The organism is Streptomyces sp. NPDC127038 (genome assembly GCF_042725875.1).
In the GTDB taxonomy this organism is placed as follows: Bacteria; Actinomycetota; Actinomycetes; order Streptomycetales; family Streptomycetaceae; genus Streptomyces.
Genome location: NZ_JBHXDQ010000005.1, coordinates 1 through 57,671, shown reverse-complemented (window position 1 = coordinate 57,671; position 57,671 = coordinate 1). Strand labels below are relative to the sequence as shown.

At 71.9% G+C, this 57,671-nt stretch carries 42 protein-coding genes and 1 pseudogene (1 of these 43 running past the window's edge); 14 read left to right on the top strand and 29 right to left on the bottom strand.

All coding sequences use genetic code 11. From position 1 onward, the window contains the following. Together ACFWI4_RS05500 and ACFWI4_RS05495 are read right to left on the bottom strand one after the other, a co-directional pair. Window positions 1-1,495 carry the 5' portion of a hypothetical protein gene (locus ACFWI4_RS05500; RefSeq protein ID WP_385396516.1) on the bottom strand. It extends 8 nt beyond the left edge of the window, so 1,495 of the gene's 1,503 nt are visible here — the first part of the coding sequence; the start codon lies at window positions 1,493-1,495; its stop codon lies beyond the left edge, outside the window. Window positions 1,496-1,554: 59 nt separating this feature from the next. After that, window positions 1,555-1,728, bottom strand: a complete 174-nt coding sequence (locus ACFWI4_RS05495) for a hypothetical protein (RefSeq protein WP_326789599.1) — start codon at window positions 1,726-1,728, stop codon at window positions 1,555-1,557. On the opposite strand from ACFWI4_RS05495, the gene ACFWI4_RS05490 reads away from it, so the two are divergent. The 3 genes from ACFWI4_RS05490 (at window position 1,727) to ACFWI4_RS05480 (ending at window position 7,628) form a co-directional block, all read left to right on the top strand. After that, window positions 1,727-2,863 (top strand): aminoglycoside phosphotransferase family protein, encoded by a 1,137-nt coding sequence (locus ACFWI4_RS05490; RefSeq protein ID WP_387191271.1) that lies wholly within the window; start codon window positions 1,727-1,729, stop codon window positions 2,861-2,863. The two genes, ACFWI4_RS05495 and ACFWI4_RS05490, sit on opposite strands and share 2 nt — an antisense overlap. Before the next feature lie 262 nt (window positions 2,864-3,125). Further along, window positions 3,126-5,102, top strand: coding sequence for an N-acetylmuramoyl-L-alanine amidase (locus ACFWI4_RS05485; protein ID WP_387191269.1), 1,977 nt, complete (start codon window positions 3,126-3,128; stop codon window positions 5,100-5,102). Window positions 5,103-5,309: 207 nt separating this feature from the next. Then, complete coding sequence (locus tag ACFWI4_RS05480) at window positions 5,310-7,628, top strand: PAS domain S-box protein (RefSeq protein WP_387191267.1); 2,319 nt, start codon at window positions 5,310-5,312, stop codon at window positions 7,626-7,628. Window positions 7,629-7,649: 21 nt separating this feature from the next. Here ACFWI4_RS05480 and ACFWI4_RS05475 read toward each other — a convergent pair whose 3' ends face one another. The 7 genes from ACFWI4_RS05475 to ACFWI4_RS05445 all read right to left on the bottom strand — a co-directional run bounded on the left by ACFWI4_RS05475 (window position 7,650) and on the right by ACFWI4_RS05445 (window position 15,762). Then, on the bottom strand, window positions 7,650-8,147 hold the full coding sequence (locus tag ACFWI4_RS05475; RefSeq protein WP_385396505.1) for a hypothetical protein: 498 nt from the start codon (window positions 8,145-8,147) through the stop codon (window positions 7,650-7,652). A 116-nt stretch (window positions 8,148-8,263) separates the two neighbouring features. Then, on the bottom strand, window positions 8,264-11,155 hold the full coding sequence (locus tag ACFWI4_RS05470) for an ATP-binding protein (RefSeq protein ID WP_387191264.1): 2,892 nt from the start codon (window positions 11,153-11,155) through the stop codon (window positions 8,264-8,266). Between the two features lie 242 nt (window positions 11,156-11,397). Further along, window positions 11,398-11,640, bottom strand: a complete 243-nt coding sequence (locus ACFWI4_RS05465; protein WP_385396501.1) for a DUF397 domain-containing protein — start codon at window positions 11,638-11,640, stop codon at window positions 11,398-11,400. A gap of 83 nt (window positions 11,641-11,723) precedes the next feature. Beyond that, window positions 11,724-12,890 (bottom strand): thiolase domain-containing protein, encoded by a 1,167-nt coding sequence (locus ACFWI4_RS05460; protein ID WP_387191262.1) that lies wholly within the window; start codon window positions 12,888-12,890, stop codon window positions 11,724-11,726. After that, window positions 12,887-13,942, bottom strand: coding sequence for a thiolase domain-containing protein (locus tag ACFWI4_RS05455; protein ID WP_387191260.1), 1,056 nt, complete (start codon window positions 13,940-13,942; stop codon window positions 12,887-12,889). Before ACFWI4_RS05455 ends, ACFWI4_RS05460 begins: the two co-directional genes overlap by 4 nt. Then, window positions 13,943-14,884: a Zn-ribbon domain-containing OB-fold protein gene (locus ACFWI4_RS05450; RefSeq protein WP_387191258.1), complete on the bottom strand. Its 942-nt coding sequence runs from the start codon at window positions 14,882-14,884 to the stop codon at window positions 13,943-13,945. 77 nt (window positions 14,885-14,961) lie between these two features. After that, complete coding sequence (locus tag ACFWI4_RS05445; protein WP_387191256.1) at window positions 14,962-15,762, bottom strand: crotonase/enoyl-CoA hydratase family protein; 801 nt, start codon at window positions 15,760-15,762, stop codon at window positions 14,962-14,964. A 197-nt stretch (window positions 15,763-15,959) separates the two neighbouring features. On the opposite strand from ACFWI4_RS05445, the gene ACFWI4_RS05440 reads away from it, so the two are divergent. The 4 genes from ACFWI4_RS05440 to paaK all read left to right on the top strand — a co-directional run bounded on the left by ACFWI4_RS05440 (window position 15,960) and on the right by paaK (window position 21,705). Then, window positions 15,960-17,579 carry an acyl-CoA synthetase gene (locus tag ACFWI4_RS05440; protein WP_387191254.1) on the top strand — a complete coding sequence of 540 codons (1,620 nt, stop codon included), beginning with the start codon at window positions 15,960-15,962 and terminating at the stop codon, window positions 17,577-17,579. Between the two features lie 269 nt (window positions 17,580-17,848). Further along, window positions 17,849-18,808 (top strand): 5-dehydro-4-deoxyglucarate dehydratase, encoded by a 960-nt coding sequence (locus ACFWI4_RS05435; RefSeq protein ID WP_387191252.1) that lies wholly within the window; start codon window positions 17,849-17,851, stop codon window positions 18,806-18,808. 115 nt (window positions 18,809-18,923) lie between these two features. Further along, complete coding sequence (locus tag ACFWI4_RS05430) at window positions 18,924-20,258, top strand: enolase C-terminal domain-like protein (protein ID WP_387191250.1); 1,335 nt, start codon at window positions 18,924-18,926, stop codon at window positions 20,256-20,258. A gap of 139 nt (window positions 20,259-20,397) precedes the next feature. Then, window positions 20,398-21,705 (top strand): phenylacetate--CoA ligase PaaK, encoded by a 1,308-nt coding sequence (gene paaK, locus ACFWI4_RS05425; protein WP_385396485.1) that lies wholly within the window; start codon window positions 20,398-20,400, stop codon window positions 21,703-21,705. A 164-nt stretch (window positions 21,706-21,869) separates the two neighbouring features. Here the strand turns inward: paaK and ACFWI4_RS05420 are convergent, their stop codons facing one another. The 8 genes from ACFWI4_RS05420 to ACFWI4_RS05385 form a co-directional block, all read right to left on the bottom strand. Next, on the bottom strand, window positions 21,870-23,381 hold the full coding sequence (locus tag ACFWI4_RS05420) for an acyl-CoA synthetase (protein WP_387191248.1): 1,512 nt from the start codon (window positions 23,379-23,381) through the stop codon (window positions 21,870-21,872). A 70-nt stretch (window positions 23,382-23,451) separates the two neighbouring features. Continuing rightward, complete coding sequence (locus ACFWI4_RS05415) at window positions 23,452-25,002, bottom strand: acyl-CoA synthetase (protein WP_387191246.1); 1,551 nt, start codon at window positions 25,000-25,002, stop codon at window positions 23,452-23,454. Beyond that, window positions 24,999-26,111: an NAD(P)H-dependent flavin oxidoreductase gene (locus tag ACFWI4_RS05410; RefSeq protein WP_387191244.1), complete on the bottom strand. Its 1,113-nt coding sequence runs from the start codon at window positions 26,109-26,111 to the stop codon at window positions 24,999-25,001. The genes ACFWI4_RS05415 and ACFWI4_RS05410 overlap by 4 nt, the downstream gene beginning before the upstream one ends. A 114-nt stretch (window positions 26,112-26,225) precedes the next feature. Continuing rightward, window positions 26,226-27,782 (bottom strand): phytoene desaturase family protein, encoded by a 1,557-nt coding sequence (locus tag ACFWI4_RS05405; protein ID WP_387191242.1) that lies wholly within the window; start codon window positions 27,780-27,782, stop codon window positions 26,226-26,228. 153 nt (window positions 27,783-27,935) lie between these two features. After that, the gene (locus tag ACFWI4_RS05400) at window positions 27,936-29,093 is read right to left on the bottom strand and encodes an RNA polymerase sigma factor (protein WP_387191532.1); all 1,158 of its coding nucleotides are present in this window, start codon (window positions 29,091-29,093) and stop codon (window positions 27,936-27,938) included. Window positions 29,094-29,101: 8 nt separating this feature from the next. Continuing rightward, entirely contained in the window at window positions 29,102-29,509 is a 408-nt protein-coding gene (locus ACFWI4_RS05395) for a YciI family protein (RefSeq protein WP_385396475.1), read from the bottom strand. 152 nt (window positions 29,510-29,661) lie between these two features. Beyond that, entirely contained in the window at window positions 29,662-31,935 is a 2,274-nt protein-coding gene (locus ACFWI4_RS05390) for a tetratricopeptide repeat protein (RefSeq protein ID WP_387191239.1), read from the bottom strand. 387 nt (window positions 31,936-32,322) lie between these two features. Continuing rightward, on the bottom strand, window positions 32,323-33,867 hold the full coding sequence (locus tag ACFWI4_RS05385; RefSeq protein ID WP_387191237.1) for a PucR family transcriptional regulator: 1,545 nt from the start codon (window positions 33,865-33,867) through the stop codon (window positions 32,323-32,325). 215 nt (window positions 33,868-34,082) lie between these two features. Here ACFWI4_RS05385 and ACFWI4_RS05380 point away from each other — a divergent pair, with 215 nt between their 5' ends. Both ACFWI4_RS05380 and ACFWI4_RS05375 read left to right on the top strand, forming a co-directional pair. Beyond that, window positions 34,083-34,904, top strand: a complete 822-nt coding sequence (locus ACFWI4_RS05380; protein WP_387191235.1) for an FAD binding domain-containing protein — start codon at window positions 34,083-34,085, stop codon at window positions 34,902-34,904. After that, entirely contained in the window at window positions 34,901-37,675 is a 2,775-nt protein-coding gene (locus tag ACFWI4_RS05375; protein ID WP_387191232.1) for a molybdopterin-dependent oxidoreductase, read from the top strand. Before ACFWI4_RS05380 ends, ACFWI4_RS05375 begins: the two co-directional genes overlap by 4 nt. Window positions 37,676-37,709: 34 nt before the next feature. On the opposite strand, the gene ACFWI4_RS05370 is transcribed toward ACFWI4_RS05375, so the two are convergent. Continuing rightward, window positions 37,710-38,402, bottom strand: coding sequence for a M24 family metallopeptidase (locus ACFWI4_RS05370; RefSeq protein ID WP_387191230.1), 693 nt, complete (start codon window positions 38,400-38,402; stop codon window positions 37,710-37,712). Between the two features lie 188 nt (window positions 38,403-38,590). Beyond that, entirely contained in the window at window positions 38,591-39,397 is an 807-nt protein-coding gene (locus tag ACFWI4_RS05365; protein WP_387191228.1) for a sulfite exporter TauE/SafE family protein, read from the bottom strand. 100 nt (window positions 39,398-39,497) lie between these two features. Between ACFWI4_RS05365 and ACFWI4_RS05360 the strand changes: the two genes are divergently transcribed. Continuing rightward, window positions 39,498-40,268 (top strand): AraC family transcriptional regulator, encoded by a 771-nt coding sequence (locus tag ACFWI4_RS05360; RefSeq protein WP_387191226.1) that lies wholly within the window; start codon window positions 39,498-39,500, stop codon window positions 40,266-40,268. Between the two features lie 15 nt (window positions 40,269-40,283). Here ACFWI4_RS05360 and modA read toward each other — a convergent pair whose 3' ends face one another. Further along, window positions 40,284-41,117, bottom strand: a complete 834-nt coding sequence (modA, locus tag ACFWI4_RS05355; RefSeq protein WP_387191530.1) for a molybdate ABC transporter substrate-binding protein — start codon at window positions 41,115-41,117, stop codon at window positions 40,284-40,286. Window positions 41,118-41,435: 318 nt separating this feature from the next. Next, entirely contained in the window at window positions 41,436-42,077 is a 642-nt protein-coding gene (locus ACFWI4_RS05350) for a superoxide dismutase (protein WP_387191224.1), read from the bottom strand. A 143-nt stretch (window positions 42,078-42,220) separates the two neighbouring features. Here ACFWI4_RS05350 and ACFWI4_RS05345 point away from each other — a divergent pair, with 143 nt between their 5' ends. Continuing rightward, window positions 42,221-42,856: a class I SAM-dependent methyltransferase gene (locus ACFWI4_RS05345; protein WP_387191222.1), complete on the top strand. Its 636-nt coding sequence runs from the start codon at window positions 42,221-42,223 to the stop codon at window positions 42,854-42,856. A 153-nt stretch (window positions 42,857-43,009) separates the two neighbouring features. Then, entirely contained in the window at window positions 43,010-44,977 is a 1,968-nt protein-coding gene (locus tag ACFWI4_RS05340; protein ID WP_387191220.1) for a potassium transporter Kup, read from the top strand. Window positions 44,978-45,287: 310 nt separating this feature from the next. Here ACFWI4_RS05340 and ACFWI4_RS05335 read toward each other — a convergent pair. From ACFWI4_RS05335 to ACFWI4_RS05305, 7 genes and pseudogenes are all read right to left on the bottom strand, one after another. After that, window positions 45,288-45,599, bottom strand: a pseudogene (locus ACFWI4_RS05335) (SAV_915 family protein); the annotation flags it as partial. 332 nt (window positions 45,600-45,931) lie between these two features. After that, window positions 45,932-46,615: a response regulator gene (locus tag ACFWI4_RS05330; protein WP_387191218.1), complete on the bottom strand. Its 684-nt coding sequence runs from the start codon at window positions 46,613-46,615 to the stop codon at window positions 45,932-45,934. Window positions 46,616-46,694: 79 nt separating this feature from the next. Next, a complete protein-coding gene (locus ACFWI4_RS05325) occupies window positions 46,695-47,363 on the bottom strand; it encodes a potassium-transporting ATPase subunit C (protein ID WP_387191216.1) in 669 nt (222 codons plus the stop codon). Between the two features lie 6 nt (window positions 47,364-47,369). Further along, window positions 47,370-49,499: a potassium-transporting ATPase subunit KdpB gene (gene kdpB, locus ACFWI4_RS05320; protein ID WP_387191214.1), complete on the bottom strand. Its 2,130-nt coding sequence runs from the start codon at window positions 49,497-49,499 to the stop codon at window positions 47,370-47,372. After that, a complete protein-coding gene (kdpA, locus tag ACFWI4_RS05315; protein WP_387191212.1) occupies window positions 49,496-51,175 on the bottom strand; it encodes a potassium-transporting ATPase subunit KdpA in 1,680 nt (559 codons plus the stop codon). Before kdpA ends, kdpB begins: the two co-directional genes overlap by 4 nt. Window positions 51,176-51,183: 8 nt before the next feature. Next, the gene (kdpF, locus tag ACFWI4_RS05310; RefSeq protein ID WP_018566520.1) at window positions 51,184-51,273 is read right to left on the bottom strand and encodes a K(+)-transporting ATPase subunit F; all 90 of its coding nucleotides are present in this window, start codon (window positions 51,271-51,273) and stop codon (window positions 51,184-51,186) included. A 256-nt stretch (window positions 51,274-51,529) separates the two neighbouring features. Beyond that, the gene (locus ACFWI4_RS05305; protein WP_387191210.1) at window positions 51,530-53,377 is read right to left on the bottom strand and encodes an APC family permease; all 1,848 of its coding nucleotides are present in this window, start codon (window positions 53,375-53,377) and stop codon (window positions 51,530-51,532) included. Between the two features lie 273 nt (window positions 53,378-53,650). Here ACFWI4_RS05305 and ACFWI4_RS05300 point away from each other — a divergent pair, with 273 nt between their 5' ends. Both ACFWI4_RS05300 and ACFWI4_RS05295 read left to right on the top strand, forming a co-directional pair. Then, complete coding sequence (locus tag ACFWI4_RS05300; protein WP_387191208.1) at window positions 53,651-54,172, top strand: hypothetical protein; 522 nt, start codon at window positions 53,651-53,653, stop codon at window positions 54,170-54,172. Between the two features lie 684 nt (window positions 54,173-54,856). Beyond that, window positions 54,857-56,260 (top strand): TerD family protein, encoded by a 1,404-nt coding sequence (locus tag ACFWI4_RS05295; protein WP_387191206.1) that lies wholly within the window; start codon window positions 54,857-54,859, stop codon window positions 56,258-56,260. A gap of 32 nt (window positions 56,261-56,292) precedes the next feature. On the opposite strand, the gene ACFWI4_RS05290 is transcribed toward ACFWI4_RS05295, so the two are convergent. Continuing rightward, entirely contained in the window at window positions 56,293-57,483 is a 1,191-nt protein-coding gene (locus tag ACFWI4_RS05290; RefSeq protein WP_387191204.1) for an acyl-CoA dehydrogenase family protein, read from the bottom strand. Window positions 57,484-57,671: the final 188 nt, after the last annotated feature.

The window sequence follows — 57,671 nt, the reverse complement described above, 5'->3', positions numbered from 1 at the left end:
GCGCGCTGTCGCCGCGCCTGGGCTTGAGCGAACCCCTCGGCAGCGCCAGCTTGATCTCCTCACGCAGATCGCTGATCTTCGGATAGCTGGAGTACTGCCCGGTGAGCCGGTACATCTCGCGCAGCCGGTCCCAGGTGCGATGGGAGGAGTTGGCGCCCATCGACGTCAGGGCCAGTCGCGCGTAGCGGTCGGCCTGTTCGGGATCGTCGGCGATGAAACAGGCCGAGGCGAGCGAGATGTGGTCAAAGATCTTCGACCGGTCCCGCCCCGACTCCCGCAGCTTCAGCGCCTCCTTGGCGTGCCGCTGCGCCGTGGCCGCGGCGGCCGGCTCGTGCTCGGCCAGGGTGCGGTAGGCGAGCGCCTGCATGCCGTGCATGTCGGCCTCGTCGAACAACTGCATCCAGCTGGGCGGCGGTACGTCACCGCGGTCGGAGACGAACAGGTCCTCCGCGATGCCCAGAGTCCGCCGCATGGCCTGGCCCCTGCCCATGGACGCCTGCGCCCAGGCCTCGATAGTGTGCAGCATCGCCCGGGTCCTGGGCAACACCTCGTCACCGGAACCGGACTTGGCGAGCTTCATGAGGTCGAGAGCGTCGTCGGGCCGGCCCAGATGCACCATCTGCCGGGCCGCGCGGGAGAGCGCCTCCCCCGCGCGAGGCCGGTCGCCGCCCTCGCGGGCCGCGTGCGCGGCGATGACGAAGTACTTCTGCGCCGTGGGTTCCAGGCCGACGTCGTGCGACATCCAGCCCGCGAGGACGGCGAGGTTGGCGGCGACGCCCCACAGGCGCCGCTGGAGATGGTCGGGGTGCCGGTAGGAGAGCATGCCTCCCACTTCGTTGAGCTGGCCCACCACGGCCTTGCGTTGCAGCCCGCCACCGCGGGCCGCGTCCCAGGCCCGGAACACCTCGACGGAGCGCTCCAGTTCCTCGATCTCCTGCGACCCGATGGGGGCGGCCTCGTAGCGGTCGAACCCGGCGGAGTCGGCGTGCAGGGGGTCTTGGAGCTGCGGAGCGTCGGCCGTCAGGGCCGGATCGGTGTGCAGCCAGTCGTGCATGGCAGTGCTGAGTGCGGAGCCCGCGGCGAGCGCGGCACCCGCGCCCACCAAGCCGCGTCGGTTGAGCATGAGGTCCATTCCCGTGAATTCGGTGAGGACCGCGGCAGTCCGCTCGGGCGCCCACGGCACTCCGTCGGGATGTTCCACACTCCCGGCGGCGCCTTGCCGTTTCCCCGCGCGCCCGTGCCTGACCAGACCGAGGTCCTCGATGGTCACGACACGGCCGAGACGCTCGGTGAACAGAGCCGCCAGCACCCGCGGCACCGGATCGCGCGGGATCTCTCCCATGTCGATCCACCGCCGCACCCGTGAGGTGTCGGTCGCCAGCTGGGGGTGGCCCATGGCCGCCGCCTGCCGGTTGACCAGCCTCGCGAGTTCACCCTTGGACCAGCCGGCCAGGCCGAACAGGTCCGACAGACGGGTGTTGGGTTGTCCGTTCACGTCAAGCCCCCAGGTTCTCGGCTGATTTCGACAGTAACCGCCTGTCAGTTGCTGAGCGACTATTCGCCAGGGTTCGCCAGGGTGCGCCAGATGGTGTGCCAGTGGACGTCGGGTGTCAGGTAGGAACGCGCCACCCCGACCCGGTTGCCAGGGACATTCCCCAGGATGAACCAGGCGGCCGGGGCGGGCAGCGCGGCAACTCGCAGGCACACGAAGGGATCTGTTTCGCCCATGTACACAGCATCGTCCTCCGTGTCCGCTCCGCCCCGGTCGTTGCACCCCCGCCCGGTGGGCAGCGGCCCTTACCTCGACCCCGCGCGTCAGGCGGCCCCCGTGCTGGGCGCCGGCCGGACGCGGCGCGTGCCGGGGCTCGGCACCCAACCGCTCAGCGGGAGACTCGACTTGTCCGGCCCTCAGGGCGCCCAGCTGCGCACGGCGATCGCGTCGGTGCACCGGATCTGCCCGGAGTTCACCCCGGTCCAGGTACTGCGCCGCAGCGGACGCTCCGTGCTCCTCGTCGGCACGACGGGACGCAGCACGGCGGTCGCCAAGTGTTTACTGGACCCCTCCCCCGTCTGGGCCGAGCGGATCCGGCACGAAATAGCTGCATACCGTCTGTTCGTCCGGCACCGCCCGCCCGTGCGGGTGCCCCGGCTGATCGCGGCGGACCCGGACAACTGCACACTGGTCATCGAGCGCATGCCGGGCCGTGTGGCCGCGCTCCAGCGCCACCCCCTGGAGGCCCCGCCCCGCACGGACATCCGCGCCGCGCTGGGCGCCATCTGCCGGCTCAACGCCTGGCGGCCCCCGGCCGGGACGTTCAACGCCCCGCTGGACTACGCGGAGCGGATCTCCCGCTTCCACGAGCTGGGCCTGCTCACCGACCGGGACATGGGCGACCTCCAGAAGCTGGTGCACGGCATCGCGACGTCCTCCGGCCGCCAGGGCATGGGGCAGTTCTGCCACGGCGACGCCCTCCTGTCGAACGTCCTCCTCTCACCGGCCGGTCCAGTGCTGGTGGACTGGGAGCACGCGGGCTGGTACCTGCCGGGCTACGACCTGGCGACGCTGTGGGCGGTCCTCGGCGACGCCCCCGTGGCGCGCCGCCAGATCAGCCAGCTCGCCCAGTCGGCGGGCCCGGCGGCACGGGACGCCTTCCTGGTGAACCTGATGATCGTCCTGACCCGTGAGATCCGGACGTACGAGATGGCCGTGCAGCGGTCCCTGCAGGACGCGGCTCCGGCGGGGGCCCCGGCCCACCCGGCCGCCGCGTCCTCCGGTGAGGAACAGCGGCTGCTGCTGCGCCGGCTGCACGACGACTGCCAGCTGGCCCGGCGAGCGGTACGGGCGGCGGTCGGCACGCGCTGAAAGGGGACGGAGGTCCGCGGTACCGCCGGCGCACCGGCGCATCGCGGACCTCCCTCGCGTACGACCCGCCATTCGGGGCATTGGTCCACTCCACTGACGCCCCGCAGGCCGGGAGGCCGTCGCCACGAAACCCCTTCACCCCGCGTTGACATGGGAAATCGCCTCCTCCTGCGCATGATTGACGGATCGTCGGAGAGCCGGTAGCACTGACGCGTTCGGCTCTCGCACGCCCCACCGCGCCCGACCGTCCCAGGAGGCTGCTTTGCACCGGTCCGCCACCGATCCCAAGGGCACCAGCACCACCAGGCGCAGACGCGCGCGCAGAACCGCGGGAGCCGTCGCCTCGGCGGCGCTGCTGCTGCCGCTGCTGGGCGCGGCCCCGTCGGGCGCGGCCGATGAGGCGTCCGACGGCACCTTGCAGCGGGCGTTCGCCGACGCCTCCGCCCAGTACCACGTTCCGCAGAGCGTGCTCCTCGCCGTGTCCTACCTCCAGTCCCGCTGGGACACCCACGCCGGTGCCCCGAGCGTCACCGGCGGCTACGGCCCCATGCATCTGACGGACGCCCGCACCGCGATCGCCGCGAGCCCGCACCACAGCGACGGCACGGAGGACGCCCGCGGCGACAGCTCGCGCCACGCCCTCCTGCCCGACACCCCGGTGCCCACGAACGCCCAGCTCCCGGCCCGGCTCAAGACACTGACGAAGGCCGCCGGTCTCACCGGCCTGCCGGCGGAGCGGCTGCGCACCGACGCGGCGGCGAACGTCGAGGGCGGCGCCGCGCTGCTGGCCGCCGCGCAGCGCGACCTCGGCGAGCCGCTGAGCGAGGACCCCGCCGCCTGGTACGGAGCGGTGGCGCGCTTCTCCGGCGCCGACGACAGCACCACCGCGGCGACCTACGCCGACGACGCGTACGACGTGATGCGCTCCGGCGAACGGCGTACCACCGACGCGGGCCAGCAGGTCACGCTCGCCGCCCGGCCCGGCCTGCGACCCGACACCGCGCAGCTGCGCCGGGCGGGACTGCGGACGGTCTCCGCCGACGGCACGGAATGCCCGCGGACCGTGTCCTGCGAGTGGATCCCGGCCCCGTACGCGGAGTTCGGCGACGGGGACTACGGCAACCACGACCTGGGCGACCGGCCCGCCTCGCAGAGCATCAAGTACATCGTCATCCATGACACGGAAGGCACCTGGGACGGTGTGCTGAACCTCGTCCAGGACCCGACCTATGTGTCGTGGAACTACACCCTGCGCTCGACCGACGGGCTCATCGCCCAGCATGTGAAGGCCAAGGACGTGGCCTGGCACGCGGGCAACTGGTACATCAACGCGAAGTCGATCGGCCTGGAGCACGAGGGCTTCCTCACCGCGCCCGACACCTGGTACACGGAGGAGATGTACCGCGCCTCCGCGCGGCTGGTGCGCTACCTCGCCCGGAAGTACGACATCCCGCTGGACCGCCAGCACATCCTCGGGCACGACAACGTCCCCGGCCCGACGACCTCCACCATCCCGGGCATGCACACCGACCCGGGCCCGTACTGGGACTGGCAGCACTACTTCACCCTGCTCGGCCACCCCTTCCACCGCACCCTCGGCAAGGGCGGGGACCTGGTGACCGTCCTGCCCGACTACGACGAGAACCAGCCGCTGTACACGGGCTGCGTCACCGCGGGCGAGCCCTGCGCCGCACACGGCTCCAGCGAGGTGCGCCTGTACTCCCGGCCGGACGAGAGCTCACCGCTGATCCAGGACATCGGCCTGTATCCCAAGGGCGACCCCTCGACGACCGGCGTCAACGACGTCGCCTCCCGCGTCTCCACCGGACAGCGCTACGCGCTCGCCGGCCGGGACGGCGACTGGACGGCGATCTGGTACCTGGGCCAGAAGGCCTGGTTCAAGAACCCGCGCAAGCAGCCGACCGCGGTGCCGGCGTCGGGGCCGGCCGTGACGCCCAAGGAGGGGCTGGCGGAGATCCCGGTGTACGGCAGGGCGTACCCGGAGAAGGAGGCGTACCCGGCGGGCGTACCCGTCCAGGCCGTCTCGCCCCTGCCGTACAAGATCCTCGCGGGCCAGCGCTACGCGGCCGGTGACAAGGTGCCCGGAGAGTACTTCTACTCGCCGACGTTCGACACGACGTCGCACCGGGTCGTGATCGGTACGGACATGTACTACGAGATCCAGTTCGGGCACCGGGTGGAGTTCGTGCGGGCCGCGGACGTGGACCTGGTTCCGTAGTCCGCGGGGCGGTTCGGCGCCGGGCCCGTGCGAGGCGGGCCCGGCGTCCGGACGGCCGAAGACAATGACACCGGCAACCGGCCAGGGAAAGTGCCGTGGAGGACAGGTTCGGCCGCGGTCGGGCCAGTTAACGACATGTAACCGCGCGCCTGCTCTCCGTACGCTCTGATGGGCCGTTCATGGAACACGGCACACCCTGGGGCAGGCATGGGCAACTTCGTCAACGAGACTTCAACGCGGTCGGCCGGTGCGGCGGCCCCCCGGCGATGCGAGTGCGGCGGCGAACCGCGCAACGATGCCCCGGCGGGGGCCGAGGAAAGGTTTCGTGGTCTGCTGGAGGCCGCGCCCGACGCCATGGTCATCGTGGACGACACGGGCACCATCAGACTCGTCAACGCCCAGACCGAGGCCCTCTTCGGGTACACCCGTGAGGAGTTGCTGGGCCGCCCGGTGGAGATCCTCGTCCCGGGCCGCTTCCGGGCCCACCACACCTTCCACCGCGCCGGTTACGCCGACAACCGCCAGGTCCGTCCGATGGGCGCGGAACTCGAACTGCACGGGCTGCGCAAGGACGGCACCGAGTTCCCCGTCGAGATCAGCCTCAGCCCGCTGGAGACCACCGACGGGCTCCTCGTCTCCGCGGCCGTCCGCGACGTGAGCGACCGCAAGGCCGCAGAGGAAAGGTTTCGTGGCCTGCTGGAGGCCGCGCCCGACGCCATGGTCATCGTGGACGACACCGGCACCATCAGACTCGTCAACGCCCAGACCGAGGCCCTCTTCGGCTACCGGCGCGAGGAACTCCTCGGTCACCCCGTGGAACTCCTCGTGCCCGGCCGCTTCCGGACCCACCACCACCTTCACCGCAGGGGCTACTCCGACAACCGCCAGGTCCGTCCGATGGGCGCCGGACTCGAACTGCACGGACTGCGCAAGGACGGCACCGAGTTCCCCGTCGAGATCAGCCTCAGCCCGCTGGAGACGAGCGACGGGCTCCTGGTCTCCGCCGCCGTCCGCGACGTGAGCGAGCGCCGGCGCGCCGAGGCCCGGATCAACGAACTGGCCGGACTCGTCGAGTCCTCGCAGGACGCGATCCTCGCCAAGACCCTGGACGGTCACATCACTTACTGGAACGCGGCGGCGCAGCGGCTGTACGGCTACTCGCGGAGCGAGGTGATGGGCAGGCACGTGTCCCTGCTCGCGACCACGGAACGGCGCGGCGAGATCGACGCGCTCCTCGACCGGCTGCGCAGCGGTGAGAAGGTGGAGCATTTCGAGACGCTGCGGCTGACCCGCTCCGGCGCGCTGCTGGACGTGGACATCACGCTGTGGCCGACGCGTGATCCGGACGGCACGGTGGTCGGCGCGTGCGCGATCGTCCGGGACATCAGTGACCGCAAGCGGGCCGAGGCCGAGCTCACGTTCCTGTACGAGCAGCAGCGGCACATCGCGCTCACGCTGCAGCGCAGCCTCATGGGCACCCCGCCCGCCATCCCGGGTCTGACCACCGCGAGCCGCTACCGGCCCGCCACGCAGGGAGCGGGCGTCGGCGGCGACTGGTTCGATCTGATCCCGCTGGGGGCCGGCCGGGTCGGGGTGCTGATCGGCGACGTGATGGGCCGGGGTCTGGACGCGGCCGCCGTGATGGGGCAGCTGCGGTCGGCGGCGCACGCGCTCGCCAAGACCGGTATGCAGCCACGGCAGTTGATGCAGGCCCTGGAGGCGGTGGTCGGGGATCTGGACGTGCCCGACCAGCTCGTGACCTGCTGCTATCTGGTCATCTCCGCGGACGCGGGCGAGGTGACGGTCTGCTCGGCCGGGCATCTGCCGACCCTGGTGGCCACGCCGGGAGCGGGCGCGCGTCCACTGCCCGCGCCGGTGAACGCGCCCCTCGGTGTCGGCGGCATCCTCTACGAGCAGGCGAGTTCGGTGATCCCGCCGGGGGCGACGCTCGTCCTGTACACCGACGGTCTCATCGAGACTCCCGGCAGTGACATCGAGGACCAGCTCGGCGAGCTCACCTCGACCCTCGGGGACCTGTTCACCGTCGCGCCCGATCTGGAGCAGGCCTCCGACCATGTGCTGTCCACCCTGCTGCCGGACTGCGACGGCCACAACGACGACGTCACACTGCTGCTCATCCGGCTCCCCGACGGGCCGCTGGCGACCGTCAACACCGATCTGCCGGCGGTGCCGGAGTCGGTGCCCGAGGGCCGCGCCTTCCTGAGCAAGGCGCTGACCGCCTGGGACTGCGTACGCTCCGCCGACGACGCCCGGCTGCTGCTGTCGGAGGTCCTCACCAACGCCGTGCAGCACGCCCAGGGGCCGATCAGCCTGCATCTGTGCCGTACCGCGACCGATCTGACCGTGGAGATCAGCGACCGCAGCCCGCATCTGCCGCAGCCCAGGACGGCGGCCGAGGACGAGGAGTCGGGACGCGGACTGATCCTGGTCCGCGCCCTGGCCGACAACTGGGGCGTACGTCCCACCGACGCGGGCAAGACCACCTGGTTCACGCTCAAACTGTGACGCCGGGTGGGGAGTCGAGGCTCAGCCCTGCTGGAAGAGCTCCGCCGGGAGGGGCTTCAGCAGTGCGTAGAGGTCGTCCGTGATCGGACGGTCCCAGGCGGCGATGGTCACCAGGACGTTGTCGCTGCGGTCGAACTGGACGCAGGAGATGCGCGTCTCGGAGAGCTTGAGCCTGCGCACGATCAGGAGGTTGTCGCCCTGCATCACCGGCATGTCCTCGGTGCCGGTGACGGTCACCTCCTCGTGGTTCTCCAGCGCGATGAGCAGCTGCGCCACCTCGAATGGGACCTCGTCCTCGGCGACGTCCCGGGCCTGGGAACCCTCGGGCAGATTGCCGATGATCATCGCGGGGCCGCGGCCGCCGAACAGGTCGTAGCGCAGGAAGACGCCCTGGCAGCTGCCGTCGGGGGCGGGCAGCAGGCCCGCGCCGAGATTGCCGGGCCAGTCGCCCGGGTCCATGGCCAGAACATCGAAGTCGGGCCCGGCGGGCGTGGCGCTGCGGCGGCGGAGGAAGGACATGCCGCAATGGTACGTGCACGGGCGCGTAGCGGGCCCCACGGGAGCGGGGCGCAGCGGGGCCCGCCGGCGCCGGGTGCGCGGGCCTCCCGGGCGCGGTGCGGGCGGGCCCGCGGGTGTCAGGAGATGGCCTGGTCCCCCAGGGCCGCTTCGAGCCCTCTGCGGTCGGTGCCGACCTTGCGGTAGACCGCCGACAGGAGCCGGGCGACGGTGTGCTCGTCGATGTGCAGTTCCTGGGCGATCTGGGCCGGGGTCCGGTCCCGGACGGTGAGCGCCGCGGCGGTGCGCTCACGGGCCGTGAGCGTGTCCGTCTCGGTGCTGTGCAGGCGGCGCGGCCGCAGTCCGGCCGAGGCCAGCCCCTCGCGGGCCTCCTCGATCAGTCCGTCGGCACCGCACTGGACCGCCGCGTCCAGCCCGCGGTACAGGTGTTCGGCGGCTTCCCTGGGGCGTCCGGAGCGGCGCAGTTCGGTGCCCAGGGCGACCAGGGAGCAGGCCAGTTCGTAGGCGGCCGGGGAGCGTTCCAGATGGCCGACGGACTCCTCGAGGAGCGGGACGCGGTCCGGTGCTGGCGAGACCTCGGCGGCGACGCGCAGGGCCTGGCCGATGGTGGAGGGGGCGCCGTACTGGCGGGCGCGGGCGACCGCGTCGTGTGCGGTGGCGATCGCGCGTTCGGGGGCGTCGTGGCTCTGGGCGCGGGCGAGGTGGAGCTGCCAGGGGCACCAGGCGGGGTTGCGCATGCCGCGCCGGTCGAGGCGGCGGCCGGCGGACGCGAGCTCGGCGGCGGCCTCCTCGGTGAGTCCGCGGGCGAGCAGGAGTTCGCCGTAGACGGTCTGGGCGTCGGGGAAGGTGACGGCCGCGGAGAAGGGCGCGTGGAAGGCGTAGGCCTCGCCGGTGCGCGCGGCCTCCTCGACCTGGCCGCGGGCGAGCAGGACCTGGATGAGGGTGCCGACCGCGTACCAGTGGACGGGGGTGCCGGGTCCGACGCGTTCGGCGAGCCTGAGGCCCGCGCGGACGAAGTCCTCGGCCTCGGCGAGGCGGCCGCGGCGGAAGCGCACGTATCCGAGGATCGTGTAGCCGAAGGAGAGGTGGGCGCCGTGCCAGCCCTGGGATTCGAAGTCGGCGATCCCGGTGGCGAACAGTTCCTCGGTGCGGCCCGGCCGGTCGGCGTACATGAAGGTCATGGCGACGAGGACGGGGACCTCGAAGCCGCGGTCGGCCTCGGCCCAGCCGAGGCCGCCGGCCAGGGCGCGCTCGGCGTGGTGGAGGGCGACGGCGGCGGGTTCACCGCGCAGGGTGGCGTCCCAGGCGCGCAGTCCGATGACGTAGCGCTCGGTGAGGTCGTGTCCGGTGAGCCGGTCGGCGAGGCGGGCGAGGCGGCGGGAGCGGGCGGGCGAGTCGGGTTCGTCGGCGCGGAAGGCGTCCCACATGAACTGCTCGGACTGCATGCGCAGCCGTACCCGGGCGTCGCCGGTGACCGGGATCTCGCGGGCGAGGGTCTCGGAGGCCTCGGCGAGGCGGTCGCTGTGCGCGAGCACCTGGGACAGGCGGTAGACGATGTTGTGGCGCAGCTCGGGGTCGGTGATCGGTTCTTCCAGGGCGGCGCGCAGGTGGTTGACGGTGTTCGTCGGCTCGGTGAGCAGGGACGCGCAGCCCAGTTCGTACAGGACGGCGGCGCGGTCCTGGAAGGGCGGCGGTTCGCGCAGGGCACGGGCGAGGTAGCTGCGGGCGGCGTCGGGGGCTCCGGCGCGCTGGGTCTCGCGGGCGGCGGCGCGCAGCTGCTGGACGATCCAGGTGTCGCCGTCCGGGTGGGTCTCCATGAGGTGGCGGGCGGCGGCGGCCGGGCCGAGGCCTTCGTCGATCACGCACCAGGCGGCCTGGCCGTGCAGGGCGACGCGGACGCCGCCGGGGATGTCGCGGTAGACGGCGGTGGCGATCAGGGGGTGGACGAATTCGAGGGGGTCGGCGCCGGTCAGGATGCGGGCGGTGCGCAGGGCGTCGGCCGCGTCGGCGGCTTCCTCGGAGCCGAGGCCGGCGACGGCGGCGGCCAGGGCGGGGCGGATCTCGGTGCCGAGCACGGCGCACGCCCAGGCGAAGCGGACGGTCGCGGTGCCGAGGCGTTCGAGGCGGGCGACGATACCGCTGCCCTTGACGGCGGCGGCGAGGTCGCGCAGGAGGTGTGCTCCGTCCTCGGTCGGGGTGAGGCCGCGGTCGAGGACCTTGGCGGTCAGTTCGACGGCCTCGAAGGGGTTGCCGGCGGTGACCGCCCAGCACTCGCGGCAGAAGGCGTCGTCGGCCTGGGTGCCGAGGTCCTCCCTGACGAGCCGGGCGACGGCGGCGGCGCTGAGCGGTTCGAGGCCGATGGGGCGCTGTCCGGCGCGGCCGGGAAGTCCTCTGAACGCCTCGGCGTGCTCGGGCAGTTCGTCGGGGCGGTAGGCGACGACGAGCAGCAGCGGGAGCTGTTCGGCGCGGGGCGCGAACGCGGCGAGCCAGCTGAGGGATTCGGCGTCGGCCCAGTGGGCGTCGTCCAGGAGGAGCACCATGGGGGCGCGCTGCACGGCGAGGTGGGTGAGCACCCAGTCGAGTCCGGCGCGCAGGCCCTGCTGGTCGGGCGGGGCGCCTTCGGAGGGCGCGCACAGGCCGAGCGCGGGGCCGACGATGGCGTACCAACTGCCCAGGGAGGAGCGGAGTTCGGCCTCGGAGTAGCCGGCGAGCTGCGGTTGCAGGAGCTGGCGGGCGACGTGGAAGGCGACGCGTTGCTCCTGTTCGCCGCCGCGGGCGCTCAGTACGGTGCAGCCCTTGGCGGCGGAGCGGCGGCGGACCTCGCCGAGGAGGGTGGTCTTGCCGATGCCGGCGCGTCCGGCGAAGGCGAGGAGCGCGCCGCGGGGGCGTCCCGGCGGCTCGCCGGGTTCCCGGCGCAGGCCGACCAGGTCGCTCAACGCCTCGTCGGCGGCGGAGAGTTCACTCTCGCGCTCGAAGAGCGTCCGACGGCTGCGAAGGCTGCGTTGCCCCATGATCACCCCCTGCCACGATCGCGCGTCCGCGCGGGGAGGCGGATGCGCACCGTGACCTTCAGGCACCTCAGCGTACGCCCCGATCAGCCACGGGGCAGCCCGTTCGCGCGCTCCTGGTGGGAACCTCCTGCGCGGCGGCGGGCCGCGGGAGGGCCGGGCGGCGGGCGGCCTTCCGGGCGCGGGTACCCGGGCCGCCGCCCCGCCAGAGGCTGGGGGGCGGGGCGGACCCGGCGGTCGTCGGTTCAGGTCAGGTCGAACTCCCCTTCGCGGGCCCCCGATACGAAGGCTCCCCACTCCGCGGGCGTGAAGATGAGGGAAGCGCTCTGGGGGCGGCCGCTGTTGCGCATCGCGATGAAGCCCTCGACAAAGGCGATCTCGACATCTCCGCGTCCCCGGCTGCTGGACTGCCAGTCGGCGTTGCTGAGGTCCAGCTCCGGCTTGTCCCAGCCCGCGAGCGGGTGCTGCTCGATGGTGCTCTCGGCCACGTCCGTGCTCCTCCCGGTTCGTCGTCCGCGGCCAGCCTAGCGATCGGTCCGTGCCGCGCACAGGCCACGTGAGGGGGACGGTTTCAGGAGGTGGGCGGTGTGGCGCCGACGAGCCACATCGAGAAGAACTGGGACCCGCCCCCGTAGGCGTGGCCGAGGACCCTGCGGGCCCCGTCGACCTGGTGTTCTCCGGCCTGGCCGCGTACCTGGAGGGCCGCTTCGGCGAAGCGGATCATGCCGGAGGCGCCGATCGGATTGGTGGAGAGGACCCCGCCCGACATGTTGACGGGCAGGTCGCCCTCCAGTTCGGTCACGCCCGACTCGGTGAGCTTCCAGCCCTCGCCCTCGTCGGCGAAGCCGAGGTTCTCCAGCCACATGGGCTCGTACCAGGAGAACGGGACGTACATCTCGACGGCGTCGATGTCGCGGCGGGGGTCGGCGATCCCGGCCTGGCGGTAGACGTCGGCCGCGCAGTCCTTGCCGGCCTGCGGGGAGACGAAGTCCTTGCCGGCGAAGAGGGTCGGTTCGCTGCGCATCGCGCCGCCGTGCATCCAGGCGGGCGGGCGCGGTGAACGGGCGGCTCCCGGGCGGTCGGTGAGGATCATCGCGCAGGCGCCGTCGGAGGAGGGGCAGGTCTCGGAGTAGCGGATCGGGTCCCAGAGCATGGGCGAGGCCTGGACCTTCTCCAGGGTGATGTCGTGCTCGTGGAGGTGGGCGTAGGGGTTCTTCAGGGCGTTGCGGCGGTCCTTGTAGGCGACGAGGGAGCCGACGGTGTCGGGCGCGCCGGTGCGCCGCATGTAGGCGCGGACGTGCGGGGCGAAGAATCCGCCGGCGCCGGCGAGCAGCGGCTGCTGGAACGGGATGGGCAGCGACAGGCCCCACATGGCGTTGGATTCGGACTGTTTTTCGTAGGCGAGGGTGAGGACCGTGCCGTGGACGCGGCCGGCGACGAGGTTGGCGGCGACGAGGGCGGTGGATCCGCCGACGGAGCCCGCCGTGTGCACCCGGAGCATCGGTTTTCCGGCCGCGCCGAGGGCGTCGGCCAGGTAGAGCTCGGGCATCATGACGCCCTCGAAGAAGTCGGGCGCCTTGCCGATGACGACGGCGTCGATGTCGGCCCAGGTCAACTCGGCGTCCGCCAGGGCGCGCCGGGCCGCCTCGCGGACGAGTCCGGCGATGGACACGTCCCTGCGTGCCGCCACGTGCTTGGTCTGGCCGATGCCTACGACGGCCACGGGCTCCTTGCTCATCGGGTGTCCCCTTCGAGTACGGCGACCAGGTTCTGCTGGAGGCAGGGGCCGGAGGTGGCGTGGGCGAGCGCCCGGTCGGACTCCCCGCGGTGGATGCGCGCGGCGGCCTCGCCGATGCGGACGAGTCCCGCCGCCATGATCGGGTTGGCGGCGAGGGCGCCTCCCGAGGGGTTGACGCGCACGCTGTCGTCGAGCCGCAGCGCTTTGCGCAGGACGACTTCCTGGGAGCTGAAGGGCGCGTGCAACTCGGCGGTGTCGACCGGTCGTTCGAAGGCGCCGGCGCGTTCGGCGGCCAGCCGGGCGGACGGCGAGTCGGTCAGGTCGCGCACGCCGAGGGAGTGGGCCTCGATGCGGTGGTCGATGCCCCGGATCCAGGCGGGGCGTTCGCACAGGTCGCGGGCCCGGTCCCCGGCGGCGAGGATCACGGCGGCGGCGCCGTCGCCGACGGGCGGGCAGTCGCCGGTGCGCAGCGGTCGTACGAGGTAGTCGCCCTGGGGCACCGAACCGCGGAGCTGGGCGTGGGAGTTGGCGGTGGCGGAGGCGCGGCTGCGGGTGGCGACGGCGGCGAGTTCCCGCTCGTCGGTCTCGCCCGCGTCGATGAGCGCCTGCGCCTGGAGGGCCGCGAGGGCGACCGAGTCGGGCCACAGCGGGGCCAGGTAGTACGGGTCGAGCTGCCGGGTCAGGACGTCACGGACGGAGCCGGGCGAGGACTTGCCGTAGGAGTAGACGAGCGCGGTGTCCGCGTCGCCGGTCAGCAGTTTGGTCCAGGCCTCGTAGAGCGCCCAGGCGCCGTCCATCTCGACGTGCGACTCGGAGATCGGGGGCCAGGCGCCGACGCCGTCGAGGGCCATGGTGAAGGAGAAGGCACGGCCGGCGAGGTAGTCGCTGGAGCCGGAGCAGGTGAAGCCGATGTCACCGGCCCGCAGTCCGGTCCTGCCGAGGACCTCGTGCAGGACGGGGAGGAGCATCTCCACCTCGGAGAGCTCGTCGGAGGTGCGCCGGTGGTCGCTCTGCGCGAAGGCGACGACGGCGATGTCCCTGATGGGCTCCATCTACAGCATCTCCTTGTACGTCTCGTAGTCCGCGTCCGGTTCTCCGGTGGGCCGGTAGTGGTCGGGATGGCGGCCGCCCTCGGTCCACACGGGCTCCACGCGCAGGCCCATGCGGACCTCGTCGTAGGGGATGCCTCCGATCCGTCCGTGCAGCGCGAGCCCGGCGCCGTCGAGGGCGATGTGCGCGTAGACGTACGGGACTTCGATGTCGAGGTTCTTGGCCTTGATGTTGACGATGCAGTACGTGGTGACGGTGCCGCGGGGGCCGACCTCGACCTGTTCCGAGGTGGCCACCCCGCAGGTGGGGCAGGCGCCCTTGGGCGGGACGTAGACCTTGTGGCAGGAGGGGCAGCGTTCGCCGACGGTCCGGCGTTCGGCGAGGCCCGCGATGTAGGCGGCCTGGGCGCGGCCGGGCGAGTAGACGTAGTCGAGCCGTGCGGGGGCGACGATCCCGGTCACCGCGTCCTCGAACCGGCCGTCGTGGCCCGCGGGTTCGGCGGCGGGGCCGTCGTACGGCTCGAAGCAGGCGATGTCGGTGATGGCGCCGGAGCGCTCGGCGGCCCAGCGGACGCGGACGCGCATGCCGGTGCGGACGGCGTCGGGTCCGGGTGCGTCGAGGGCGTGCAGCAGGCCGGTGTCGGCGCCGTCGAGCCTGACCAGCACCCAGGCGAAGGGGGTGGCGAGGGGCTGGCCGCGGCGGGGTTCGTGGTTCCAGGCCCAGGTGGTGACGGTGCCGGTGGGGGCGACCTCGACGAGGTCGGACAGTTCCTCGGCGGTGACCGGGTCGTACTCGACGGGCGGGACGAGGGTGCGTCCGTCGGCGGTCCGTACGCCGAGGACGACCCGTTCGCGCAGGCCCGTGAGGAAAGCGCTCTGCACGGGTCCGAGCGAGCGGGTGAAGGGGAACTCGACGACGAGGGGGGCTTTGAGGACTTCGGGCATCCCGGATCTCTCCTTCCAACGGCCGGACGTGCCGTGTCCGCGGGGCGGACAGAGCGCGTCCGGGACCGGGCTTGCGGTCAGGCGCGCCGGTAGACGGGCGGGCGCTTCTCGGCGAAGGCCCGGGAGCCCTCCTTGGCGTCGGCGGTGTCGAACACCGGCCAGCCGCGCCGCAGTTCGGCGGCGAGCCCGTCGGTCTCGGTGAGTTCGGCGGTCTCGTACACGGACGCCTTGACCGCCTCGACGGCGAGCGGACCGCAGGCGTTGATCTGCTCCGCGACCGCGAGGGCCCGGTCGAGCGCCGTGCCGTCGGGCACCACATGCCCGATCAGCCCGATGGCGGCGGCCTCCTGGGCGGTGTACGGGCGTCCCGTGAGCAGCATTTCGAGGGCGTGGGTGCGCGGGATCTGGCGCTGGAGCCGCACCGTCGAGCCGCCGATCGGGAAGAGCCCGCGCCTGACCTCGAAGAGCCCGAAGGTCGCGGAGGCCCCCGCGACCCGGATGTCGGTGCCCTGGAGGATCTCGGTGCCGCCCGCGACGCAGTACCCCTCGACGGCGGCGATCACCGGCTTGCGCGGGCGGTGGTGGCGCAGCATGGCCTTCCAGTGCAGATCGGGGTCGGCCTTGAGCCGGTCCCGGTACTGCTCGCCCTCCATGCCCCGGCCCGCCAGCGCCTTGAGGTCCATCCCGGCGCAGAACGCGCCGCCGGCGCCGGTGAGCACGATCGAGCGGACCGTGTCGTCCTCGTCGGCCTCGACCCAGCCGTCGTACAGACCGACCAGCATCGGCAGCGAGAGCGCGTTCCTGGCTTCGGGCCTGTTGAGCGTGAGCACCAGTGTGGCGCCTTCGCGTTGCACGGTGAGGTGTTCGGTCCCACCCATGGGCGTCCTCCCGTCTCGGATGCGAGAACAGGTTGCAGGAGGCGTCGAGCCAGTACAAGGGTTTTCTGACAGACAGTCAGATTTCTTCTGCCGGGGCCCTTCACACTTGGGGCGGGCTTTGCTCTGATGACCGTCGGGTCCGGGGCGGGCACGCTCCGGGGACACGCGGCCACGGACGAGCACGGTCAGGAGGAACGGTGGAGTACAACCTTGCCGACCTGTTCGAGTCGGTCGTCGACGTGGTCCCGGACCGCGAGGCCCTCGTGTACATCGACCACCCGGGTACGGGCGCGGAGCGCCGGCTGACGTACGCGGAGCTGGACGCGGCCGCGAACCGGGTCGCGCACCATCTGATCGACAGCGGGATCCGGCCCGGCGAGCACCTCGGGCTCCATCTGTACAACGGGGTCGAGTACCTCCAGACCGTGCTGGCCTGCCTGAAGGCGCGGATCGTGCCCGTCAACGTCAACTACCGTTACGTGGAAGACGAGTTGGCCTACCTCTATCAGGACGCCGACCTGGTGGCACTGGTCTTCGACTCGGAGTTCGGCGAGCGGGTGGCTTCGGCGCGGCCCCGCGCGCCGCGGCTGCGGCACCTCGTGCGGGTGGGCGCCGGCGCACCGGGGGCGGACCCGGTGGACGCCGTGGACTTCGGCGAGGCCGAGGCCGCCGGTTCGCCCCTGCGCGGGTTCGCTCCGCGCAGCGCGGACGACCAGTTCATCATCTACACCGGCGGCACGACCGGGATGCCCAAGGGCGTCATGTGGCGGCAGGAGGACCTCTTCTTCGCCGGTCTCGGCGGCGGCGCCCCGACCGGCGATCCGGTCACCGAGCCGCAGGAGCTCGCGGAGCGCGTCGCCGCGGGAGGCGCGGGGATCACCTTCTTCCCCACTCCCCCACTGATGCACGGCACGTCGACGCTCACCGCCTTCATCGCCTTCAATTTCGGCCAACGCGTGGCGCTCCACCGCAAGTTCGTGCCGGAGGAGGTGCTGCGGACGATCGAGAAGGAGAGGGTGACCAGTGTGTCGCTGGTCGGCGACGCGATGCTGCGTCCCCTGATCGACGCCCTGTCCGGCCCGCTCAAGGGCACGGACTGCTCGGCCCTGTTCAGTGTGTCCTCGTCCGGCGCGATCATGTCGGACACGGTGCGCGAGCAGTTCCAGGAGCTCGTCCCGAACGTGATGCTGCTCAACAACTTCGGCTCCTCGGAGTCCGGCTTCAACGGGACCGCGACGGCCGACTCCGGCCCCGAACGCGGCTTCAGGATCCGCGTCAACGCCCGTACGCAGGTGGTGGATCCGGTGACGTACGAACCGGTCGCGGTGGGCGAGCCGGGCCGGGTGGCGCAGCGCGGCCATGTGCCGCTGGGCTACTACAACGACCCGGAGAAGACCGCCGAGACCTTCTTCCGCAAGGGCGACGAGCGCTGGGTGCTCCTCGGCGACATGGCCACGGTCGACGAGGACGGCGTCGTCGTGGTGCTCGGCCGCGGCTCGCAGTGCATCAACACCGGCGGCGAGAAGGTCTATCCGGAGGAGGTCGAACAGGCCCTGAAGTCCCATCCGGACGTGTACGACGCCCTGGTCGCCGGAGTGCCCGACCCGAGGTGGGGCAACCACGTGGCGGCCGTCGTCCAGCTCCGCGAGGGCGCGCCGCGGCCGTCCCTCGACGACATCCAGACCCACTGCCGTTCCCGGCTGGCCGGATACAAGGTCCCGCGCCAGCTGGTGATCGCCGAATCCATCCAGCGGTCGCCGAGCGGCAAGGCCGACTACCGGTGGGCGCGGGAGGTGGCGGCGGGGGCGGACCGGTAGGCGCCACCCGCGTCGACCCGGTCGCGGACGGAGTACCGCAAGGATCCCGCCCCGAGCGGCGGGCGCACGAACGGACACGACGGGCCCGCGGCCTCCCCGGCCGCGGGCCCGTCGTGCTATCCGGACACCCGCGGCACCCGCTCGCCAGGCACCCGCCCCACCCCCGCCCGGCCCCGGATCGACGGCGCGTCGCCCATTGACCTCGCGGGTTCACGAATCTAACCTGAGTTCGCATACATAAACAGCTTCTGCATACAGGGATGAGACTCATGGCAGGGTTCAGCTCGGATCCGGGCGGCGTGGTCCAGCGACTGCGGGACGGCATGGCGAGCGGGGTCCTGTCCTTCCCGCTCACGAGCTTCACGCAGGACGGCCGCCTCGACCCGGAGGCCTACCGGTCGTACCTGGACGGCCGGCTGGCCACGGCCCCCGGCGCGGTGTTCCCCGCCTGCGGGACCGGCGAGTTCAGCGCGCTGGACGAGGACGAGTACCGGGCCGTGGTCACCGCGACGGTCGAGGTCGCGGACGGGCGCATGCCGGTGGTCGCGGGCACCGGCTACGGCTGGGCGCAGGCCCTGCGGTTCGCGCGGATCGCGGAGGAGGCGGGCGCGGACGCCCTCCTCGTGCTGCCCCACTATCTCGTCGAGGCCCCCGAGTCCGGCCTGGTCGAGCAGCTGCGCCGGATCGCCGCCGGTACCCGGCTGCCGCTCATCGCCTACCAGCGCGGCCCGGTCGCCTTCACCCCCGAGGGACTGCGGGCCGTCGCCGCGATCCCGGGTGTCGTCGGGCTCAAGGACGGCCACAGCGACCTCGACCGGCTCCAGCGCCTCACCCTCGCCGCGCCCGACGGCTTCCTGTTCTTCAACGGGGCCGCCACCGCCGAGATCCAGGCCCGCGCGTACGCCACCGTCGGCGTCCCGGCGTACTCGTCGGCCGTGCACGCCTTCGCCCCCGAGATCGCCGGCGCGTTCTTCACCGCCCTGCGCAGCGGCGACGAGGCGACCGTGAACAAGCTGCTGCGCGACTTCTACGTCCCGCTCGTCGAGCTGCGCGACCGGGTCCCCGGCTACGCCGTGTCCCTGGTCAAGGCCGCGGCCCGGCTGCGAGGGCTTCCGGTCGGCCCGGTCCGGGCCCCGCTCACCGACCCCGGACCCGCCGACCTGGCCGCCCTGGAGCGGATCCTCGACACCGGGCTGGCCCTCGTCGGCGCCGTGCGCCGGCCCGCCTGAAGCCCGCGGGCCCGCCCGGCCCCGGGGCGGACCGGCTCCGCCCCGGCACCGCCGCCCCGGAACGCCGGCCCGTCGCCCATCGCCTCTCGCCCCTCCCCCGTACCCAAGGATTGTGATGCAGCGTCAGCAGCCGACGATCACCGAGTTCTCCGTCTACCCCGTCGCCGGACGGGACTGCATGGAGCTGAACCTGTCGGGCGCCCACGGTCCGTACTTCACCCGCAACATCGTGGTCCTCAAGGACTCCGAGGGGCGGACCGGGCTCGGCGAGGTGCCGGGAGGCGAGAAGATCACCCGGACGCTCCGCGACGCCGGGCCCCTGGTGCTCGGGACCGCGGTGGGCGACTACCAGCGCGTTCTGCGCGAGATCGGGGAGCGGTTCGGCGACCGGGACGCGGGGGGCCGCGGCGCCCAGACCTTCGACCTGCGGACGACCGTCCACGCCGTCACCGCCGTCGAGTCCGCCCTGCTCGACCTGCTCGGCCAGCACCTCGGGGTACCGGTCGCGGCCCTCCTCGGGGACGGACAGCAGCGCGACCGGGTGCGGGTGCTCGGCTATCTCTTCTTCGTCGGCGACCCGGACCGCACGGATCTGCCGTACGTCCGCGAGAGCGGCTCGGACGTGGACTGGTACCGACTGCGGCACGAGGAGGCGCTCACGCCCGAGGCGATCGTCCGGCAGGCCGAGGCCGCGCACGCGCTCTACGGGTTCAAGGACTTCAAGCTCAAGGGCGGGGTCCTGGAGGGCGCCGAGGAGGTCAGGGCCGTGAGCGCGCTCAAGGACCGCTTCCCCGGGGCGCGCGTCACGCTCGACCCCAACGGCGCCTGGTCGCTCCGCGAGGCGATCGAGCTGTGCGGGCCCCTCGTCGGCACGCTCGCCTACGCCGAGGACCCCTGCGGCGCCGAGGACTGCTACTCGGGGCGGGAGATCCTGGCCGAGTTCCGCCGGGCGACGGGACTGCCGACGGCGACCAACATGATCGCCACGGACTGGCGGCAGCTCACCCACGCCCTGGCCCTGCAATCGGTGTCGATCCCACTCGCCGACCCGCACTTCTGGACCATGCGGGGCTCGGTGCGGGTCGCCCAGCTGTGCAACGCGATGGGCCTGACCTGGGGCTGTCACTCGAACAACCACTTCGACATCTCGCTCGCCATGGTCACCCACTGCGGCGCCGCGGCGCCGGGCCCCTACAACGCCCTCGACACCCACTGGATCTGGCAGGAGGGCCTGGAGCGGCTCACGGTGGACCCGCCGCGGATCGTCGACGGCGAGATCGCGGTGCCGGACGCACCAGGACTGGGTATCCGGCTCGACATGGACCGGCTGCTGGCGGCGCACGAGCTGTACCTGAAGGAGGCACTGGGTGCCCGTGACGACGCGGTCGCCATGCGTCACCTCGTGCCGGGCTGGGAGTTCGACGCCAAGCGCCCCGCCCTGGTGCGCTGACCGGCCCCACCTCCCGCTCCCCGCAAAAAGGCTCCGCCGACCCCTTGCACTGACGGCGCACACCTGAATTACTGTCCGGAAAGGAACGACCGAATGATCGGTCGTCCGATATGGCACGGTTGGCGAGGGAGAGGGCGCGATGGCGGGCTCGACGGACTCGAAGGGCCTGCTCGACGCGGGCGAGCGGCTGGACCCGGAGGAGCTGCGGGCGCTCCAGCTGGAGCGGTTGCGCGCGTCACTGCGGCACGCCTACGAGAACGTCCCCTTCTACCGGGAGTCCTTCGACAAGGCCGGGCTGCGCCCCGAGGACTGCCGCTCGCTCGCCGACCTGGCCCTGTTCCCGTTCACGGTGAAGGCGGACCTGCGCGAGAACTATCCGTACGGGATGTTCGCCGTGCCGCAGGACCGGATCCGGCGCCTGCACGCGTCGAGCGGGACGACCGGGCGGCCCACGGTCGTCGGCTACACGGAGAACGACCTGTCCATGTGGGCCGACATGGTGGCCCGTTCGATCCGCGCGGCGGGCGGCCGTCCCGGCGACAAGGTCCATATCGCCTACGGCTACGGGCTGTTCACGGGAGGACTCGGCGCCCACTACGGGGCCGAACGCCTCGGCTGTACGGTGATCCCCGCGTCCGGCGGCATGACGGCCCGTCAGGTCCAGCTGATCCAGGACCTGAAGCCCGAGATCATCATGGTGACCCCCTCGTACATGCTGACCCTGCTCGACGAGTTCGAGCGCCAGGGCGTCGACCCGCGCGGCACCTCCTTGCGGGTCGGCGTGTTCGGGGCCGAGCCGTGGACCGAGGAGATGCGCCGCGAGATCGAGGAGCGGTTCGCCATCGACGCGGTCGACATCTACGGGCTCTCGGAGGTCATCGGCCCCGGTGTCGCCCAGGAGTGCGTGGAGACCAAGGACGGTCTGCACATCTGGGAGGACCACTTCTACCCCGAGGTCGTCGACCCCTTCACCGGCGAGGTGCTCCCGGACGGCGAGGAGGGCGAACTGGTCTTCACCTCGCTGACCAAGGAGGCCATGCCCGTGATCCGTTACCGGACGCGGGACCTGACCCGGCTGCTGCCCGGCAGTGCGCGGGTCTTCCGCCGGATGGAGAAGATCACCGGGCGCAGCGACGACATGGTGATCCTGCGCGGGGTCAATCTGTTCCCGACGCAGATCGAGGAGATCGTGCTGCGGACACCGGGAGTCGCCCCGCACTTCCAGCTGCGGCTGACCCGCGAGGGCCGCCTCGACGCGCTCACCGTGCGGGCCGAGGCCCGGTCCGGGGCGACTCCCGAGGCGCGCGAGGCGGCGGCACGCGCGATCACCGCGGGCGTCAAGGACGGGATCGGCGTCTCGGTGACGGTCGAGATCGTCGAACCGGAGTCCCTGGAACGGTCGGTGGGCAAGCTGAAGCGGATCGTGGACCTGCGTCCGCGCGCCTGAGGCGCCCGGCGGACCGCCGGAAGCCGTGCGCGCCCGAGGCGCCGGCGCCGCCGAATACCCGCGCGCCGGACGGGCCCGGCAGTCCGCCGGAGGCCGGCGCGCCTGAACGGCCGGCAGGGCCGCGGGGGCTCCTGACACCCCCGCGGCCCTGTCCGCCAAGCCCCCTAGGAGCCGTCCTGGGCCCGGCCGAACCGGTCCCTGAGCTCTCGCTTGAGGATCTTTCCGCTGGCGTTGCGCGGCAGCTCGTCCACGAACAGGACCCGCTTGGGCGCCTTGAAGTGGGCGAGCTTCTCGCGCGCGTGGGCGATCAGTTCGTCCTCGGCGACCTCGCCCCGGGGGACGACGACCGCGGTGACGGCCTCGATCCAGCGCTCGTCGGGCAGCGCGACCACGGCGACCTCGGCGACCGCCTCGTGCGTGTACAGCGCGTCCTCGACCTGCCGTGAGGCGACCAGGACACCACCGGAGTTGATGACGTCCTTCACCCGGTCCACCACCGTGAAGTAGCCGTGGGCGTCGCGCACGGCGAGGTCCCCCGAGTGGAACCAGCCGTCGCGGAACGCCGCGGCCGTCTCCTCGGGCTTGTCCCAGTAGCCCTCGCACAACTGCGGTGAGCGGTAGACGACTTCGCCCGGTGTCCCGTCCGGCACGTCCTTGCCGTCCTCGTCGACGACCCGCGCGTCCACGAACAGGACCGGGGTGCCGCACGAGTCCATCCGGCCCTTGTGCTCGTCGGGTCCGAGGACGGTGGCGAGGGGGCCGATCTCGCTCTGGCCGAAGCAGTTGTAGAAGGCCAGCTTCGGCAGCCGCTCGCGCAGCCGTTCCAGGACCGGGACGGGCATGATCGAGGCCCCGTAGTACGCCTTGCGCAGCCCGCTCAGGTCGCGTTCGGCGAAGTCGGGCCGGTTCGACAGACCGATCCACACGGTCGGCGGGGCGAAGAGGCTGTCCGCGCGGCCCGCCTCGATCAGGTCGAAGATCTGTCCGCCGTCCGGCGCGTCGAGGATCGTGTTCGAGGCGCCGACCGCGAGGTAGGGCAGCAGGAACACGTGCATCTGCGCCGAGTGGTAGAGCGGCAGCGAGTGCACCGGCAGGTCCCCGGCGCTCAGGTCGAGGGCGGTGATCGCGCTCAGGTACTCGTGCACCAGGGCGCGGTGCGTCATCATCGCGCCCTTGGGCAGCGCGGTGGTGCCCGAGGTGTAGAGGAGCTGCACGAGCGTCTCGGCGCGCGGCTCCTCACCGTCGTACGGGCGTGCCGTCTCCAGCCGCAGCAGGAACGAGCCGTCGGCGTCGCGCAGCGGCAGCGTCCGTACGCCCTCGGGGAGCCGGTCCGCGAGGTCGGGGTCGGTCAGGACCAGGGAGCATCCGGACTGGCCGACGATGTAGGCGAGGTCGTCGCCGGTCAGGTTCTGATTGACCGGCACGTGGACCAGTCCGGCGCGGGCGCAGGCGAGGAAGCCGATCAGATAGGCGTCCGAGTTGTGGCCGTAGGCGCCCACGCGGTCCCCGGGGGACAGTCCCTCGTCGAGGAGGACGGTCGCCGCGCGGGAGACGGCCTCGTCGAGTTCGGCGTACGTCCAGGAGCGCTCTCGGTAGTCGACGGCGCGCCGCGCCGGTGTGCGCCGGGCACTGCGGCGCAGCACCCCGTCGACCGTACTGCCGTGTCCAGGCTTCATGCAGGTGATCCTCGATCCACGCCGGGGCGAGGTCAAGTGAGCGCGGGGCGCCGCGGCGGGTGCCCCGGTGTCACATCACCCGGGTGCGGCCCTCCCAGTAGGGATCGCGGAGCCGGCGCTTGTACAGCTTGCCGTTGGGGTCGCGGGGCATGGCCGCGATGAAGTCGACGCTCCGGGGCCGCTTGTAGCGGGCGAGTCGCCGCTCGCAGTGGGCGAGGATGTCCGCGGCGAGCGCCGGTCCGGCCTCGTGTCCCGGCGCGGCCTCGACCACGGCCTTGACCTCCTCGCCCCAGTCGTCGTGCGGGATGCCGAAGGCGGCCGCGTCGGCGACGGCCGGGTGGGAGAGCAGCGCCGCCTCGATCTCGGCCGGGTAGATGTTGACCCCGCCGGAGATGATCATGTCGATCTTGCGGTCGCGGAGGAAGAGATAGCCGTCCTCGTCGAGCAGGCCGAGGTCGCCGACGGTGAAGAAGTCGCCGATGCGGTTCTTGCGGGTCTTGGTCTCGTCCTTGTGGTAGGAGAATCCGCCGGTGCTCATCTTCATGTAGACGGTGCCGAGTTCACCGGGGGGCAGCCGGTTGCCGTCGTCGTCGAAGACGGCCAGTTCGCTGATCGGCCAGGCCTTGCCGACGGTGCCGGGCTTCTTCAGCCAGTCCTCGGCGGTGGCGAAGGCACCGCCGCCCTCGCTGGCCGCGTAGTACTCCTCGACGCACTCGCCCCACCACGCGATCATGGCCCGCTTCACATGGTCGGGGCAGGGGGCGGCGCCGTGGATGGCGTGCCGCATGGAGGTGACGTCGTAGCGGCTCTTCACGTCCTCGGGGAGGGCGAGCAGCCGGTGGAACTGGGTCGGCACCATGTGGGTGTGGGTGCAGCGGTGCGCGTCGATGACCCGCAGCATGTCCTCGGGCGTCCACTTGTCCATCAGGACGAGCCGGTGGCCGATGTGCAGGGACGCGCCCGCGAACTGGAGGACGGCGGTGTGGTAGAGCGGCGAGCAGACGAGGTGGACGTTGTCGTCGTAGGGCCTGATGCCGAAGATGGCGAGGAAACCGCCGAGGTACGACTCCTCGGGGAGCTTGCCGGGCAGCGGGCGCCGGATGCCGCGGGGGCGGCCGGTGGTGCCCGAGGTGTAGTTCATGACCCAGCCGAGGGTGCGGTCGGCGGGCGCGGATCCGGGCTGTCCGTCGAGGAGTTCGGCGTACGGCCGGAAGCCCTCGATCTCTCCGACGGAGTACCGCCGCTCTGCGGGGAGCTTCGCCTCGTCGGCGGCGTGCCGTGCGGCGTCGGCGAACCGTTCGTGGGCGATGAGGACCTTGGCCCCCGAGTCGGAGACGATCCAGGCGATCTCGGGCCCGACGAGGTGGTGGTTGACGGGGACGAGGTAGAGACCGGCCTGCGAGGCGGCGAGGTACGCGACGAGGAACTCGACGCCGTTGGGCAGGACGACGGCGAAGGAGTCGCCGCGTTCCAGGCCGGCGGCGCGCAGCCCGTGGACGAGCGCGTTGGCCGCCGCGTGCAGCCGTCCGGCGGTCCATTCCTCGCCGGAGGGGGTGACCAGGGCGACGCGTTCGGGGTCGGCGGCGGCCTGGGCCCAGAAGCCGTTGGGTGAGGTGGTCATGCCTGTTCCCCCCTGCCCGCGATGCGGTTGATGCGGTCGACGGCGCGCTCGAAGCCCCGGGTCAGGTCGTCGAAGACCTCCTGGACGGAGCGTTCGCTGGTCATCCGGCCGACGATCTGTCCGACCGGGGTGCCGAGCAGTGGCTCGACCTCGTACTTCTGGATGCGGGAGACGGCGTCGGCGACGAGGAGTCCCTGGAGCGGCATGGGGAGCGTGCCCGGTCCGGCCGGGTCGTCCCAGGCGTCGGTCCACTCGGTGCGCAGCTGGCGCGCGGGCTTGCCGGTCAGGGCGCGCGAGCGGACGGTGTCGCCGGAGCCGGCCGCGAGCAGTTTGCGGGTGACGGCCGGGGAGTGCATGTCGGCCTCGGTCACGGTCAGCCAGACCGAGCCGAGCCACACGCCCTGGGCGCCGAGGCTCAGCGCGGCGGCCACCTGCTGTCCGCTGCCGATGCCGCCCGCCGCGAGGACGGGCAACGGGCCCACGGCGTCGACGACTTCGGGCGTGAGCACCATCGAGGCGATCTCTCCCGTGTGCCCACCGGCCTCGTAGCCCTGGGCGACGACGATGTCGATGCCCGCCTCGGCGTGCTTGCGCGCGTGCCGGGCGCTGCCAGCGAGCGCGGCGACGAGCACGCCCTTCTCGTGGGCGCGCCGGACGACGTCGGCGGGCGGTGAACCCAGCGCGTTGGCCAGCAGTTTGATCGGGTAGCCGAAGGCGACGTCGAGCTGGCCGCGGGCGACCTGTTCCATCCAGCCGGTGATGCGCCAGCCGGACGCCTCGCCCTCGTCGAGTTCGGGGACGCCGTACTTGGCGAGGGTGTCCCTGACGAACTGGCGGTGCCCCTCGGGGATCATCGCCTCGACGTCGGCCTCGCTGACGCCCTCGACCTTCTGCGCGGGCATGACGACGTCCAGGCCGTAGGGCACGCCGCCGACGTTGGCCTCGATCCAGTTGAGGTCGCGCTCCAGGTCGGTGGGAGCGGTGTAGCGGACCGCGCCGAGCACGCCGAACCCGCCCGCGCGGCTGATGGCCGCGGCGACGGCGGGAAACGGCGTGAAGCCGAAGATGGCGTGCTCGACTCCCAGTTCCTTGCTCAGCTCCGTCTGCATGGGCGCAGGATGCCGCAGACCTCGGGACGAGGGAAGGCCTTTTCTGATACTCCGTCAGATCTGTGGAGCCTGCTCGGAACGGGCGGGACCGGCGGCCTTTCGGGCCGCCCCCGGTCAGGCCGGCGCCTCCAGTACGGCCTTGGCCGCGTTGTGGCCCGGGACGCCGCTCACGCCGCCGCCGCGCACCGCGCCCGCCCCGCACAGCATCACGTTGGCGTGCCGGGTCTCCACGCCCCAACGGCCGGTCCCCTCCTGGGCGTAGGGGAAGGCGAGGTCGCGGTGGAAGATGTTGCCGCCCGGCAGGCGCAGGTCACGCTCCAGGTCGAGCGGGGTCTTCGCCTCGATGCAGGGCCGCCCGTCCGCGTCGGTGGCCAGGCAGTCGGCGATCGGCTCGGCGAGATGCGCGTCGAGCTGGGCCAGCGTCGACTTGAGCAGTTCCTCGCGCACGGCGTCGTTGTCCCGCTCGAAGAGCCGGGCGGGCGTGTGGAGACCGAAGAGCGTGAGGGTCTGGTAGCCGCGCTCGACCAGGTCCCGGCCCAGGATGCTGGGGTCGGTGAGCGAGTGGCAGTAGATCTCGGAGGGCGGCGCCGTGGGCAGCTCACCGGCCGCGGCCTGGGCGTGCGCGGCCGCCAACTGCTCGTAGCCCTCGGCGATGTGGAAGGTCCCGGAGAACGCCTCGCGCGGGTCGACGGAGGTGTCGCGGAGCCTCGGCAGCCGCTTGAGCAGCATGTTCACCTTGAGCTGGGCGCCCTCCGCCGGGGTCGGCGGCTCGTCTCCGGTGAGGTGCGCGAGCTCCTGCGGGGAGGCGTTCACCAGGACGTGCCGGGCCGCGACGACCCCCTCGCCGTCGGCGGTCCGGTAGGTGATCTCGGCGGACTCCCCGTCGGTGTCGATCCGCAGCACCTCGTGGCCGGTCTCGATCACCGCGCCCGCCGCGCGGGCGGCGCCGGTGATCGCGTCGGTGAGGGCGCCCATCCCGCCGACGGGCACGTCCCAGGCTCCGGTGCCGCCGCCGATCACGTGGTAGAGGAAGCAGCGGTTCTGCCGCAGCGAGGGGTCGTGGGCGTCGGCGAAGGTGCCGATGAGCGCGTCGGTGAGGACGACACCGCGGACGAGGTCGTCGGCGAAGTTCTCCTCGACGGCCACGCCGACGGGCTCCTCGAACAGGATCCGCCAGGCGTCCTCGTCGTCGACGCGCGCCCTCAGCTCCTCGCGGGTGGGCAGCGGTTCGGTGAGCGTCGGGAACACCCGCTGGGCGACGCGGCCGGTCATCCCGTAGAAGCGCTGCCACGCCTCGTACTCGCGCTCCGAGCCCGTGAGCTTCGCGAACGCCTCGCGGGTGCGCCGCTCGCCGCCGCCGACGAGCAGTCCGGTGGGCCGTCCGCCGCGCTCCACGGGCGTGTACGAGGAGACGGTCCGGCCCCGGACCCGGAAGTCGAGGCCGAGGTCCCGGACGATCTTGCGGGGCAGCAGGCTGACCAGGTACGAGTAGCGCGAGAGCCGCGCGTCGACCCCGGCGAACGGCCGGGTGGACACGGCGGCGCCACCGGTGTTGCCCAGGCGCTCCAGCACCAGCACGGACCGCCCGGCCCGCGCCAGATAGGCGGCCGCGACCAGTCCGTTGTGGCCTCCGCCGACGATCACGGCGTCATATCCCTCGTGTACAGGCATGGTTCTTCGTAGCACGTGATGATCTACGTCGGCCAGGGGTGCGCGGCAGGCGGCGGCAGTCCGTACGGGTGGGTCCGCGGGCGCGGCGATCGTCGGGGACCGCGGCCCCGGCCCCCTTCCGGATGCCCGCGCGGAGGGTGGGGGCCGGGTGCGTCAGCGTCCGCGCCCGGTGCCGAGACGGGTGTTCAGGCGCGCGGCCTGACGGGTCAGATGGTCGCGTTCGGCCAGGTCGGGTGCCTTCCGCGCGGCCTCGGCGTAGAGCCGTGCCGCCCGCTCCAGGTCGCCGTCACGCTCGTGGAGGTACGCGGCCACCGCGGTGTACCGGGGCAGCGAGTCGTCCAGGGCCGCCAGCGCGGCCAGGCCGGCGCGCGGTCCGTCGGCCTCGCCCACGGCCACCGCGCGGTTGAGCCGGACGACGGGACTGCCGGTCAGCCGCGCGAGTTCGTCGTACCACTCGACGATCTGCACCCAGTCGGTCTCCTCCGCGGTGCGCGCGTCGGCGTGGAGGGCCGCGATGGCGGCCTGGGCCTGGAACTCGCCCAGCCGGTCGCGGGCGAGCGCCCTCTGCAGGATCGCCACGCCTTCGGCGATCGCACGGGTGTCCCACCGGGCGCGGTCCTGCTCGGCCAGCGGCACCAGGCTGCCGTCGGGAGCCGTCCGCGCCCCGCGCCTGGCGTGGTGGAGCAGCATGAGGGCGAGCAGCCCCGCCACCTCGGGATGGTCGACCTGCGCCGCGAGCTGCCGGGTGAGCCGGACGGCCTCGGCGACGAGGTCGACGTCACCGGAGTAGCCCTCGTTGAAGACGAGGTAGAGGACGCGCAGCACGGTGGAGACGTCGCCGTTGCGGTCCAGCCGCTCTCCGGACACCGTGCGCTTGGCCCGGCTGATGCGCTGCGCCATGGTCGCCTCGGGGACCAGGTAGGCCCGCGCGATCTGGCGGGTGGTGAGCCCGCCGACCGCGCGCAGGGTGAGCGCGACGGCGGACGACGGTGTCAGTGCCGGGTGGGCGCACAGGAAGTAGAGCTGGAGGGTGTCGTCGAAGCCCGTCACCGGTCCCGTCTCGGGCTCGTCCTCGACGAGGTCCTCCCTCCGGCGGCGGGCCGCGTCCGCCCGGGCCGCGTCGAGGAACCGGCGCCAGGCCACGGTGACCAGCCAGCCCTTGGGGTCCCGCGGCTTGTCCCGCGGCCAGACCCGGAGGGCCTCGACGAGGGCGTCCTGGACGGCGTCCTCGGCCGCCGCGAAGTCGGCTCCGCGGCGGACGAGGACGGCGAGCACCCCGGGCGTGAGGCTCCTGAGCAGGGCCTCGTCCATGGTCGAGGTCACTCCGTGACGGTGTGGGAGGCGGTGAGGAACGGGCGCACCTCCAGCCACTCGTGGATCGGCTTCCCGCCGGCGCCGGGGGCGGCCGACAGTTCCCCGGCCAGTTCGACGGCCCGCTCGTGGCTGTCGACGTCGATCACCATCCAGCCGGCGATGAGGTCCTTGGTCTCGGCGAACGGCCCGTCGGTGACCGGCGGACGGCCCTCTCCGTCGTAGCGGACCCACTGTCCCTCGGGCGCGAGCGCCTGGCCGTCGACGAACTCGCCGCTCTTCTCCAGCCGGGCCGCGAAGTCGTTCATGTACTGGATGTGCGCGGAGATCTCCTCCGGGGTCCACCGGTCCATCGGCACGTCGTTGACCGCGGCCGGGGCTCCCCGGTAGTGCTTGAGCAGCAGGTACTTGGCCATCGTGATTCTCCTCGGTGCTGGTGCGACCCATTGTGGGCGCGTTCACCTCTGGGACGGAGCGAGCCACGGCTTCTCGACATCACGGCCGGAATTTCTCCGCACTTTTTCGCCCGGCCGCCTCCCGCCATCGGGGAAAGTGCTGTTTTCGCAGGTCAGCGGCCTTCGGCAGCTCGCCGTCGGCGCAGGTCGGCCACCCTGCGGTACAGCTCGGCCGCCTCCCGGGCGTGTCCCAGCTGCTCCAGGCAGTGCGCCTCGTCGCCGCGCGCGGCCAGGGTGTCGGGGTGGTCGGTGCCCAGCACCCGCTCGCGGGCCTCCGCGACCCGCCGGTACTCGGTGAGGGCGTCGGCCCAGCGGCCGAGCCAGCCGAGGCCGACCGCGACCTCGCGGCGGCTGACCAGGGTGTCGGGATGGCCGGGCCCGAGGGCGCGCTCGCGGATGGCGCACACGTCCCGGGACTCGGCGAGCGCCTCCTCCCAGCGGCCCAGGCGTCCGAGGTTCACGCCGAGCCCGTGCCGGGCGCGCAGGGTCTCGGGATGGGTGGCGCCCTGTGCCCGGGTCCGGTCGGCGACCAGCGAGCGGTACAGCTCCAGCGCCTGGGCGCTGCGGCCGAGCCTGCCGAGGCTGATGCCCACCTCGTAGCGGGCGGCGAGGGTGTCCGGGTGATCGGGACCCAGCGCCCGCGCCCTGGCCGCGGCCACCTCCTGGTAGGTGTGCAGGGCCTCGGGCCAGCGGCCCAGCTGACCGAGCGCGTAGGCGACTTCGTAGCGGGTGACCAGGGTGTCGGGGTGGGCCGGGCCGAGCACCCGGGCGCGGGCGGCGGCGACGTCGGCCGCCATGCGGTACGAGTCCTCCAGGCGTCCGAGCCTGCTGAGGTTGAAGGCGAGGTTGTGGCGGCAGCGCAGGGTGTCGGGATGGTCGGGCCCCATCGCGCGCTCCCGGGCGGCGAGCACCGAGGTGTAGGCCTGGTGCGCTTCGAGGTGGCGGCCCAACTGGCCCAGCACGTAGGCCATTTCCTGGCGTGCGGCCAGGGTGTCGGGGTGGCCGACGCCGAGCACCCGTTCCCTGGCCTGGGCGACGCGCGCGTACTCGCCGAGGGCTTCGGCGGGGCGTCCGGTGCGGCTCAGGCTGAAGCCGACCTCGTACCGGCTCGCGAGCGTGTCCGGGTGGTCGGGCCCTAGCAGCCGCTCGCGTTCGGCGGCGACCGCGCGGTGGACCTCGCCCGCCTCGGTCCACCGGCCGAGCCGTCCGAGGTTCAGTCCGGTGTTGTGCCGCGCGGTCAGCGCGGTGGCCGACTCGGCGGCGGGGGCGGGTGGTTCGGCGCGGGGCGCGGGGGGCGGCGCGGTGGTGGAGGGGCGGGTGGTCCAGGCGCCGGTGAGACCGGCGGACGTGTCGGGCGGGGTGCCCGGCCATCCGGCGCCGCCGGCCTTGTGGCCGGTGGTCATGCCCTGGGTCCAGGACGGCAGCCGGGGTTCGCGGGACGGCGGCTGTTCCGGCCGCGGCGGGAACCGCGATGTCGCGGACCGGGGTGCGGCGGCGGGGTGCGGCGGGGCGACCACCGTCGGCACGTACAGGGGTGCCGTGCGCCCCGCGGTGATGCGGCGGGCGAGTTCGCGGGCGTCACGCGGCCGCTGCTCGGGCTCCTTGGCGAGCAGGTCGAGGATGATCCGCTCCAGGTACTCGGGGAGGTCGGCGCGGTGGCTGCGGGGCGGTTCGGGCGCGGTGTCGCGGTGGCCGACGAGGATGGCCCAGGCGTCGCCGAGGTCGAACGGCGGGGCCCCGGTGGCGATCTCGTACAGCACGCAGCCGAAGGAGTAGAGGTCGCTGCGCTGGTCGACCTCCGCTCCGGCGATCTGTTCCGGTGACATGTAGTGCGGGGTGCCCATCGCGACGCCGGTGCCGGTGAGCCGTGACGTGAAGCCGATGTCGTGGCCGAGGCGGGCGATGCCGAAGTCGCAGATCTTCACGGTGCCGTCGGCGAGCCGCATGATGTTCGCCGGCTTCAGGTCGCGGTGCACGATGCTCTGCTGATGGGTGTAGGCGAGCGCGGCGGTCACCTGGTCGGCTATGTCGAGGACCTCGGCGACCGGGAGCCGGTGCTCCCGGTTCTCCTCCAGGAGCTGGCCGAGGTTGTGTCCCTCCAGCAGTTCCATGACCAGGTAGAGCACGCCGTCGGCCTCGCCGAAGTCGTGGACGACGGTGACCCCGCGGTGCTGGAGGGCGGCGGCGACCCGGGCCTCGCGGCGGAACCGCTCGCGCAGGACACGGGCGAAGGACGGGTCGTGGTGGGGGCCGAGCGGTTTGAGGCACTTGACGGCCACATGGCGGCCCAGTGATTCGTCGCGGGCCCGCCACACCTCGCCCATGCCGCCGCGCCCGATCGGATCGAGGAGCCGGTACCGCCCCTGGATCAGCCTGCTTTCCGCCATCTCGCGCGATCGCCCCCGTCCCCGCCCGCCCCCGAGCCCGCCCCGGCCCGGTCCAGTATGACGAGCTATCAGCGGACTTTGTACGGCACCGGAGGCGAGCCGGGGCCGAGCCGGGTCCGAGCCGTGACACGGCCGGGAGAATGTTTCCGGTCGGAACCGCGACTGCGGCCGTGCTGGGGCGCGGAGAGGCGGGAGTGGCCCGTGCGGCCTCGCGGGGACACGGCGGGGCGTGGTGCCCATGACACGCGGCCCCGGGCCCCCGGGGGCGGCGCGCCGGCTCGGCGCCTTCACATGACGCGTGGGCGCACGACGGCACGATGGGGCTCGCGGCCCTTTCCACGCGCCCTCTCGGAGACATGCGCGCCGGATGCCCCGCCCGCGGTGGGATCAGGCGGCCGGGCGCGCCCGGCAGACGAGGGCGGCCCACAGGTCGAGGCGGTCGGCCAGACGGGAGAGGTCACGGCCGGTGAGGTGCTCGATGCGCTGGACGCGGTAGTGGACCGTGTTGACGTGCAGGTGCAGCGCTCCGGCCGTCCGGGCCCAGGAGCCGTCGTGGGCGAGGAAGGTCTCCAGGGTGTGCAGCAGCATGGCGGCGGAACCGCTGCCCGCCTTGAGCAGGGGACCAAGGACGGCGTGGCTGTAGGCCGTGCGCACCTCGGCGGGTATCCCGGTCAGCAGGGTGCCGACGCTGGTGAGGGCGGCGATGTCTGTGAGGCACGAGGTGTCCGGGGTGACGGTCCGGGCCGAGGCCAGGGCGTAGCGGGCCTCGGCCAGCGCGGTCGCGAGAGTGTCTGCCGGTCCGGTGGACGCGCTGGTCCCGCCGTGCAGCGGTGTGTCCGGGGCACAGGCCGCGACGAACGGCCAGGCCCCGGCGACGGCGTCGTGCGCGTCGGCGGGCAGGACGGCGAAGGCGGTGCCGTCGGGCAGGCGTCCCACCGCGGCGGGCACGGGCCCGGCGTGGGCGACCGCCTCGGCGAGAGCGGCCTCCGCGAGGGTCGCGTCGGCGGCGGCCGGTTCGCCGAGGCCGTCCCGCCGCGCGCCGGTGGCCGCGGCGAGCACGCGCCGGGGCCCGTCGGCCGTCAGCCCGCAGCGGCGCGACGCGGCCTCGACCGCTTCGGGGTCCGCCCCCGGCAGGGCGAGCAGCGCACCGAGTTCGTCCGCCGGCCGGGGTGCGGCGGCGAGGCCGCGGACCTGCGCCCGCCGGCAGCGGTCCAGCAGATCGGCGATCTCGTGCAGCAGGCGCGGTGGTACGGCATCGGCGTCGGGCAGATGCAGGTACCACCGTTCGTAGGGCGTGACGGCCCGGGTGGTGACGGGCACGGTCGTTCCCGAGTCGCCCCCGGGGAGCGCGGCGGCCACGCGCGCCGGAAGCGGGGTGGCGCCGGGCGTGGCCGCGACGGTCCGTCCCGCCGCGGTGACGACATGGACGGCGGTGTCCCCGAGGTGGGCGGACAGCGCTTCGAGAAGCGGCTGCGGGCCGGCGTTCCGCGCGACCAGCCGGTTCAGCCGGCCCCGCAGGTGCCCGGGCATGGCGTGCTGACGGGCCAGCTCTCCCCACTGCCGCAGGTACACGGTCTCCGTGATGGTGCGGAACATGATGTGCGCGGGGACCCCGGCCACCGGCAGTCCGTGCCGGGCGCAGGCTTCCACCAGGTCGCCGGGCACCGCCCCGTGGGTCTCCTCGCCCGCGAGCAGCACCGCCGCGTCCGCTCCCCTGAGCGCCCGGACGAACCGGTCGGCCGCCTCCGGTCCGTCCTCGGCCCGCCACCACACCAGCCCGCTCAGCACCGCCTCGCCCCGCCGTACGAAACGGGCCGGGTCCTCCAGATCGGTGACGCTCACCCCGTGGATCTCCCGCCGCAGCAGGGCGGGTTCGGCCCACAGCAGGCGCAGGCCGAGCGTCTCGTCCGTCAGGAGGTGTTCGACGTGCATGCGCGCTCTGGCTCCCTGTCCGGTGGCCGGGCACGGGGGAGCGTGCCCGGCATCCCGCATTCACCAGGTGGATGCGAGTCATCGCATGGTAAATGCAAGATCAGAGGGCCGATATGCCTGTTGGTCGATCCTCCAGGGTTCGGGCCGGAAAAGTCCGTGTTTCCGTGTGGTGAACCAGTCGTCCGGGTGCCGGTCGCCTTGCTTCACTGACGGTCATGGACCTGAACACGGTGGTGGAGACACGGGACGCCCGGGTGCCCGCGCCCTGGCGGCCGGGCGACGCCTGGCTCGGTGGCGGCACGTACCTCTTCTCCGAGCCGCAGCCGCAGCTGCGGCGCCTTGTGGACCTGAGCCGGACCGGCTGGACGCCGGTGGTACCGCACGCCGACGGCTCACTGGAGATCGCCGCCACCTGCACCGTCGCCCAGCTGTCCCGGTTCGCGAAGGAACTCGCGGCCGAGGCGGCGCCGCTGTTCGAGCAGTGCTGCCGCGCCTTCCTCGCCTCGTTCAAGATCTGGAACATGGCGACCGTGGGAGGCAATCTCTGCAACGCCCTCCCGGCCGGGCCCATGATCTCGCTCACCGCCGCGCTGGACGGCCACTGCCTGCTGCTGGCCCAGGACGGTGTACGGCGCCGGGTGCGCGTCACCGACTTCGTGACCGGCGCGGGCCGCAAGGACCTGGCCGAGGGCGAACTCCTGCGGTCCGTCACCCTGCCCGCCCGGGCACTCGCCGGCCGCACCGCGTTCCGGCAGGCCTCGCTGTACGGGCTCGGCCGCTCGGCGGTCCTGGTCGTCGGCACCCTCGATCCCGCCGACGGCTCGCTGGCGATCACGGTCACGGCCTCGACCGTACGACCGGTGCGGCTGTGGTTCCCGCTGCCGCCGACGGCGGACGCCCTGCGCGCGGCCATCGCCTCCGCCGTCCCCGACGGCTCCTGGTTCGACGACATCCACGGACTCCCGGAATGGCGGCGGCACATGACGCTCCGGTTCGCCGAGGAGATCCGGCGGGAACTCGGAGGGACCGCGCGATGAGGGTCGAGGTCAACGGCAGCCTCTTCGAGGAGGAGCCCCGCCCGGGACAGTGCCTGCGCACGTATCTGCGGGAGCGCGGCTGGTTCGGGGTGAAGAAGGGCTGCGACGCGGGCGACTGCGGCGCCTGCACGGTCCATGTGGACGGGGAGCCGGTGCACAGCTGTCTGTACCCGGCGTTCCGCGCGGACGGCCGCGCCGTCACCACCGTGGAGGGCCTGGCCTCCCCCGAGGGCGAACTGCACCCCGTGCAACGGCAGTTCCTGGAGGCGCAGGGCTTCCAGTGCGGATTCTGCACGGCCGGGTTCCTGATGACGACGGCGGCGCTCGACGAGGATCAACTCACCGACCTGCCAAGGGCGTTCAAGGGGAACCTGTGCCGCTGCACCGGTTACCGGGCCATCGAGGACGCCGTCCGCGGGGTCCGCCATGTGGAGGCGCCCGCCGCCGGAGAGTCCGTCGGCCGCAACCTGCCCGCCCCGGCCGGACCCCGGATCGTGACGGGCACCGCCCCCTTCACCTTCGACCTCGACGTCCCGGGTCTGCTGCACATGAAGCTGCTGCGCTCCCCGCACGCCCACGCCCGCATCACCGCCGTCGACGTCTCGGCCGCCCTGCGGGTCCCTGGTGTTCACGCCGTCCTGACCCACCACGACGCGCCCGCACGGCACTTCTCCACCGCCCGCCACGAACACCCCACCGAGGACCCGGACGACACCCGCGTCCTCGACGACACCGTCCGCCACATCGGCCAGCGTGTCGCCGCCGTCGTCGCGGAGAGCGAGGCCGCCGCGGAGGAGGGCTGCCGCCGCGTCGAGGTGACGTACGAGGTGCTGCCGGCCGTCCTCGACCCGGAGGAGGCGATGAAGCCGGGAGCGCCCGTCGTGCACGACAAGGACGCGACCACGGCCCGGATCTCGCGTCCGCGCGACAACGTCGTCGGGGAGGCGCACGGCGAGATCGGCGACGTCGAGGCGGGGTTCGCGGAGGCCGACGAGGTGTACGAGGGCACGTACCGCACCCAGCGGGTCCAGCACGCCAGCCTGGAGACGCACGGCGCCGTGGCCTGGCTCGACGAGGACGGCAGGCTCACCGTCCGCTCCAGCACCCAGACACCCTTCCTCACCCGCCGTGCCCTGTGCGCGCTGTACGACCTGCCGCAGGACAAGGTGCGGGTCGTCGCGGCCCGGGTCGGCGGGGGCTTCGGGGGCAAGCAGGAGATGCTCGTCGAGGACGTCGTCGCGCTCGCGGTGCTGCGGCTGCGGCGCCCGGTGAAGCTGGAGTACACCCGCGCCGAACAGTTCCACGGCGCGACCACCCGGCACCCCTTCACCATCCACGTGAAGATCGGCGCGCGCCGCGACGGCACCCTCACCGCGGTACGGCTGCGGGTGGTGTCCGACACGGGCGCGTACGGCAATCACGGCCCCGCCGTCATGTTCCACAGCGTCGGCGAGTCCATGGCCGTCTACCGCGCCCCGAACAAGAAGGTCGACGCCTTCTCCGTCTACACGCACACCGTCCCGGCCGGCGCCTTCCGCGGCTACGGGCTCGGCCAGGTCATGTTCGCCATGGAGTCGGCCCTCGACGAACTCGCACGCAGGCTGGGCCTGGACCCGCTGGCGTTCAAGGCGATGAACGTCATCGGGCCGGGAGAGCCGATGGTCACCGCCGACGGCGAGGAGGAGGACCTCCACATCGCCAGCTACGGACTCGACCAGTGCCTGGACATCGTCCGCCGCGCCCGGGCACAGGAGCCGGACCCGGCGGCCGCGCCCGTCCCGGACGGCTGGCTGGTCGGCGAGGGGGCCGCCCTCGCGATGATCGCCACCGGTCCGCCCGGCGGCCACATCGCCGACGCCAGGATCTCCCTCCTGCCCGACGGCGGCTTCGATCTCGCCGTCGGCACCGCGGAGTTCGGCAACGGCACGACCACCGTGCACCGTCAGATCGCGGCGGGCGAACTCGCCACCACCGTGGACCGGATCACCGTCCGCCAGTCCGACACCGACGTCGTCGGGCACGACACCGGCGCCTTCGCCTCCACGGGCGTGGTGGTCGCGGGCAAGGCCACCCTGCGTGCCTCCCGCGCCCTCGCCGATCTGCTCCTCGACCTCGCCGCGGCCCAGTTGCGCGTGCCGCGCGCCGCGTGCCGTCTCGCGGAGGAGGCGGTACTCCACCCGGCCGGCCGGCTCCCCCTCAAGGAGCTCTACCAGGCGGCCCGCGCGGTCGGGGTCCCGGTCTGCGCCGACGGGCACTTCGGAGGCACTCCGCGCTCGGTCGCCTTCAACGCTCAGTGGTTCCGTGTCGCCGTCGACCCGGGGACCGGTGAGATCCGTATCCTGCGCAGCGTCCACGCGGCGGACGCCGGACAGGTCATGAACCCGATGCAGTGCCGGGGCCAGGTCGAGGGAGGCGTGGCGCAGGCTCTGGGCGCGACGCTCTTCGAGGACGTCCGCGTCGACGAACGGGGCGAGGTCGAGACGGCCGCGTTCCGCCGCTACCGGCTCCCCCAGTACGCCGATGTCCCGCGCACCGAGGTCCACTTCATGCGGACGGCGGACGCGATCGGCCCGCTCGGCGCCAAGTCGATGAGCGAGAGTCCCTTCAACCCGGTCGCCCCCGCCCTCGCCAACGCCCTGCGCGACGCGACCGGCGTCCGCTTCACCCGGCTCCCGCTGACCCGGGACCGGGTGTGGCTGGCCCTGCGCGAGGCGGGCGTGACGGACGGAGCGGACACGCCCGGCGTGACGCATCGGACGCGCCCGGCGTGACGGATCGGCCCGATTCCCGACTCGCCCTGCTGGATCAGCCGAGATCCAGCAACTCCTCGTGGAACCCGCCGAACCCGTGCTCGCGGTCGACGAGATGGATCTCCAGGATCCAGTGGCAGCGGCGGCCGGTCCTGTCGGTGCGCCGCAGCGGGGTGTCGTTGTCCGGCGCGATGTACGACTCGACGTGCGCGCCCTCGATCGTCTCGTGCGGGAACTCGCCGACCAGATGGCCCGCGTGCCAGCCGCCGAGCTCCCAGCCGGCCTCCGTGGCCAGCCGTTCGACCTCGGCGTACAGCCGCTTGCCGGTGATGTCGGGGTCGGCCTCGAAGAAGCGCCGGCCCGCGGCGAAGACCCGGGGCAGGTCGTCGCGCAGGCGGTGCTTGACCGGGTCGTCGCCGAGGACGAAGGTCCGGCCGAAGTCGGCCTCGTACTCCTCGAAGATGGGCCCGAGGTCGGCGAACGCGATGTCGTCCGCGCCGATCAGCCGGTCCGGCGGGTTCTCCTTGTACGGCAGGAGGGTGTTCGGGCCCGAACGGACGATCCGCTTGTGCCAGTGCCGGGTCGTCCCGAACAGCTCGTTCGCCAGGTCCCGGATCCGGTCGCTGACCGCCCGTTCCCCCTGACCGGGCGCCACGAGCCCACGTTCCTCGATCTCCGCGAAGAGCCGCACGGCCTTCGTCTGGGCGTCCAGGAGCCGTGCCGCGCGCGTGAGTTCGTCATCCGCCATGGAACCGACGGTAGGAGCTGAACTCGATCTCCGGCAACCGGAATCCATCACGTGAACGCCGACTACCCTGCACGGGGAAGGGGTCCGTGACCGGGACCCCGGCGGAGAGCGGCGGTCCTGGACCTGGTTCCGCCGGCGCCGGCGGTCACGCACGTCATGGCCTGGGCGGAGTGTCGCCGGGGTCGGCGTCACGCGTCCGTGACCGTCATCACGATCAGGACCGCCAGGAGCAGCAGGACGTACGCGACGGAGTGGACGCGGTCCGGGACGCGTCCGGGGGCGCGCCGCACGGCGGCGATGGTGGGCAGCGACCCGAGGAGCAGGGCCGCGCCCGCGGTGAGATCGACGTAACCGAACCGGCCCCAGCCGGCGGTCGCGGCGGGGGTCAGGGCGTAGACGAGGGTCCCGGCCAGGGCGACGGGGACGCTGAGGGGGCCGGCCATCGCGGTGGCCTCGGCCATGGGATGGCCCCTGCGCCGCAGCAGCGGGACCGTCATGACGCTGCCGCCGACTCCCAGCGCGGCGGCCACCAGCCCGATGCCCATGCCGCCGAAGGTGGTCGTGCCCCGGCCCAGGGGCTCGGGGGACTTCCGCAGCGCCGGGGAGAGGAAGCCCTTCCGCAGCAGGCTGTCGGTGATCGTCACCAGCAGGTAGACCACGAACAGCACGCGCAGCTCCGTACCACCGATGAACGTGGACGCGAGGGATCCGGCGGCGGCGCCGATCGTGATGAACGCCGCCAGCGGCCGGAGGTCCGCGTGACGCAGCCGGCCGGCACGCCACTGGGCCAGTGTCGCGGCCACGGCGTTGACCGTCATGACCGCCGCCGAGGTCGCCACCGCGACATGCATGGCGTCCGGTCCCGGGCGGGCCGCGGCGGTCAGTACGCCGTAGACGACGGGTACGGAGACGAAGCCTCCGCCGAAGCCGAAGAACACGGTGGTGATGCCGGTCAGGCACCCGAACGACAGGAGAGTGAGGAACGAGGTGAGCACGGTGAGACGTTAGGGATCCGGCACCGTGGCGGCCAAGCGATGACCGGCCGTCTTCCTACGCGCAGCGGACACGGCGTACGGGCCCACGTACCCTCGCGGCATGCGCAACATCCCGGTCGCGGAGGTCGACGAGCTCGCTCGCGCCGTCCTGGCCATCGGCACCGACTACCCCCGTGACCACCTGCTCGGCTGGCACGAACACCGGCGCGCCCAGGTGCTGTACGCGGCCACCGGCGTCATGCGGGTCGAGACGGCGGACGGCAGCTGGACGATCCCCACCGCCCGTGCGGTGCTGATCCCGCCCATGACCAGGCATCAGGTCACGATGACCGAGGTCAGCACCCGCAGTCTGTACATCGAACCGGCCGCGGTGCCGTGGTTCCCCTCCCGCTGCCGGACCGTGGACGTCTCCGCCCTGCTGCGCGCGCTGATCCTGGAGGCCGTGGAGATGGAACCGCGCTACCCCGAGCACGGCCGGGACGCGGCGCTCGCCGCGCTCGTCCTGCACGAGCTCAAGAGCCTCACCCCGCTGCCCCTGGACGTGCCGCTGCCCTCCGATCCCCGACTGCGCGGCCTGTGCGAGGCGTTCCTGGGGAACCCGGACATCCACGACCCGCCCGCACGCTGGTGCGCCGCCCTGAACGTCAGCGAGAGAACGCTCGCCCGCCGGTTCCGCGACGGCACGGGGCTGAGCTTCGCGCAGTGGCGGCAGCGTGCCTGTGTCCTGCACTCCCTGCACCTTCTCGCCGTACGCACGCCCGTGACGCGCATCGCGGCCGTGCTGGGTTACGACAACCCCGCCGCCTACACGGCCGCGTTCAAGAAACTCCTCGGCCGGCCGCCGACGGCGTACGGGAGCCCCTCCCCATGACGGAGGGGCCGGCCCTCACGGCTTCAGGAACCCGGCGTCGGTCAGGACCTTCTGGCCCTGGGCGGACTGCACGAAGGCGATGAACTGCCGCGCGGCGTCGGCGTTCTTCGCGTTCTTCAGCTCGACGATCGGATAGTCGTTGATCGCGTCGGACGACTCGGGGAACTCCACGCCGGTCACCTTGTCCCCCGCGGCCTTCACATCGGTCTTGTAGACGATGGACGCGTCGGCCTCCTTGAGCACCACCTTGTTCAGGGCGGCCTTCACGTCCTGCTCGTAGGAGACCGGGGTCAGCGTGACGCCGGCGGAGGTCAGGACCTTCTGCGTGGCGGCGCCGCACGGCACGTCCTTGTCGCACAGCACGACCTTGAGCCCGGACTTGGTGAGGTCCTTCAGCGAGGAGATCTTGTCCGGGTTGCCGGGCAGGGCGGCGATCTCCAGCTGGTTGCGGGCGAAGGTGGCCGGCGTGCCGGAGGCGTCCCCGGCATCCGTGACGATCTTCATCGTCTTGGGGCTGGCCGCGGCGAACACCTCCGCCGGGGCACCGCCCTTGATGCTCGCGGCCAGGGTGTCGCTCCCGCCGAAGCTGAAGGTCACCTTCGTGCCCGGGTGTGCCTGCTCGAAGTCCTTGCCGATCTGGGTGAAGGCCTCCTGGAGCGAGGCGGCGGCGAACACGGTCACGGTGCCGGACAGCTTCGAGGAGGCGGCCGCCGCGGCGGAGGCGTGCACCTCGGCCGAGGAGCCGGAGGACTTGGACGAGGAGGAACAGGCACTCAGGGCCAGCAGCACGGAGGCCCCCGCGCCGAACGGCTGAAGGGTCCGGCGGGTCCGGCGAGCGGAACGAGTGATCACAGTGCTCTCCTCAGGGATCTCCAGCGGCCCGGGTCCATCGCGTGGCCCGGTTTCGTCAGACCCCCATCGTGATCCACCGCGGGACCCGAACCGCTGACCGTCGCGGCCATGTCGTGCGAGCCGATCGAGTGAGGTCGAGAACCGCGGACGGAAGGGCTCCCGCAGGTCACGTCCTCGCGGGAGCCCTTCCTTTGTGCCGCCTGCCGTGAAGGTTGAGAAGACGATCACGAGCAGGACGTCTGTGCGGACGCGGACGCGGACGCGGACCCGGACCCAGACCCGGACTCGGACTCGGTCACTGACGTCGTTACGACATCACGGCGTGAGCAGCAGACTGTCGCCGCGCTGCTTGGCGGCGGCGTAACGCCGGGCCACGTCCTGCCAGTTGACGACGGCCCACATCGCGTCGATGAAGTCGACCTTCTGGTTCTTGTACTGGAGGTAGAAGGCGTGCTCCCAGGCGTCGAAGACCAGGATCGGGGTCGAGCCCTGGCCGACGTTGCCCTGGTGGTCGTAGACCTGCTCGACGATCAGGCGGCCGCTGAGCGGCTCGTACGCGAGGACGCCCCAGCCCGAACCCTGCGTGGTCGCCGACGCCTTGGTCAGCTGGGCCTTGAATCCCGCGAAGGAGCCGAAGGACTCGGCGACGGCGTCGGCGAGGTCGCCGAGGCCGTCCTCCGCGAGGGGCTCGCCGCCTCCGTCGCCGGTCATGTTGTGCCAGTAGATGCTGTGCAGGATGTGCCCGGAGAGATGGAAGGCCAGGTTCTTCTCCAAGCCGTTGACCGAGCCCCACCGCTCCTTGTCCCGGGCCTCCGCCAGCCGCTCCAGGGTGTCGTTCGCGCCCTTGACGTACGCGGCGTGGTGCTTGTCGTGGTGCAGCTCGACGATCTCCGGGTCGATGACCGGTTCGAGCGCCGCGTAGTCGTACGGAAGCTCCGGGAGCGTGTAAACCGCCATGTCCAACGTCCTCCGACGTTATTGCGAGTGACTTGCAATTGCACTCTAACAGCAAGAGTGGCGTCAGGATGATCTCCAGGGGCGAGCGTCGGCACCCGACCCGGGGACCGTGCCGCGGACGCGTCGGTGTAGCTTCCCTTCCCGTGACGGGGTATCAGGACGGGACCAGGGCCGCCTACGACGACGTCGTGGAGCTGTACGCATCACGGTTCGCCGACCGGCTGGAGACGCATCCGTTCTCGCGGAACATGATCGGTACGTTCGCCGAGCTGGTGCGGGCGACAGGGAACCCGCGGGCGGCCGACGTCGGGTGCGGGCCCGGCCATCTGACCGCCATGCTGCACGAGTTGGGGCTGGACGCGTTCGGGCTCGATCTCTCCCCGGGCATGGTCGCCCATGCCCGCGGGGCGCATCCGACGCTGCGGTTCGACGAGGCGCGCATGGAGGCCCTGCCCGTCGCGGACGGCGCGCTCGGCGGCGTACTGGCCCACTACTCGATGATCCACACCCCGCCCGGGGACCTGCCCGCGCTGCTCGCCGAGCAGGTACGCGTCCTGGCACCGGGCGGCCTGCTCCTGGTCTCGCTCTTCGGGACCGAGGGACCGGAACCGGTCCGCTTCGACCACAAGGTGACGCCCGCCTACAGCTGGCCGGTCGACCGATTCGCCGACCTGCTGACCGACGCCGGGCTCACCCCCTTCGCCCGCCTGCTCCACGATCCGGCCTCCGAACGGGGCTTCCTGGACGCGCACGTCCTGGCCCGCCGTCCGGAGGCGTGATCGCGGGTCGCGCCCGTGAACTTCAACGGGGCCGCCTGGAAGCGAACCGGCGTGCGCTACGAGCGGTTGTGCACCTGATCGGTATCGTCGCGACGAAAGGTGCCCATCGGCACGTCTCGTCCGAAATGCAGCCACCGAGCGGAGGAGCACGCCATGACCGATCCCCGGAGCGGGGCCGCGTCGGGCGGCGGAACGGCGGGGCCACCGGAGGAGCACGGTCCGAGCGCGCACGACGCGGTGCGCCTCGCGCTGGTGATCGGTGCTCTCGGCGTGGTCTTCGGCGACATCGGGACCAGCCCGATCTACACCCTGCAGACCGTGTTCGACCCGAACGACCCGCATCCGGTCCCCGTCACCACCGGCAACGTGTACGGCGTCGTGTCCCTGGTGTTCTGGTCGGTGATGACCATCGTGACGGTCACCTATGTGCTGCTGGCGATGCGCGCCGACAACGACGGTGAGGGCGGCATCATGGCGCTGATCACTCTCGTGCAGCGGTGGGGATCGCGGGGTGGCCGACGGATCACGGCCGTACTGGCCGCACTCGGTGTCTTCGGCGCCTCGCTGTTCTTCGGCGACAGCATGATCACTCCGGCGATCTCGGTGCTCTCCGCGGTCGAGGGGCTCAAGGTCGTCCAGCCGTCGCTGGAGAGCGCGGTCGTGCCGATCACCGCGGTCATCATCGTCGTGCTGTTCCTGGTGCAGCGCAGGGGGACCGCGGCGGTGGGGCGGGTGTTCGGGCCGGTCATGGTCACCTGGTTCGTGGTCATCGGCGCCTGCGGCGTGGACGGCATCATCGACCACCCGGCGATCCTCAGGGCGCTGTCACCCACGTACGCGCTCGGCTTCCTGTTCGGTCACTTCGGCACCGCCTTCTTCGCCCTCGCCGCGGTCGTGCTCTCGGTCACCGGCGCGGAAGCGCTCTACGCGGACATGGGGCACTTCGGCCGCCGGGCCATCACGCGCGGCTGGATGTTCCTCGTCCTCCCGGCGTGCGTTCTCAGCTACTTCGGCCAGGGCGCGCTGATCCTTGCGGACCACGGCAACATCAGCAGCCCCTTCTTCCTGCTCGTGCCCCACTGGGGCAGATGGCCGATGGTCCTGCTGGCCACGGCGGCCACGGTGATCGCCTCGCAGGCGGTGATCACGGGCGCCTACTCCGTCACCTCCCAGGCCGCCAAGCTCGGTTATCTGCCGAGGCTGCGCATCGCGCACACCTCGGAGTCCACGATCGGCCAGATCTACGTTCCCTGGATCAACTGGCTGCTCATGGTCTCGGTCCTCACCCTGGTCTTCGCGTTCCGCAGTTCCACGGCGCTGGCGTTCGCGTTCGGCATGGCGGTGACCGGCACCATCACGATCACCACCCTGCTGTTCTTCTACGTCGCACGGGCCAAGTGGAGAACACCGCTGTGGCTGGTCGTCCTCGGCGCGAGCCCGCTGCTCTTCGTGGACCTGCTCTTCGTGGCGGCCAACCTGACGAAGCTCGTGCACGGTGCCTGGCTGCCGCTGCTGATCGGCGTCACCGTGTTCACCGTCATGACCACCTGGCAGCGCGGACGCGCGATCGTCACGGCGGCACGGGTCCGGGACGAGGGGTCGCTGCCCGGGTTCGTGGAGAGTCTCCGCAGCGGTGAGCTGGCGACGCTCCGCGTCCCGGGAACGGCCGTCTTCCTCAACCGGGGCAAGCAGACCACGCCGCTGGCCATGCGGGCCAACGTCGAGCACAACCACGTACGGCACGACCACGTCGTGCTGCTGGCCATCGAGACCGAACCGGTGCCCCGCTTCCCCGCGGACCGGCGGCTCGTCGTGGACGACCTCGGGTACACCGACGACGGGATCATCCACGTCACCGCGCGGTTCGGCTACATGGAGACGCCGGACGTGCCGAGCACCCTGGCGATGCTGGATCCGGCCCTGACCGAGGGGCCGCTCCAGCTCGACCGGGCGTCCTACTTCCTGTCGACGATCGAGCTCCGTCGGGGCACCGCACCGACGATGGCCCCTTGGCGCAAGCGGCTGTTCATCGCCACCTCGTACATCACCGCTGACGCCGCCGAGTACTTCGGCCTCCCCCGGGACCGCACGGTCATCATGGGCTCGCAGATCGACGTGTAGACGCGGAGTCCCGGACGGGCCGGTCGGCGAGGGAGGGATGACCGGCCCGCCCGGGAGATCGAGGGACCGCTCACAGACCCACGTCGCGGCGGCGGATGTCCTCCAGGGACTCCCGGCGGACCAGCAGGCGGGCCTGTCCGTCGCGGACGGCGACCACGGGCGGGCGGTCGACCAGGTCGTAGCAGGAGGCCATGGACAGGTGGCAGGCGCCGGCCACGGGTACGGCGACCAGGTACGGCGTGACACCGGTGATCCGCGAGCCCAGGCGGCAGTACAGGCCGGAGAGTTCGAGCTGCGGCTGGTCGAGTATGCGGGTGGGCGGTGCGACCCGTGCGGGCGCCGGGGCGGTGAACTGCGGGTCGACCGTGAGGACGGTGACGCCGAGCGGCGCGGTCAGCGCGCGCAGCGCGGGCTCGGCGAGCCTGATCCACGCCTGGCCGGGCCCGAGCATGGCGGTGAGCCGGCGCTCGGAGGTGAAGCCGACGGCCGTACGGGCGCCGATCGGGGTACGGAAGAGCCGGGCCGCACACCCGGAGGGACCCGGCCGGACCGGTACGTACAGGGGTCCGGCCGGGAACCGATCGGCGGGCTCGGGGTCTTCGCCGTGGAGGAGTTCTGTCATGGGTGCCTCCCGAGGGGCAGAAAGCGTGGGCTCTGATCTGTGGGACCCCGGACGCGGGGAGGCGGTCCGGGGTTCGCTCTCGACGTTATGCCCGGAGCCCCCGGCCGCCGGACCGGTCCTGACGGGACGCTGACGAGGATCCGACCGACATTGACGGGAAACTGACAGCGCTGGTGGGAAGGCGGCGCGGACGCGTCCGGCCCGAACGGGAACGCGAGAGCGCGCCGCAGGACGGCGTCCACGTCCGTCTCGGTGAACACACCGCCGCGGTGGTCGTCTTGCCGACGCCCGGTGCCGCGCCGGGACATGTCCGGAGCCCGCCTCGTGCGATGTCATCCTTCGAATCGATAGCCCATGCCGGGTTTGGTGATCAGGTGGCGGGGGTGCGAGGGGTCCGTCTCCAGCTTTCTGCGCAACTGGGCCATGTACACCCGCAGGTAGTTGGTCTTGTTGCTCTGCGAGGCGCCCCACACCTCCCGGAGCAGCTGCTTCTGCGAGACCAGCCGACCGCGGTTGGCCACCAGGATCTCCAGCAGATGCCACTCGGTCGGGGTCAGCCGTACGTCCCGCCCGTCCCGAACGGCCTTCTTGGCGAGCAGATCGAGGGTGAAGTGCTCCGTCGTGACCAGCGTCGTCTCGGGAACCAGCGGTGTGTCCCCGGTGCGGCGGACGGCGGCCCGCAGCCGGGCGAGGAGTTCGTCCATGCTGAAGGGCTTGGTGATGTAGTCGTCGGCGCCGGCGTCGAGGGCGGAGACCTTCTCGTCGGACGCGCGCCGGGCCGACAGGACGAGGATCGGCACGCGGCTCCAGCTCCGTATGCCCTTGATGACGTCGACGCCGTCGAGGTCGGGCAGGCCGAGGTCGAGCAGGACCACGTCGGGCTGTCGGGCGGCGGCGAGCCGCAGGGCCGTGGCTCCGTCGGGGGCGGCGTCCACGCCGTAGTGACGTGCCTGCAAGTTGATGACGAGGGCCCGTACGAGCTGCGGGTCGTCGTCCACCACGAGCACCCGGGTCATGGGGTGTGCTTCTCCTGTCATGCCTGCGGGGAGTTGGCACCCTGAGGTGTCAACTCCCGTTGCGAATGGCGTAAGGCGGTCAATTCTTCGCGAGCAGGTTCTTGAGCGCGATGTTGAGTTCGAGGACGTTGACACGGGGTTCGCCGATGAAGCCGAGGGCGCGGCCCCGGGTCTGCTCGTCGACCAGCTTCTGGACCTGAGCGACGGGCAGGCCGTTCTTGGCGGCGATCCGGTGCACCTGGATCGCCGCGTACTGCGGAGAGATGTCCGGGTCGAGGCCGGAGCCGGAGGAGGTGACGGCGTCGGCGGGCACGTCCGAGGGCTTCACGGTGTAGCCGTTCACCGAGTTGTCCTTGACGACCGCGGCCTTGGCGTCCTCGACCTGCTTGACCAGGACCTTGCTGTCGGCGGCGAGGTTGGTGGCGCCGGACAGGATCAGCTTGTAGCGGGTGTTGACGGTGTTGGTCCCGAGTCCGTTCGCCGGGCGGCCCTGGAACCACTTCAGGTCCGGGGCGGGGGTCTCCTGGCCCTTCTTCAGCGGCAGGTCGTACGACTGCCCGATGAGGGAGGAGCCGACGACCTTGCCGTCCGCCTTGATCTCGGAGCCGTTCGCCTTGTCGGCGAACAGCCCCTGGGCGATGCCGGTGACGGCCAGTGGGTAGATGACGCCGGTCACCAGGGTGAGCACGAGGAGGGCGCGCAGGCCAGCGCCGAGCAGCCGCGCGGTGTTCGTCACGGAGTTGTTCATAGCCGGTCAGCCGATCCCGGGGATGAGGGAGATGAGCAGGTCGATGATCTTGATGCCTACGAACGGCGCGATGAGGCCGCCGAGTCCGTAGATTCCGAGGTTGCGGCGGAGCATCCGGTCGGCGCTCATCGGGCGGTAGCGAACGCCCTTCAGGGAGAGCGGGACCAGCGCGATGATGATGAGCGCGTTGAAGATGACGGCGGAGAGGATCGCGGAGTCGGGCGAGGACAGGTTCATGATGTTGAGCCTGTCCAGGCCCGGGTAGACCGCGGCGAACAGCGCCGGGATGATCGCGAAGTACTTGGCGACGTCGTTGGCGATGGAGAACGTCGTCAACGCGCCCCGGGTGATCAGCAGTTGCTTGCCGATCTCGACGATCTCGATGAGCTTGGTGGGGTTGGAGTCCAGGTCCACCATGTTCCCGGCCTCCTTGGCGGCCGAGGTCCCGGTGTTCATGGCCACGCCGACGTCGGCCTGGGCGAGCGCGGGGGCGTCGTTGGTGCCGTCGCCGGTCATCGCGACGAGCTTGCCGCCGGCCTGTTCCCGCTTGATGAGGGCCATCTTGTCCTCGGGGGTGGCCTCGGCCAGGAAGTCGTCGACGCCCGCCTCCTCGGCGATCGCCTTGGCGGTCAGCGGGTTGTCGCCCGTGATCATGACGGTCTTGATGCCCATGCGGCGCAGCTCGTCGAACCGCTCCCGCATGCCGTCCTTGACCACGTCCTTGAGGTGGATGACACCGAGGACCCGGGCACCGCGCTCGTCCTCGGCCGCGACCAGCAGCGGCGTGCCGCCGGCGCCCGCGATCCGGTCGGTCAGCTCGGTGGCGTCCTGGGACACTTCGCCGCCGCGCCCGGTGACCCAGGCGATGACCGAACCGGCCGCGCCCTTGCGGATGCTGCGCCCGTCTACGTCGACGCCGGACATGCGGGTCTGGGCGGTGAAGGCGATCCACTCGGCGCCCGCCAGCTCGCCCTGGTGGCGCTCGCGCAGCCCGTACCTCTCCTTCGCCAGGACGACGATCGAGCGGCCCTCGGGGGTCTCGTCGGCGAGCGAGGAGAGCTGGGCGGCGTCGGCGACCTCGGCCTCCGTGGTCCCCGTCACCGGGACGAACTCGGCGGCCTGCCGGTTGCCGAGCGTGATCGTGCCGGTCTTGTCCAGCAGCAGCGTCGACACGTCACCGGCGGCCTCGACGGCCCGCCCCGACATGGCGAGCACATTGCGCTGCACCAGCCGGTCCATGCCGGCGATGCCGATCGCCGAGAGCAGCGCGCCGATGGTGGTCGGGATCAGACAGACCAGCAGGGCCACCAGGACGACCATGGTCAGATGGGTGCCGGCGTAGTCGGCGAACGGCGGCAGCGTGGCCACCGCCAGCAGGAAGACGATCGTCAGCGAGGCCAGCAGGATGTTCAGCGCGATCTCGTTGGGCGTCTTCTGCCGGGCCGCGCCCTCCACCAGGGCGATCATCCGGTCGATGAAGGTCTCACCGGGCTTCGTCGTGATCTTGACGACGATCCGGTCGGAGAGCACCTTCGTGCCACCGGTCACCGCCGACCGGTCACCGCCGGACTCCCTGATGACCGGGGCCGACTCGCCGGTGATCGCCGACTCGTCCACCGAGGCGACACCCTCGACGACGTCACCGTCACCGGGGATGATGTCGCCCGCCTCGCAGACCACCAGGTCACCGATCCTCAGTTCGGTGCCCGGCACCTGCTCCTCGCGGTCCCCCACCAGCCGCCGGGCGACGGTGTCGGTCTTGGCCTTGCGCAGGGTGTCCGCCTGCGCCTTGCCGCGCCCCTCGGCGACCGCCTCCGCCAGGTTGGCGAACACGACGGTGAGCCACAGCCAGGCACTGATCGCCCAGCCGAACCAGTCGCCCGGGTCCTTGAAGGAGAAGACGGTGGTCAGCGCCGACCCGATCCACACCACGAACATCACGGGCGACTTGACCATCACCCGCGGATCGAGCTTGCGGAAGGCCTCCGGCAGCGACTTCAGCAGCTGCTTCGGGTCGAAGAGACCCGCACCGACCCTTCCTTCGTCCTTGTGGCCGGTCGGCACATCGCTGTGCGGCGCCCGAGTGGGAACAGTCGTGGACACGGCGTCCTCTTGGTTGTCTGTGCGAGTGGTCATGACGCCAGCCCCTCGGCCAGCGGGCCCAGAGCGAGGGCCGGGAAGTAGGTCAGGCCGGTGATGATCAGGATCGCGCCCACCAGCAGCCCCGTGAACAGCGGCTTCTCGGTGCGCAGGGTGCCCGCGGTCACCGGGACCGGCCGCTGTCCGGCCAGCGAACCGGCCAGCGCCAGAACGAAGACCATGGGCAGGAAACGGCCCAGCAGCATCGCGAGCGCGGTCGTGGTGTTGTACCAGTCGGTGTTCGCGTTCAGACCGGCGAAGGCAGAGCCGTTGTTGTTCGCCGCCGAGGTGAAGGCGTACAGCACCTCGGAGAAGCCGTGCGCGCCGGAGTTGAGGATCGAGTGCGGCGGGGTCGGCAGCGCCATGGAGGCGGCGGTGAAGACCAGGACCAGGGCCGGGGTGATCAGGATGTAGCAGGCGGCGAGCTTCATCTCGCGGCCGCCGATCTTCTTGCCCAGGTACTCGGGGGTGCGGCCGACCATCAGACCGGCGATGAACACCGCGATCACCGCCATGATCAGCATGCCGTAGAGGCCGGAGCCGGTGCCGCCGGGCGCGATCTCCCCGAGCTGCATGCCCAGCATGGTGATGCCGCCGCCGAGTCCGGTGAACGAGGAGTGGAAGGAGTCCACCGCGCCGGTCGAGGTCAGTGTCGTCGCCACCGCGAAGATCGACGAGCCGCCGACGCCGAACCGGGTCTCCTTGCCCTCCATCGCCCCGCCCGCGAGACCGAGGGCCGGACCGTGCTGGGCGAACTCGGTCCACATCATCAGGGCGGTGAAGCCCAGCCAGACGGTGACCATCGTGGCGAGGATGGCGTATCCCTGCTTCACCGAGCCGGCCATCACACCGAAGGTCCTGGTCAGCGAGAAGGGGATCACCAGGATCAGGAAGATCTCGAACAGGTTCGAGAACGGGGTCGGGTTCTCGAAGGGGTGGGCACTGTTGGCGTTGAAGTAGCCGCCGCCGTTGGTACCCAGCTCCTTGATGGCCTCCTGGGAGGCGACCGCGCCACCGTTCCACTGCTGCGATCCGCCGATGCCGTGCCCTTGGAAAAACTGCCCGACCTCGTGGATGCCGGAGAAGTTCTGGATCGCCCCGCAGGCGACGAGGACCAGCGCGGCGATCGCGGCACCCGGCAGCAGGATGCGCAGCGTGCCGCGCACCAAGTCCCGCCAGAAATTGCCGAGTTCACCGGTGCGGGAGCGCGTGAAGCCGCGCACCAGCGCCACCGCGACCGCCATTCCCACGGCCGCGGAGAGGAAGTTCTGCACGGCCAGACCGGCGGTCTGCACGACATGGCCCATGGTCTGCTCGCCGTAGTACGACTGCCAGTTGGTGTTGGTCACGAACGACACGGCCGTGTTGAAGGACTGGGCGGGGTTCACCGAGGAGAAGTGCAGCGAACCCGGCAGCACGCCCTGGAGGCGCTGGAGCAGGTAGAGGAACAGGACACTGACCGCGGAGAAGGCCAGGACCCCGCGCAGATACGCGGGCCAGGTCATCTCGGCGTCGGGGTCGGCGCCGATGCCCCTGTAGATCCACTTCTCCACCCGCAGGTGCCTGGTGGAGGAGTAGACCCGGGCCATGTAATTGCCGACGGGGACGTAGGCGAGCGCCAGCGCTCCTATGAGGGCGACGAGCTGGAGCACACCTGCGAGTACGGAACCCATATCTGGTCTCAGAACCTCTCCGGGAAGATCAGGGCGAGGACGAGATAGCCCAGCAGGGCGACGGCCACGATCAGGCCGACTACGTTCTCGGCGGTCACAGCTTCGTCACCCCCTTGGCGACGAGGGCCACCAGCGCGAAGACCGCGAGCACGGTGACGACGAAGGCCAGATCGGCCATCGCAAACTCCTGAAGTGAGGTTCGGTTGAAGCGGACGGTTAGAGGAAACCGCTTCCGTGGCCGGATTCGGTCGCCGTTGACGGCTCCCTTACGGCGGTGCGCGCGGCCTTGACGGGACCCTTACGGCCGTCGGCCCGCACTGGTGGGCAGACCACCCTGACCTGCGGTCGTCCGCGTCACGAGAGCCGGAAACGGAGCCGGCAGATCACGGCGTCCGTCTCCCGCCGTACCGCGTGGGCGACCACCGCGCCCCGCTGGTTCTGCAGCAGGCGCTGCCACAGCCGCTCCGGTTCGGTCTCCGGAATCAGCACGGTCACCCGGGTGCCGGGCGCGGCGGCCGCCGCCTCACGGACGTACGCGGCTATGGGACGGCCCAGTCCGCGCCGTTCGCACGCCAGCCGCACCAGCTCCACGCCCGGGTCCCACTCCGCCCAGGAACGCTCGAAGGCATGCGTCCGCGCCCGGTCCTCGGGGTCCGCATGGCAGACGGTCACCGCGCGGACCTCGTCGCCGAGCGAGACCGCCGCCGTCAGCGCCTCCGACGTGAGCCGGGAGACCGAGGAGACCGGCACGACGACCAGAGAGCGCTCGCGACGGGGGGCCTCGGGGACGCGGCCGAGTCCGAGCCGCTCGCCGATCCGGCCGTAGGCCCGGTGCACGGCCTCGAAGGCAGCCACCAGGGCCGGGAGAGCGATCACGATCAGCCAGGCGCCGTCCGCGAACTTGCTCGCGGTGACGACGACCGCGGCGACGCCGGTGAGCAGGGCGCCGAAGCCGTTGAGCAGCACCTTCCCGCGCAGGCCGCGCCGCCGCTCCAGCAGCCAGTGCTTGACCATGCCCACCTGAGCGATCGTGAAGCCGACGAAGACTCCGATGGCGAACAGGGGCACGAGGGTGTTCGTGTCCCCGCCGGAGAAGACCAGCAGCGCGGCCGAGACGGCGGCCAGCGCCAGGACGCCGTGCCGGTGGACCTGCCGGTCGGCCTTCAGGGCGAAGACGTGCGGGGCGTAGTTGTCGCGGGCGAGCAGCTTCATCAGGACGGGAAGCCCGCCGAAGGAGGTGTTCGCCGACAGCGCCAGCAGGATCATCGTGGCGAACTGGATCACGTAGAAGGCCCAGTTGTGGCCGAGGGAGGCGTCCGCGAGCTGGGCGAGGACGGTGACGCCCTCGACCGGCTGGAGGTGGAAGCGGCCGATCAGCACCGACAGACCGATCAGCATCAGTCCGAGGACGGCGCCGAGGGCGACCTCGGCGTGCTGCGCCCGCCGGACCCGCGGCACCCGGAAGGAGGGGACGGCGTTCGCGATGGCCTCCACACCCGTCAGAGCCGCGCAGCCGGAAGCGAACGCCTTCAGCAGGAGCAGCGCACCCACGGTCGAGGCGTTGTCCGCGAGGACGGAGGCGTGCCCGGCCGCGGTCACCGTGCTCACCGGGTGGGACCTGAACAGCCCGACGACGATCAGTACGAAGATCGAGCCGACGAAGACGACCGTCGGCACGATGAACGCTCGCGCCGACTCCACGATCCCGCGCAGGTTGACGCCCGTGATCAGGGCCAGCACCGCCAGACACAGCCACAGCCGGTCGTCGTACAGGGCCGGGAAGGCTGAGGTCAGGGCCGCCACTCCGGCCGTCACGGCGACCGCGACGTTGAGGACGTAGTCCAGGACGAGCGAAGCCGCGGCCACCAGGCTGGTGCGCGGGCCGAGATGCCTCTTGGCCACGGCATAGGAGCCGCCACCGTCCGGGAAGGCCGCGATGACCTGCCGGTAGGAGGCCACCAGAACCGCCAGCAGACCGGCGATCGCGAGCGTCACCGGCATCGTGCAGCCCAGTCCGCCGGCACCGGCGGCTGCGAGCACGAGGACGATCGCCTCCGGGCCGTACGCGACCGACGCCATCGCGTCCAACGACAGTGCCGCGAGCCCGGTGACGGCGGTCAGCCGATGCCGCTCGCCCGTATCAGGGGGTTCCTCGCCGGAGGGGACGGCATCCGGCTGCTCGGTGGGGGTCAGGACGGACATGGGTGCGTACTCCTTCTTTCGTCAGCCCCGCGACGGCCGAAGGACGCGCGGGTGCGCCCAGGTTCGGTCCGGTACCTGTGTCAGGGGCCGTTCCTTGCGACTTCTTCGCGCCCGACCGGCCTGCCTTGACGGGATCTTGACGGGCAGCGACGAGGGAGGCCGCCCGTGCGCCGGCACGCGGGCGTACGGAACCCGTCAGCATCCGCGCCTTCGGCGTCAGGAGTCCGTCAGCGACGATCGCCGGACCCGGCGGGGCCGCATAGCGTCGGTTGCGTGGAACGAAGCGGACCGGTCGGCTCGGTCGGCGACCGGAACTGGCACGGCAGCGCACGGCTCGCGGTGAGCTGCGCCCTGCTGTTCTGTGCCATGGCCCTGGTCGTCGACTGGGACGCGGGCAGCCTCACACCCCCGCGCGCCCTGTTGTGGCTCACCTTGTCCGCGGCGGTGGGTTTCGTCCTGCTGCCACCCCGGGTGAGCGCCGGCCCCGGCTGGCTGGCCGTCCGCACACCGTGGCGCCGACGCTTCGTCCGCACGGACGCGCTGACGAGCGTGCGGCAGTACGACGGCGTCTCCTCCCACCTCGTACTGCGGGACGTGAGCGGCAACCGCCTGGAGCTCGACCCCCGCGTCCTCACCGCGAACCCGCTGATCTGGCACGAACTCGACACCGGCGTGCGCCGCTCCACCGAGCACGGCACACTGCGCCACGGAGCCGAGCTCCTCGACCGACTGGGACACCGGATCGACGACGAGACGGTGCGTGGGGTACTGAGGACATCAGGGCTCTCCCGCTGAGCGGCACGGGGAGGGGGCTGGGGCTAGGGGGCCGGGGCAGGGTGCAGCCCGAACGGATCACCGGCAGAACGGCCGCCCGGCTCCCCCGAGGACGGCTCCGCACCCTGCTGTCTGTTCCGAACAACAGTCTCCGACTTTGGACAGAAAGCGCCCCTGACGGACTCCGCTGGGAAAGATGAGCCCCACATCTGCTCCTGAAGCATGTGCTGGTGCCACACTGTGCCCCCGGGAAAGGGGTGGGCCATGGGGTTCGGATTCCGTGTCGGTGTGCCGGGCATGAGTGTGCGTGTCTCCACACGGGGTGTGCGGACCTCCGTGGGCCCGCGCGCCGCGAGGCTCAGCGTGGGCAGTGGCGGCACACGGGTGTCGACGGGACTCGGTCCTTTCTACGCGTCGAGCTCCCTCAGCGGCGGTCGTCGGCGGACCACCACACGGCGTACCGCGCAGACCCGGTCGGTCGCACCTTCACCCGCACAGCTGGAGCGGGCGCGCCGCCAGGCGGAAAGAGCGCAACAGGAAGCAGAGCGCGATGCCGCCATCGCCCGGTTGCGAGAGCTGCGACGGGAGATGACCAGCGTCCACCTGCAGTCCTTCGCCGCAGCGCGACCGCCCGTGATCCCAGCTGCTCCACAGCTCGGTCTTCCCTGGGCACTCGCCGAAGCCCAGGCCTTTCACCTGCAAGGAGTGGGCCGCCTGGCACGGGCCGAACGCGCCGCCGCCAAACAGCGCGCCCAGCAGGACGCTCCCGAGTACCTGGCCGCGGAGACGACCCGTCTGCTCTCCGTACGGGAACAGATGGTCACCGAGGCCGGACAGTGGTGGCGGGAGCTGCTCTCCAACAACGAGGCCACCGTCTGCGAGGCCGTGAACCACGCCTTCTCCGACAATCCGGCTGCCGGCTGCGCGGTCGGCGTGGATGGCGCGGTCCTTTCGGTCGTCATGCGACAGCAAGACCTCGACACGATGCCCACCCAGACCGCCGGCCTCACACCCGGCGGGCGCCCCACCCTGAAGAACCTCACCAAACGCGACCGGACTCTGTGGTGGTTGACAGCCATGGGCTCCAACATCATCGCCACGCTCAAGGAAGGCTTCGCAACCGCGCCCGGCGTCGAAGCCATCGACCTGGCCGTCCTCACTCGCTTGCCCGACACCCAACGGCTGGGCTTTGTCGCCTATGGCCGCTGGACCCGACACGCGATCGAGTCCACGCCTTGGCGGGACCCGGAGGACGCCCTGCGGTTCCTGGACATCGGCCAGGATCTCGCTTGCGCCGTCACCACCACCGCCTCCGGCGCCTTCTCCAGCACGCTCAAGCCGCTGGACACCACCCGCGTTCCCGGCCTCCAAGACCTACTGGACGGCGCCCAGGACGCCCCCGACTCCGGCGAGCCGTCCCTCGCCGACCTGGACATCACCCTCGGCTCGAACACCCCCGCCGACCCGTCGGCCACCCCCGGCGACCCCTACCGGATCCGGTCATTCACCGAGTGGAAGCAACAGGCTCCCGGTCCGTCGCACCCCACACCCGTCGCTCCGCCGACCGTGTCCGAGGTGCTCGTCCCGGGCCAGACCCTCGTCCTGCCGGAGGAAGCCCGTCAGGGACTTCACGTCTCCTTCGGCTTCGCCGGCGCCGATGCCGACCTCACCCTGTTCCTCGTCGGGAACGACGGCAGGGTCTCCGGTGACGAGGACTTCGTCTTCTACAACCAGCCGTCCGCCGCGGACGGTGCCGCCCGCCTTCTCGGCAAACAGCAAGAGGGCCCCCACACCGTCGAACGCGCCACCGTTCATCTCTCCGCCCTGCCCGACCGCGTGCAGCGGATCGCCATCGCCATCAACATGGACGTCGACACCGGCTTGACTTGCGGATCGCTCACTCACGCAACCCTGAACCTCGGCTGTGCGGGCGCCGCTGCCTGGACTTTCGAGCCTCCCGCCGACCCCTCCATCCGTGCCATGGTCATTGCCGAGCTCTACCGGCACATTGCCGACGGCCACCCCGTGTGGAAACTCCGCGCCATTGGCCAGGGCTGGGCAGACGGGCTCGACGGCCTCGCTCGCGCCTATGGGGTCAACGTCGAATAACTGGCGAGGCGGGTAGGCAGGCCGGCACGGGCCTACCGTCGGACCCTGGGCATTCCCAGGCCGATCCACGAGATGATCTCCCGCTGGATCTCGTTGTTGCCGCCGCCGAAGGTGAAGATCACGGCCGAGCGGTAGCCGCGTTCGAGTTCGCCGTGCAGGACCGCGCCGGCCGAGCCCTCCTTGAGGGCGCCGGGGGCCGCGACGATCTCCATCAGCCAGGCGTACGCGTCCCGGCGCGCCTCGGAGCCGTACACCTTGACGGCGGAGGCGTCCTGCGGGGTGAGCGTGCCCTCCTGGACGGCGTTCACCATGCGCCAGTTGAGGAGCTTCATGGCGTCCAGCCTGGTGTGCGTGCGGGCGAGGAGGCGCCGCACCCAGGGCAGGTCGACCACACGGCGTCCGTCGGCGAGCTTCGTCTCCATCGCCCAGCGCTGGACGTCGTGCAGCGCGCGGATGGCCATGGTGCCGTGCGCGGCGAGCGTCACGCGCTCGTGGTTGAGCTGGTTGGTGATCAGCCGCCAGCCCTTGTTCTCCTCGCCGACTCGGCGCGTGGCGGGGACCTTGATGTTCTCGTAGTAGCTGGCGGTGGTGTCGTGCGAGGCGAGCGTGTTGATGACGGTGCACGAGTAGCCGGGGTCGGAGGTCGGCACGAGGAGCATGGTGATGCCCCGGTGCGGCGGGGCGTCCGGATCGGTGCGGACCGCGAGCCACACCCAGTCGGCGGTGTCGCCGTTGGTGGTCCAGATCTTCTGGCCGTCGACCGTGTAGTGACCGCTGTCCTCGTCGCCCTCCCGTACGGCCCTGGTCCTGAGCGCGGCGAGGTCGGTCCCGGCGCCGGGCTCGCTGTAGCCGATCGCGAAGTCGATCTCGCCGGAGAGGATCTTCGGCAGGAAGAACGACTTCTGCTCCTCGGTTCCGTACTTCATGATCGTCGGACCCACGGTGTTGAGCGCCATGAGCGGCAGCGGCACCCCGGCCTGGGCGGCCTCGTCGAAGAAGATGAACTGCTCCATCGGGCTCAGGCCCCGCCCGCCGTACTCCTCGGGCCAGCCGACGCCGAGCCAGCCGTCCGTGCCGAGGCGCCTGATCGTCTCGCGGTAGAAGCGCTTCTGCGCCGCAGGATCGGCATAGCGGGCGTAGGCGTGGTCCGGCACCAACTCGGCGAAGTAGAGACGAAGTTCGGTCCGCAGCCGCTGCTGCTCCGGCGTGTATTCGAGATGCACGGCGCCTCCTGCCTCCGAGCCCGACCTGACGGCGCACACCGTAGAACGCGTTCCAGAAATTGGGAATGGCGATGACGGAGGCGGAACGGATGAGGGGCGGCGGGCCCGGGGCCCGGGGGGGCCCCCCCCGCGCGGCGGGGGGGCCCGCGCGGCGAATTAAAAAAAAAAAAAACACCCCAACGAGGTAA

Excerpts from the sequence above, each read along its gene's own strand:
- kdpA (WP_387191212.1), bottom strand. The coding sequence starts at position 51,175 with ATGGGTTCCGTACTCGCAGGTGTGCTCCAGCTCGTCGCCCTCATAGGA.
- ACFWI4_RS05475 (WP_385396505.1), bottom strand. The coding sequence starts at position 8,147 with ATGTCCTTCCTCCGCCGCCGCAGCGCCACGCCCGCCGGGCCCGACTTC.
- ACFWI4_RS05490 (WP_387191271.1), top strand. The coding sequence starts at position 1,727 with ATGTACACAGCATCGTCCTCCGTGTCCGCTCCGCCCCGGTCGTTGCAC.
- ACFWI4_RS05360 (WP_387191226.1), top strand. The coding sequence starts at position 39,498 with ATGCGCAACATCCCGGTCGCGGAGGTCGACGAGCTCGCTCGCGCCGTC.
- ACFWI4_RS05395 (WP_385396475.1), bottom strand. The coding sequence starts at position 29,509 with ATGGCCAAGTACCTGCTGCTCAAGCACTACCGGGGAGCCCCGGCCGCG.
- ACFWI4_RS05350 (WP_387191224.1), bottom strand. The coding sequence starts at position 42,077 with ATGGCGGTTTACACGCTCCCGGAGCTTCCGTACGACTACGCGGCGCTC.
- paaK (WP_385396485.1), top strand. The coding sequence starts at position 20,398 with ATGGCGGGCTCGACGGACTCGAAGGGCCTGCTCGACGCGGGCGAGCGG.
- ACFWI4_RS05405 (WP_387191242.1), bottom strand. The coding sequence starts at position 27,782 with ATGCCTGTACACGAGGGATATGACGCCGTGATCGTCGGCGGAGGCCAC.
- ACFWI4_RS05435 (WP_387191252.1), top strand. The coding sequence starts at position 17,849 with ATGGCAGGGTTCAGCTCGGATCCGGGCGGCGTGGTCCAGCGACTGCGG.
- ACFWI4_RS05460 (WP_387191262.1), bottom strand. The coding sequence starts at position 12,890 with ATGAGCAAGGAGCCCGTGGCCGTCGTAGGCATCGGCCAGACCAAGCAC.
- ACFWI4_RS05445 (WP_387191256.1), bottom strand. The coding sequence starts at position 15,762 with ATGGGTGGGACCGAACACCTCACCGTGCAACGCGAAGGCGCCACACTG.
- ACFWI4_RS05455 (WP_387191260.1), bottom strand. The coding sequence starts at position 13,942 with ATGGAGCCCATCAGGGACATCGCCGTCGTCGCCTTCGCGCAGAGCGAC.
- ACFWI4_RS05390 (WP_387191239.1), bottom strand. The coding sequence starts at position 31,935 with ATGGCGGAAAGCAGGCTGATCCAGGGGCGGTACCGGCTCCTCGATCCG.
- ACFWI4_RS05325 (WP_387191216.1), bottom strand. The coding sequence starts at position 47,363 with ATGAACAACTCCGTGACGAACACCGCGCGGCTGCTCGGCGCTGGCCTG.
- ACFWI4_RS05430 (WP_387191250.1), top strand. The coding sequence starts at position 18,924 with ATGCAGCGTCAGCAGCCGACGATCACCGAGTTCTCCGTCTACCCCGTC.
- ACFWI4_RS05370 (WP_387191230.1), bottom strand. The coding sequence starts at position 38,402 with ATGGCGGATGACGAACTCACGCGCGCGGCACGGCTCCTGGACGCCCAG.
- ACFWI4_RS05400 (WP_387191532.1), bottom strand. The coding sequence starts at position 29,093 with ATGGACGAGGCCCTGCTCAGGAGCCTCACGCCCGGGGTGCTCGCCGTC.
- ACFWI4_RS05470 (WP_387191264.1), bottom strand. The coding sequence starts at position 11,155 with ATGGGGCAACGCAGCCTTCGCAGCCGTCGGACGCTCTTCGAGCGCGAG.
- ACFWI4_RS05380 (WP_387191235.1), top strand. The coding sequence starts at position 34,083 with ATGGACCTGAACACGGTGGTGGAGACACGGGACGCCCGGGTGCCCGCG.
- ACFWI4_RS05375 (WP_387191232.1), top strand. The coding sequence starts at position 34,901 with ATGAGGGTCGAGGTCAACGGCAGCCTCTTCGAGGAGGAGCCCCGCCCG.
- ACFWI4_RS05450 (WP_387191258.1), bottom strand. The coding sequence starts at position 14,884 with ATGCCCGAAGTCCTCAAAGCCCCCCTCGTCGTCGAGTTCCCCTTCACC.
- ACFWI4_RS05415 (WP_387191246.1), bottom strand. The coding sequence starts at position 25,002 with ATGACCACCTCACCCAACGGCTTCTGGGCCCAGGCCGCCGCCGACCCC.
- ACFWI4_RS05495 (WP_326789599.1), bottom strand. The coding sequence starts at position 1,728 with ATGGGCGAAACAGATCCCTTCGTGTGCCTGCGAGTTGCCGCGCTGCCC.
- ACFWI4_RS05340 (WP_387191220.1), top strand. The coding sequence starts at position 43,010 with ATGACCGATCCCCGGAGCGGGGCCGCGTCGGGCGGCGGAACGGCGGGG.
- ACFWI4_RS05410 (WP_387191244.1), bottom strand. The coding sequence starts at position 26,111 with ATGCAGACGGAGCTGAGCAAGGAACTGGGAGTCGAGCACGCCATCTTC.
- kdpB (WP_387191214.1), bottom strand. The coding sequence starts at position 49,499 with ATGACCACTCGCACAGACAACCAAGAGGACGCCGTGTCCACGACTGTT.
- ACFWI4_RS05420 (WP_387191248.1), bottom strand. The coding sequence starts at position 23,381 with ATGAAGCCTGGACACGGCAGTACGGTCGACGGGGTGCTGCGCCGCAGT.
- ACFWI4_RS05385 (WP_387191237.1), bottom strand. The coding sequence starts at position 33,867 with ATGCACGTCGAACACCTCCTGACGGACGAGACGCTCGGCCTGCGCCTG.
- ACFWI4_RS05305 (WP_387191210.1), bottom strand. The coding sequence starts at position 53,377 with ATGTCCGTCCTGACCCCCACCGAGCAGCCGGATGCCGTCCCCTCCGGC.
- ACFWI4_RS05480 (WP_387191267.1), top strand. The coding sequence starts at position 5,310 with ATGGGCAACTTCGTCAACGAGACTTCAACGCGGTCGGCCGGTGCGGCG.
- ACFWI4_RS05330 (WP_387191218.1), bottom strand. The coding sequence starts at position 46,615 with ATGACCCGGGTGCTCGTGGTGGACGACGACCCGCAGCTCGTACGGGCC.